This window comes from Flectobacillus roseus, assembly GCF_030056595.1.
GTDB classification, from domain to species: domain Bacteria; phylum Bacteroidota; class Bacteroidia; order Cytophagales; family Spirosomataceae; genus Flectobacillus; species Flectobacillus roseus.
In genome coordinates, this window is record NZ_JASHIF010000007.1 from 288,358 (window position 1) to 346,028 (window position 57,671).

Below are 57,671 nucleotides of genomic sequence, written 5' to 3' on the forward strand. Positions count from 1 at the left end.
TTCTCAAAAATTCGGCAAACTGGCGAGCCTCCTCAGAGCCTATAATTTCCATTTTCCCATATAAATCAGCCTTATCTGTCTTGACGCTGAAGGTCTGAGTTGTTATGAGTAAATCAAATATACGCTGGTTGCCTTGTACCAATACATAAAAACCCAAAGGCAAATCTTTTTTACCTTGAAATAGGATTTTTCCGTCACCATCCGCTTTGGCAGTATCCAAAGCCAAATAGCTTTTTTCAAAGCCATTCACTAAATAAAATGTAGAATCACTCAGACCTTTTACCTGTATCTCAATACGATGTTGCGCATTCAGTTTAGCTGTCATCATGCCCAAAAACAAAAGGCATATCATCCATCTCTTCATTCTGATATAAAGTTTTATTGAAAAACGAATTTACATAAATATCTCGGCTGTACCTTATGATTAACAAAAGATTAACACGGCTATTTAGTATTTTATCATGATTTAACAAGCCTATTGAGCAAGATAATATGGTACAAAAAATATAAAAAATTGTAGGATTCAAACTACTATTTACCATTTAATAAACTCTAGGCCTTTTTTCGCTATTATGCCCCTTATTCTCAGCTAAATACTTGTAAATTAGCTCAATTAATTTTTTTCTAAAACCATCTTGCCATCAAGTATGCCTATTCAAAAAGTTACTAAAAATGAGATAATAGCCAAAGCCCTAAACGTGTTCAGTAATAAAGGTTACCACAACACTTCTATGTCAGACCTCGCAGCCGAAGTAGGTTTGCTAAAGGGAAGCTTTTATCATTACTTTATTAGTAAAGAAGAATTAATGGTACAAATTCTTGAGAGTATTGATTATGAGTTGAAAAGTAATGTTTACCCCTTGGCCTTCCATAAACAGTACCCTGCTTCAAAACGAATGAAGCTTTTTTTGAAAGGGCTAAGTAAAGTAGTGATTCATAAAAATGGAGGTTGTATTTTGGGAAATACGATTTTAGAAACTGCAAATCTGTATCCTTCCTTCCGACATTTGCTCACTACCATTATGGATGGTATAGTTCAGAGCTTTGCTAATATTTATCAAGAACTCTATTCTCAAGAACAATCCCAAATTCTAGCGCAACAAACGCTCATGGAATTGGAGGGTGCTATTATGTTTTCGAAACTGTATAGTAATCCAAGTATTTTTCAAGATTTTCAAAAACGTATGATTCAGCGTGTTGAAACAGACTCGTAAAATCATTTATTTCTCCTACATAATTTTATAAAACCTCCGAAGGGTTTGTTATGTAAAATTTCCACTATTTACCCTCAAAACTTTCTTGCGCTTTGGTCGATTACTTCTCATCGAGTAATCCTAGGACTTCTTTTACTTTGAAGGAGCTTTATTCTGATCCTTTGCAATATCCTGAAGCGTCAAAATTACTTTGTCCATGTCCTTGATTGGCGTATAAATATGAGGGGTCACACGGACACCCACGACATTTTCCCAAGTGACTGGAGAAGTATAAATTCTCGATTTTTTCATGAGACTATTGTGTAATTCTCCAGAGGTCATCCCTTTAAAACCTATTAGAGCAATAGCGCCAGAAAATTCAGGTTTTAAAGACGTTTGGGTATAAAAATTGGGTAAGTCTACACAACGAGTCAATAGATAGTTTTTGAGATATTGTAACCTTTTTTGGATTCTTTCAGTACCAATAGCATTATGAAAATTTACGGCATGACCAATTGCCATTTCTATCGGAAAGGAACGTGTCCCAAGCCCTTCAAATTTTCGAATATCATCTTTCAAAGGATTATCAGAAGGAGTATGTGTCCATAAACTAGCAATATGTTCTTTTTTGACCCAAAGCAAGCCTGTTCCAAAAGGTGCACAAAGCCATTTATGCAAACTAGCTCCCAGATAATCACAACCTAAGTCGGGGATTTTATAGGTAATTTGTGCAAAGGTATGCGCTGCATCGACCACTACTTTAATCTTAGGATTTTTCTTTTTTACAGCCTCAGAAATAGCTTTTACGGGCAACAATTGACCTGTCCAGTTAATCATATGGGTCAGATGAACAATCCTAGTGTTTTCGGTCACTAACTCGACATATCGCCTTACCAATAAATCGTTATCCTCACATGGCAAAGGATTATGATTGACATATTTCATCACAATACCTTCGCGCTTTTCTCGCTGTCGCCATCCATGAAGCATATTCGGATAATCTTGTAAGGACATAACCACTTCATCGCCTTTTTGTAGTTCTAAACCCAAAATAATCGTATCCAATGCCTCTGTAGCATTGCGATTCATGGCTATTTCATCGGGTAAACAACCTGCCAAATCTGCCAACTTACTACGAACAGCCTCACGATTTTCGTCCAAAATACGCCACATATAATACGTTGGCGCTTCGTTACAAAGTTTGTTATAATGCGTAAGGGCATCTTGCACCATAATAGGTTGTGGACTTACCCCTGCATTGCTCATATTAATCAAATTGGGTGAAGCAGAAAATGCCAATTGGATTTGTGCCCAATAATCCTCGTCAGTAGTAACATCCTTTTGAGGAGCATAACCAAGAATACGTTGTAGATTTTGATTAGTCGCTTGACTGGTAAACGGCAAGGCAGATAAGCCGCCTGTGCCTAACATAAGGTTTTGTAGAAAATTGCGTCTTTGCATTATAGTTTGGAGCATTTGAGGTAAGAAGGTTCTGGCTTGGCAAAGGCACAAAGGCACAAAGGCACAAAGGCACAAAGGCACAAAGTGTTTTATCTTAGTGTTTTGGGAAGTACCAAGTCAAATCCTTCCTAAATTTAATAAAGAATAGCTGCAATTTGTAAATTTGAAGATTTGATAATTTGAAAATTAGGAAAAGGAATTTTATCCATGTCAAAAGCCCCCTCACCCCTATCCCCTAAAAACACGTTGTACCTCTGTCCCTTATCCCTTTGAACCTAAAAAAACTAACCCCTCACCCCTATCCCCTTTGAACCTAAAAAAAACTCCTTGCCTAACCCCTATCCCCTAAAAATACTTTGTGCCTCTGTGCCTGATCCCTTTGTGCCTTAAAAAACAAAAAAATCCTCATACCCGAAGATATGAGGATTCATAATAAGGAAAAGATTGTTCCTAATTGCGTGCACTTGCATAAAGTGCATTTGGAATTTCTTGTTTAGAGAGGACCCTAACACGTACATTACCTATACCTCTTCTAACTATTCCAATTTTTTTGGCAGCCGCATAACTTAAGTCTAAAAGTACTTTTCTTCTATGCGGGCCTCTGTCGTTTACACGTACCACAGCTTTCTTACCATTGGACTTGTTGGTTACTTCCAACAAGGTACCATAAGGCAAACTACGATGAGCTGCTGTGTAGCCATTATTTTTGTAGCGTTCGCCACTTGAAGTTCGTCTGCCGTTGAATTTACGTGCATAAAACGAAGCTTTACCCTGAAATGACCGTGCATCTTTTGCTACAATTGATAGTGAAATAACACTACAAAAAATAAGCAATAAAATGGATTTTACCATGTCTATTTTTTGGATGATGGAGTGCAAAATTACGGTAAAATCCTGTCATTTACAAGCTTGCACAATACTTATGAGTTTACGGCATTGTACTTTATTGATATACATTTTAGTTTTTTTAATTTGCAATACTTCTTGAATTAATACAAAAATTGGGCTATCTGTCGAGATAGCCCAATTTTCAAGAAATCTAGCCAACACTTTTTCAATGGCGAGAATCTCTTATTTTTTTAGAAAAAAATATTTCAAAAAAGTCAATTTTAACAAATATTAACATTTTTTTTCACCTATTCCGACTAGTATTTCCCACGAATTGCAGGCTTAATTTGGTTATCATACACCTCTCTCAAAGCCGTATGAATTTCGGCGGATAATGGCTCCAAATTACTAGAGCCCATGTTGGATTCAACTTGAGAAATTTTGGTAGCTCCAGGAATCACTGTAGTAACAGCAGGATGATCCAAAATCCAACGTAATGACCATTGTGCCAAACGCTCATCGGGCATAAGATTTCCCAAACTTTGAGCAAACTCTACACCTTGTGCAAAAGCTACTCCCGAAAACGTCTCGCCAACGTTGAAAAACTCTCCATTAGCATTATAGTTACGATGGTCTGTAGTAGCAAATTCGGTATCCTTGGTATATTTTCCACTCAAAAGCCCGCTCGCTAACGGCACTCGAACGATTAAGGAAACGCCTTTTTCTTGTGCTTTAGCAAAGATTTCATCTGCTAAATGCTGACGGAATAGGTTGAAAATAATTTGTAAGGAAGCAAGACCTTCCTGCTCCAAACAAATAAGCGCCTCCTCAGCAGTTTCGACACTAACGCCCCAGTATTTGATTAAACCTTCGTCTTGCAATTTTCTTAATGAGTCGAAAACATCACCTTTTTGCAATTCTTCGGTTGGGATACAGTGTAATTGTTCCAAATACAACTGCTCCAATTGAAGATTTTGAAGAGAGTCTTCCACGTGTTGTTTGATAGCCTCATATGTAAAATTTTGTGGCCAACCGTTTCCATTATCTCCTCTTCTTCCGAGTTTGGTGGCTACATAAAGCGTTTCTGAACGAGTTTTCAAAAATTTACCGATGACCTTTTCGCTGATACCTCCACCATATACATCGGCCGTATCGATAAAATTACCTCCTAAATCCACAAACCGATTGAGGATTTCGAAAGCAGATTCTTCTGTAACATTTCCCCAATCGGCACTGCCTAGTTGCCAAGTACCAAGACCGATTTCGCTAATAAGTTCTGTCTGAAATTTTCTGAGTTGCATGATGATTAATTGTGAATGAGTGATTTAGTGATAATGTTTAATTGTGAATAAGCGAATGGTGAATTGTGAATGTAAATTTTCAATTAATTACCAGTGCTTATAATCATGAGTAATCTTGCCAAATAACAGCTAGTAAATTTCTAATGTAAAATACAATCGCAATTCAGCATTAATACTAAAATTTATTCCTCTACAAATCTAAAGACAATATGACATTATAAATGCTGATTTGGATGGATTCTACTGAAATTTTGGCGGATAAAAATTCCCTAAATTGCTTAAAACAAGACATTTTTTCCGATTGTGCTGATTGGATTCATATTTGATAAATAATTAGCAAATGAAACAAATCAGGACAAAACAAAACTACTGATATGAACTTTAATAAATACACCACCAAAACCCAGGAGATTATCCAGCAGGCAGCTACGATTGCCTCGGGTAATGGTCAGCAGGCCATCGAAGCGGGGCACTTGCTGAAAGCTATTCTTGAGGAAGACAGCAATACTTCGGGCTTCTTGTTGAAGAAAATGGGTGTGAATGAAAATATCCTATTGACCAAACTTGAAAGCATTGTTAACTCCTATCCAAAAGTATCGGGCGGACAGCCTTATTTGGCCAATGATGCCGCCGCTGCTCTCACCAAGGCCGAAAATCTATTGAAAGATTTTGGCGATGAGTTTGTCAGCGTAGAACTACTTTTGATGGGCTTATTTTTAGGAAAAGACTCCGTAGCTACTCTATTAAAAGATAGTGGCTTCAAAGAAAATACACTCAAATCAGCGATTAAAGAACTTAGAGGTAACACCAACGTGAAAGACCAAAATGCAGAAGCAACCTATCGTTCGTTGGAACGATATGCTCGTAACCTAAATGAATTAGCCAAGTCAGGAAAAATCGACCCTGTGATTGGTCGTGATGAAGAAATCCGTCGTGTTTTACAGATTCTTTCTCGCCGTACCAAAAACAACCCCATGTTGATTGGTGAGCCAGGCGTAGGTAAAACCGCTATCGTAGAAGGTTTAGCTCAAAGAATTGTATTGGGAGACGTACCCGAAAACCTTCGTAGCAAAACGATTTATACCCTAGACATGGGCTTGTTGATTGCAGGTGCCAAATACAAGGGTGAGTTTGAAGAGCGTTTGAAGGCTGTTATCAAAGAAGTAACCGACGCAGAAGGCGAAATCATCATGTTTATTGATGAAATCCATACCTTGATTGGCGCAGGAGGTGGTGGTGATAGTGCGATGGATGCGGCCAATTTGCTCAAACCAGCTTTGGCACGTGGCGAATTGCATGCTATTGGGGCGACTACGCTTAAGGAGTACCAAAAATATATTGAGAAAGATAAAGCCCTCGAACGTCGTTTCCAAGCTGTTACTGTAGACGAACCAGATGTAACTGATGCCATTTCTATCTTGAGAGGTATCAAGGAAAAATATGAACTTCACCACGGAGTACGCATTCAGGATGATGCGGTCATTGCTGCCGTTGAGTTGTCAAACCGCTATATTTCAGATCGTTTTTTGCCTGACAAAGCCATCGACTTGATGGACGAAGCAGCAGCTAAAATGCGTATGGAGATTGACTCTGTTCCTGAAGAAATTGATGATTTACAACGCCGTATTATGCAACTCGAAATTGAGAGAGAAGCGATTCGTCGTGAAAATAATAAGGAGCGTGAAACCATTATTAGTCGTGAATTGGCAGAATTGACCGAAAAAAAATCGGGCTTAATGGCCAAATGGCAATCAGAAAAATCGGTGCTTGATAATGTTCGTAAAATCAAAGAAGATATTGACCGTTTGAAATTAGAGGCAGAACAAGCCGAACGTGCTGGTGATTATGGCAAAGTAGCAGAAATCCGCTATGGCAAATTACTAGAGGCGGAAAACAAACTCAAAGAGCTACAAACACCGAAGGTAGAAGAAAACACCATGCTTCAGGAAGAGGTAACAGCAGAGAATATCGCTGAGGTGGTAGCAAAATGGACAGGTATCCCAGTTTCAAAAATGATGCGAGCCGAGCAAGAAAAGCTCTTGCATATGGAAGAGGAATTAGGCAAACGTGTAGCAGGGCAAGAAGAAGCGATTGAGGCTATTTCAGATGCAGTTCGTCGTTCGCGCGCTGGTATGCAAGACCCTCGCCGTCCGATTGGTTCATTTATTTTCTTAGGTACAACAGGGGTTGGTAAGACCGAATTAGCCAAATCACTTGCAGATTATCTCTTCAACGATGAGAATGCAATGGTTAGAATTGATATGTCTGAGTATCAGGAGCGTCATGCGGTAAGCCGTTTGATTGGAGCACCTCCAGGATACGTAGGTTATGATGAAGGTGGTCAGTTGACCGAAGCGGTACGTCGCAAACCTTACAGTGTTATTTTGCTCGACGAAATCGAAAAAGCACACCCAGACGTTTGGAACATCCTTTTGCAAGTACTCGATGACGGTCGTTTGACTGACAACAAAGGACGTATTGCCAATTTCAAGAATACCATCATTATTATGACATCAAACATTGGTAGTCATATTATTCAAGAAAAAATGGCAGAAATGGAAGGTTGGAATAACCATATCATCTTAGAAAAAGCCAAAGAAGAAGTAATGGGCTTATTGAAGCAAGTGGTTCGTCCAGAGTTTTTGAACCGTGTAGATGAAATTGTGATGTTTGAACCACTTTCTAAAAACAACCTTCACAAGATTGTCGAAATCCAGTTCAAACAAATCCAAGACCGTTTGAAAGAACAAGGCATCACACTCGAAGCTACCGACGAAGCCTTGACATTCTTAGCAGAAGAAGGCTATGACCCAACCATGGGAGCTCGTCCACTCAAGCGTGTATTGCAAAGAAGAATTTTGAACGAATTGTCAAAACAAATTCTTGGACATTACGTAAGCAAAGATTCTATTGTAATGATGGAATTAGGCGAAGATAAATCATTAAAATTCTCGAACGTAACAGTCGAGGTTTAAGTCAAATAGTTGGTTGAGGAGAAAAAAGGAGACTACAGGGTTGTGAAATGGATTGTGTTGTGGTCTCCTTTTTTATGGGGTTGGGAATACAAACTATTTCCTCATCAAAGAAAAAAGGGACAAAGCACTTAAACACTTTATCCCTTTTTTCCTTTGCTTTTTAAATCACTAAAATATCTTCGTAAATATCAAATCAAACACTTCTATCAAAATCAAGATAATGATAACCCATTCGAGACGGGTGCTTTCTCGGTTTTGGACAAGCTCCATGAAAAGGGTTAAGTTTTCTTGAACGATTTTGAGTTTGTATTCTATATCTTGGTAACGCATTTTGAGGTCGAAGGTCTTTTTCAAGCCTTTGTCTATGCGCTCTAAATGCTCGTTTTCCCAAGCTTCTTCGGGTGAGTCGAAGATGTAGAGGTTATCGATAATACTGTTTTTGATATTGATAGTTTTGCCAATAAATTTCAGGAGTTCACTTTGCGAGCTTTTGAGACGCCCGTGATGCTCTAATTCATCGGTCATTTGCTTGGTGCTCGTAGCAATTTTATACGTCAACGCCTCATAATAATCCAATGCCACAGACTGACCAATATTGAGCATGATGATGCGGATAGAGTCATCGGTTAGTTCTGAAACAGTAATAGAATTATGCTTGAGCACTACCGAAATAGAGGGGTCTGTTTGGACAATAAAATCGTCTTCAAACTTTTCTTCAATCAATCCTTCAGCGTAGTTTTTGATAAATTTCAAAAATTCACTTTTTTCCAAATCACCCACACCCGCAAAAACTACCACCCCATAACTCAATAAATAGATATAGGTATCGTCTTCTCGCTTATAGAATAATTCTGAATTGTTGTAAAGGGAAGGTTCGCTGGTATAGTCTTGTTTAAACTTCTTGAGGTTAAAGACTTCAGATATTTGGTATGCATCGATTTTCATACGAGTAAAATTTGAGGCTTTGTGTATTCACCTAGCTCAAATTTACGTTTTTCGGGCTTTACCTCGGTTTAAATCTGTATGAAAAATTTATGAAGGTGTGATTCTGGGGAGGCGCAAAGCATTGCGCCTCCTACTATATGGCGTTTCAACTATTTCTTGGGCTTGCAATCGTAACAATAATCCGATAGTTCAGCGATTTCGGCTAGTACTTGGGTTCTGATTTTGGTCAATTCTTCTGTGTTTTGGCCCAACTTTGTTACCGTCTGAATATAGTTTTCGCGTGCTTGAAGCTCTTTCTGGAGTTCTTCTTGTGCATTGGCATAAAACTCGCTATTGGAAAATGCTTTCTTTTCTTCAAAAAGGCGCTTTCTAAATTTGCGAGCATACAATTCGGTCACATCAAAAATACATTGCGAATAAGCGACTAACTGCTGTTTTTGCTCCTCCGTATTGGCAACCAAGTAAGAGGTATTTCTCGTAAAAACGGCTTTGACTTTATTATTAAAATTTTTGGTCAACATAAACGAAGCTGCGCTCATACGAAACCCAAAATCGATACTGCAACTAGCTTGGCAACCATACAAATTGCCACTATTCAAAGGAGATTTTGCCATAAAATCACTGATTTTCAATGGACTTTCTCCGCTCCAAACGATAATACTTTGAGCATTGGATTGTGTGATTTGAAAGATAGAGAAAAGCAAAATTAATGTGTATTTAAGCATAGTTTTGTGGGGTTGTTTTTAAAACTAACGATGTGGTTTGTTTTGAAATTGTCTATTAATGTACCGTATTGAGTGATTTAGCGATTGTGAGAATGAGTGATTAGTCTAAATATGAAATACATTTTTAGAGACGCAATGATTGCGTCTAAAGAGGTTTTATGCTGAAATATAGTATCAAAAAGGCATTCGAAATTGGTTTTTCGAATGCCTTTTTGATTAACTGCTAAGATGTTACTAGTTCATGATTTAGTCTTGAACTTATTTTTATACAGTTTATAAACTGAAGCAAAAGTTAGTCCGAGACTAAGTCTCGAACTAGGTAATGATGAAGTACCTTGACCGTTAATCAAAATAATCACTAAATCGCTCATTCTCTCACCCACTCAATCAGGAACGACTGTTTCCTAACGCACAATTTATTCAAGCATCTTTTTAAATTCATTTAATTTCAATAAGGCTTCGATTGGTGAAAGTGTATTGACATCCAATTTCTTTAGGGTCTCTTGAATCTTCTCAAGTTTTGGATTACTTGCTTCAAAAATATTCATTTGGTAATTCTGTTTTGGCATCTCCTTGATGGTTGTGCGATGTTGTTCTTTAGAACGATTGCGTTCTAGTTCCGCCAAAATTTCGTTGGCTCGATGTACTACACTTACAGGCATACCTGCCAATTGCGCCACATGAATACCAAAACTATGCTCAGAACCACCTTCCATCAACTTACGCATGAAGATGATTTTGTTGCCCACCTCTTTTACCGAAACATTAAAGTTTTTGATACGTTTAAAATCTGTGGTCAACTCATTGAGTTCATGATAGTGTGTAGCAAATAGCGTTTTTGGTCTGAAATGCGAGTGATTATGCAAATATTCGGCAATAGCCCAAGCGATCGAAACTCCATCGTATGTACTTGTTCCACGTCCAATTTCGTCCATCAAAACTAAGCTTCTATCCGATAGGTTATTCAAAATACTAGCCGTTTCAGTCATTTCGACCATAAATGTAGATTCTCCTTTACTCAAGTTATCGCTTGCTCCTACACGGGTAAATACCTTATCGACAATCCCGATTTCGGCGGCTTGGGCTGGAACGAAACAACCAATTTGTGCCATCAACACAATCAAGGCTGTTTGGCGCAACAAGGCAGACTTACCCGCCATGTTTGGACCCGTGATGATAATAATTTGTTGCTCGGCATCGTCCAAATGCAAATCGTTTGGCACATAGGTTTCGCCCAGTGGCAATTGCTGTTCGATTACAGGGTGGCGACCTTCCTTAATTTCCAATACTTTTGCGTCGGTAACGATAGGTTGAGCGTAGTTATTTTTTTCCGCAACTTTCGCAAAATTGGTTAATACGTCCAACACTGCAATCATTCTTGCATTTTGTTGAATTTGCAAGACATATTCATTGGCTACGTTTACCAAATCATTGAAAATACGTTGTTCGATAACAAAAATTTTATCTTCTGCTCCTAAGATTGTTTCCTCGTATTCCTTTAGCTCTGGGGTAATATAACGCTCAGCATTTACCAAGGTTTGCTTACGAATCCAGTCGATAGGTACTTTATCTTTATGCGAATTGGTTACTTCCAAATAATATCCAAATACCTTATTAAAAGAAATCTTGAGTGAAGTAATACCAGTGCGTTCTATTTCACGATTTTGTAACTGAATCAAGAAATCTTTTCCTGAATAAGCCACCTTTAGCAAGGCATCTAAATCCGAATCGACGCCCTCACGAATCATATTTCCCTGATTGGTCACAATAGGTACTTCGTCACGGAGTTCTTTCTGGATTTTTTCTAGTAAAAAATGACAAGGATTCAGTTGGTCAGAATAGCGTCTGAGAACGTCAGCGCCTAAGTCGTTACCAAAATCCAAAAGCGCTTCTTGAATATGCCCTTTAATAGGGTCGATATGTGCCAAGGCTTTTTTCAATTGCAACATCTCCCGAGGATTGATACGACGCACCGCCACTTTCGAAATCAAACGTTCCAAATCGCCAATTTGCTTCAAATGCTGTTGTAAAGTTTCTCTGAGCTCAAGGTGTTTTTTGAAAAATGCGACGGTATTTAATCTCTCTTGAATCAAAGATTTTTCTTTGAGAGGCAATACCAACCACTTACGTAACAAGCGTGCGCCCATTGGCGTATGAGTTTGATCGATGATATTAATCAAAGGGACACCACCTTCTTGCTGCGGATGAACGAGCTCAAGGTTACGAATCGTAAATTTATCGAGCCACACATACTTGTCTTCCTCCAAACGGTTGATGCGTACAATATGTCCAACTTCACGGTGCTCGGTTTCGGCCAAATAATGGAGTATAACACCTGCAGCAATAATACCTTCATTGAGTGTTTCAACACCAAAACCTTTTAATGAATTGGTTTTGAAATGATTAATCAACAAAGGATAGGCAAAATCATAAGTAAACACCCATTCTTCCAAAGCAAAAGTGTTGAACTTATCCCCAAAAAGTTGTGTAAACTCCTGACGGTATTTTTTACAATATAATACCTCCGAAGGCATAAAACTTTGTAAAAGTTTTTCGATATATGCCGAATTGCCTTGTGAACACAAAAACTCACCTGTTGATACATCCAAGAAAGAAATACCAATAACATCTTTCGAAAACCCTGCAAAAGAAATAGAAGCTAAATAGTTATTTTGCTTTACATCAAGTACATTGTCGTTGAAGGACACCCCTGGGGTAACTAGTTCAGTAACTCCACGTTTTACAATTCCTTTGGCAGAAGCAGGATCTTCTAATTGATCACAAATAGCCACACGTTGCCCCGCACGCACCAACTTTGGCAAGTAAGTATCTAATGAGTGGTGTGGAAATCCTGCCAATTGGTCATCGGCAGTCCCGTTGTTGCGACGAGTCAAAACAATACCTAAAATTTTGGAAGCTGTTACAGCATCCTCTCCAAAAGTTTCATAAAAATCCCCTACCCTAAACAGCAATAAGGCTCCCGGATATTTGGCTTTAATTTGATTGTATTGTTTCGAAAGAGGTGTTTCGGTTGCTTTTTTAGCGGGTTTATGGTCTGTATCTGTATTTTTAGAAGGTCTTGCCATTATGGTATTGATGTAATTGCTAGATTTTGGGAATGCTATTGAGTATTAGGATACCCAAAGTTTCATAATTTACTAATCAAGAATAGCTTGTAAGTAGATACGCACGCACTGCATTATGTTTTATCTGATTTACTGTCCTAATACAGTCTGAGGTCTACAGCCATTTCCTATTCAAGCTTACAAAATTAGAGTTTTTAAAGGAATATTGTTTTGTAAAAAAGAAAAATCACTGCCAGCATTGCCGGCAGCGATTCTAAACAGACAAATAGATTATTTACTCTTTAAGCTAAATCGCTTGTTATATTTTTAGGAGAATTAGGAAATTGTATCCTTATCTCTCCATTCTGCATTTCTATTTATTTCTATACACTCTTTCGTAGAATAATGGGAAAATAAAGAGCGTCAAAATTGTTGCGCCAATCATCCCACCAATTACTACAATAGCTAATGGTTTTTGAGATTCCGAACCGATACCTGAGGAAGTGGCTGCAGGCAACATCCCAAAAATACCCATCATAGCGGTCATCATTACTGGACGAACCCTCGATTTTACACCTTCGGTAATCGAGTCGAGCAAGGTCATTTTCTTATGGAGGTTTTCTTTAAATACCTCAATCATTATTACCCCATTTTGGATACAAATACCGAATAATGCAATAAAACCAATACCCGCCGAAATACTGAAATTGGTATGTGTTACCAACAGGGCTACCGAACCACCAATAATCGCAAATGGCACGTTGGAGAATACCAAACCTGCATCTCTCAAACTTCCGAACATTACATATAGGATAAAGAAAATCGCAATCATCGAAATAGGAACTACTTGTGCCAAACGTTTAGAGGCACGTTGTTGGTTTTCGAAATCACCTTTCCATTTCATGTCGTATCCTTTTGGTAGGTTAGGAATGACTTTTTTCACTTCCTGTTGTGCTTCGGCAATGGTGCTACCCATGTCACGACCACGAACAGAGAATTTTACGGCGATAAAACGCTTGGTGTCTTCGCGGAAAATCAAACTTGGACCTGTCAACGTTTTCACTTCGGCAATTTGCTTAATAGGTATTTTGGTTCCGCTCATCGAAGGCACCATCAAGTTGCGAATTTCTTGTTCTGACTTACGGAACTCCGATTGGAAACGCACACGAATATCAAATTTGCGTTCGCCTTCGTACAGTTGACTGGCAGTTTGACCACCAATTGCCATTGCTACTACGGCATCGGCATCGGCTGTTTGTACACCATAGAAGTTCATTTTTTGTTGGTCGAGCTCAATATGCAATTCTGGTTGACCGAGGTTACGAATAATTCCCAAATCTTCGATACCTTTTACATGACGTAAAACCTTTTCTACTTTTTCGGCTTCACCTTCCAAAAAGTCAAAATCGTTACCGTAGATTTTTACGGCAATAGAGCCTTTTACCCCTGATACCGCTTCTTCTACGTTATCCATAATTGGTTGTGAGAAACCAAATACAACTCCTTGGAAAATGCTCAATTTGTTTTCCATTTTCTCAATCAGTTGCGCTTTGGTGAGCTTACTTGCCCATTCTTTTTGCGGATAAATATCTACGTGAAATTCGACGTTATAGAAACCAGTTGGGTCAGTACCATCGTTCGGGCGACCAGCTTGTGACAATACCTGACGAACTTCGGGAAAGCCTTCAAATACCTTACGAATATCGTTGGCATAGCGCACAGATTCGTCCAAACTGATACTACGAGGCATCGTAGCACGCACGTAAATCGACCCTTCGTTGAGTTGAGGCAAGAACTCTGTTCCGTGAATAGTTAAGGTCCAAAAACCAACAACTGTGATAATACCTGTGGTAATGAAAGTAAATTTTTTGTGTGAAAAACAGTAATTGAAAAGCTTCATAGAGTACTTCATCACAGCATCTACTAAGAAGTTACTCTTCTCTTTCACATTTTTATTCATCAAAATACTCACCATTACTGGCACCAATGTTAAGGTAAAAATCAATGCACCCAACAAGGCCGAACCTAATGTCCATGCCAATGGGGTAAACATTTTACCTTCTACTTTTTGGAATGCGAAAATGGGCAACAATGCAATCAAGATAATGATTTTTGAAGTAAAAATCGCCTTACCCATACTTGTACCAGTACGCTTGATGATTGACATTTTAGCCAATTTATTAAAGCGCTCCATACCCACATGCTCAGCTTGATGAGCTAACACTACAATCAGACCTTCGACTACCACTACAGTACCATCAATAATAATCCCGAAGTCTACGGCACCTAACGAAAGTAGGTTCACATTCATTCCGAGAAGCTTCAGACAGCAAAAAGCAAATAGCAAAGCCAAAGGAATAATCATCGATACAATCAAGGATGCACGCCAGTCAGCCAAGAAAATCAATACGATTAGGGTTACCAAAACAATCCCTTCGATGAGGTTGTGAGTTACGGTTTCTATACAAAAATTCAGGAGCGTTTGGCGATTATAAAACGTTTTAATCTTTACTCCATTTGGAAGAATTTTTGAGTTTAATTCCTCTACTTTCAAATTCAGATTTTGAATTACTTCTGAAGGGTTTTCTCCTTTACGCATTACAACGATACCCTCAACAGCATCATTATCATTACCTCTTCCCACTTGTCCCAAACGAGGTAAAGCCGACTCTGTTACGGTTGCCACAGTTTTTACATAAACAGGTACACCATTGATATTATCGACCAAGATATTTTGAATGTCTTGGATATTTTTCAATAAACCAATACCACGAACTACGTAAGCTTGATTGTTTTTGGTAATCACATCACCTCCAACATTGATATTACTTTTCTCAACAGCTGTAAAAACGTCTAAGGGTGTAATTTTATAGTCTTGAAGCAAATTAGGATTTACACTAATTTCATACGTTTTTACTTCACCACCAAAACTTACAATATCTGCTACACCCGGTACTGAGCGCAAATTTCGGTCAATTACCCAGTCTTGGATTTCTTTAAAACGGCGAGAGGTCATTCCTTTGCCTTCTAGGGTATAGCGGAAGATTTCGCCTGTTGGGCCATATGGCGGCTGCACTTCAGGCTCAACGCCATCAGGAAGTTCAACGCCCATCAAGGCATTGTTTACCTGAATACGAGCGAAGTTATTGTCGACACCATCGTCAAACATCACCACTACAACCGACAAGCCAAATAGCGTTGTAGAACGAACAGTGGTTTTCTTTTGCACCCCGTTCATCGAGATTTCGAGCGGAGCGGTTACAAACTTTTCAATCTCCTCGGCACTACGTCCAGACCATTGAGTAATAATAGTAACCTGAGTATTGGTAACATCAGGAAAGGCGTCGATTGGGGTATTGATAAAACTTGAGATACCTCCAATCACTACTACAGCAGTAAAAAAGAATACTGCAAATTTATATTTGAGCGATAACGCTAATAGCTTTTTCATCCGAATGAGTGATTTATAAGAATACTGTTTTGAACAATTTTAGCATAAGTTGAGTAGTACTTTTCAGTCGAAAAACACTATTCTTTACTTCGCGAATTAGTTTACCAAAGCGTTGTACACCAACAATTGGTTTTTGTTCATTACATTTTCACCCTCTTTCAACCCTGAAATCACATAAGTCTTCGTAGAGTTTTGTTTTGCAATCTGGATTTCTCTTACCTCCAAATGCTTAGCATCCTTATAAACAATCACAAAGTTTTTGTTTTGATCAAAAATGACCGCCGACGATGGAATCGCAATGCTTCTGTCTGACGAGCTATAACTTACGTCTACCTGTGCAAACATTTCTGGTTTCATCAAAAAGCCAGGATTTGGCATATTGATACGAACCTGTAAGGTACGTGTTTCAGGATCTAGGGCGTTACTCATTTTGTTTACCACCCCTTTGATAACCTTATCTGGATAAGAAATCAATTTTACTTGTACTTGAGAACCCACATGTACTTTGGCAATATCTGCTTCATACACATTTGCCACCACTTGAATCTGCGATAAGTCTGCGATAGTGAAAAATGCTCCCGTTTCACCTTCGTGGAAGGACATTTTATCAGAAATAGCATTATTTTTTTCGATTACATAACCTGAAATTGGCGCTTTTAGGGTGTAAAACGCATTTTTTACACTATAAATACTAGATACTTCTTTAGCGCGTTTCAATGAACCTTGGGCTTTCAACACATCGTTTTGAGCAAAAGTCACATCTTTTTCAGATGCCAAACCCGCCTTATACATATCCTTTTGTACTTGCAAATTCTTTTGAGCTGATAACAAATCGGAGGTTGCACCTACCGTTTGGTTTTCAACATCTGCCACCTCCGATGAGTGAACTACCGCAAGTGTTTGTCCTTTATTAACAAAATCACCTAGATTGGCATGGATTTTTTCGATAACGCCATCTACTAAAGGAGATACTTTTACTTGTTTATCTTCATAGGGCATTACTTTGCCTGTCAACTGCAATTGTGTTTGAATAGGCTCTAGCGTAGCTGGTGCCAAGCTCAATTCTTGCTTTAGTCGTTGCGATAGTTCAAAAGGCTGATCTTCTGCCTTTGATTCGTTATCAGCCTGAGAAGAGCTACAAGCAGTAGCCAAAGTTGAGATTGCAAGAATTGAAAGATACTTTATATGCTTTTTCATTGTGATGTCTGTTTAAATCTTAAAGAACTTTTTTGCCTACTACAAAATTGAGATTTTCGAATGTCTGCATTCTTGTGTTTTGAAGCGTATTGATTTGCGTAACGGTTATTTTATACGACTCCAAAAAGTCCATAAACTCCAGTAACGTGATGTTACGCTTTTGGTAGTTTTGCACTACTCCATCAATCAACTTATTAAAGCTTGGCAAATAGTTTTTATCAAGTGTCTTATATAAACGTTCGGCTTCTTGTGCTTTGAGCAAAGCTTGCAAAACGTCATTGTTAATTTGTACGTCGGTTTGTGCTAAATTCTGTTTGTTGGCTTGAATCGTATTTTCAGCGATCTTAATATTTCCTTGATTTTTATTAAACACTGGCAAATCCATTGCAATCGTTAAGCCATGGTAATTGTTGAGGTAACTACCTGCACGGTCATAGCTATAACCAATGGTCAAATCGGGCGTAGCCATTGCTTTTTGCAAAGCCAAGTCAGCTGAAGCTAATCGTACTGTTGCTTCTTGAATCTTACGGTCATAACGATTATCAGTGGCACTATTAATTAACTCACTGAGCTGTAAGCCTGCTGCGCTTTTTTGTTCCAAAGCATTATCATCTACGATTGGATGTACCGTTTTGGTAGAAGTATCTGATAAAAGTACCTTGAGTACGGCTTGATTATCAGTAATTTCCAAAATGATATTAGAACGTTCTGTTTCGAGACTCACTAAGAAAGACTGTAAGCGAATCAATTCTTTTTGAGGGACATTACCTCTGGCAACTTGATCCGAATAAGCACTCAAAAGCTTGTTAAGTGTTTCTATTTCTTGTTCGTACGTGGCTAATGTTTTTTGTAAATAATGGATTGTATAAAAACTAGCATGTAGCTGATACGTCAAACCTCTTACGATTTCAAAAAACTGATAATCTGTGATTTCAGCATTGATTTTAGCAACATTGACTTGCTTGTTGCGCTTTCCCGCCAATAGAATCAACTGTTGAATTTGCAAAGTTCTTTCACCAAAAGCCCCAATTGGCGCATCATTGGCGATAGTCTTCATGGTGTTCAACCCTTGTTCGTAGTTGATATTAGGGTTAGGCAAAAGTTTAGCCTGAATGATTGCTGCTTTAGAAGCTTCGATATTGTACTTCTGAGCTAGTAAAGTGAGGTTGTTTTTAACAAACTGCTGTTCGGCCTCGTCTACGTTTAGGCGCAATGTATCACGGCTTTGAGACAAAGCCACATTGGCACTACACATCAAGCCGAAAATCCATACCAAATAGGATTTCATAATTTTGAGTCAAGTGATTAAAATGAAACGGACAAAACCTTGTGCATGCCCCCGCATACACATTAAGCAATAGTACAAAACCAACGAATATTGAGTGATTTGCTTTTTTTGTAAAATCCGACGGACTAACACTGTCGATTATTTAGCAAAGCACTTATATCTTGTTAGCATTTTCTTGATATTTATACCAAGAAGGTAGATTATTATATAAACCTACCCTAACTAGCACTATTTCTTATTATGCTTATCGATTCAGAAACAACGCTGGTCTCTAAAACGAAAGCGTCATACAATCAGCCCGATTTCTGGAAAGAGTATTGAAGTGAACAGAAGTAATAAATTTGAGTAGAATGTCAGCAAAATAACGTACGTATAGAATTAATGCAGTTTGATACCACATTACATACTTGTTTTACAACACCTTAAGCAAAGTTACACTTCTCTATCAAGCCTTAATTACCTAAGCAATCTAAGCTTTTTAGACCAATGCAAAATCAATCTGTCAGTATAATGATTATACGGACTTATCCTTGCATTGTTGGCACCTCAAAGGGCTAATGTTGATTTTAAAAAAAGTTTTTAGGGAAATATAATGAGTGAGTTTGTGCTATTCTCAAATTAAATAGACACAATGAAGGATAAATAGTTTTTTCGAAAAGGATAAATGAGGTACAAATGGAACATCCGAACGTTGCAAGGTTTGAATAATTGCACGCTCGATACTTGATAAATCAGAAGCAGAAGTCAACCCATGAGAACGCTCAGAGCTTTCATCTTTTTCTTCTTGATTGTCAAGTAAGACATTGTTTTCAACTTCAAAATGACGACCAAAAGTTCTTTTTTTACTAAACTTGGTAACACTTTGGCTTACCTTGGTATAGCTAACTTTAGTTTTTCCATCATGGGCATAGCCACCCACTGCTATGGTCCATAGCATTAGGGGTAATATCCATTTGAATAAACGAAAAGCTTTCATGGTACGCAAAATTGACTGGTCTTTACTGATTTACTTAAAGAAGTTTATAATTGCTGGTCGTAAAGATACAGATTTGTTTTGATTAATTATTGTTAAAAACTGTTAAATTATTATAGATATTGTTGTACTCTATTGATTTTATTAGAATAAATATTATAGCAATTCTTTCTCAAAATAGTTAGACAAATTTTGGCACATTAGTTGTAATTTTAAGCTTATTTTTCAGTTGACTATCATAAATCAATAGCATTGTCCGTTGTCATAGTATTCATTCTTCTTAAAGGAATCATCTATTCACAAACATTTGGGCATTACTTACTTCGTTTACAATCAACCCTAATAAATCATACGTATTCACATGGCTAAAAGATTTCAGGTATTAGATTCGTTTTCACACATTAGTAACTCTATTAGTGCTCCCATTCATGCGTTAGTTTCGGTTCAATACCCTCAATTAAGTGGTTTGCAAAACTTACAAGACAGTATCAATGGTATTTTCAAGAAGAAAAGAGCCGTTTATGTAGCGCTTTCAGACCAAAAGTTATATCATATTCATACCGTTGGGACGTCGGTAACCTCTACCAAAGAAATTCCATTCGAACACATCGAATCTATCCATATCGATTCTTCGAGTCAACATCGTGATTTTAGTGCTCCCAAAATTACTCTTGCAGTAAAAAAACAAGGAAAGAAGCCCGAATCACAAGTACATGAGTTTATCCTTTTTCCATCACTGTTTTTTCCAAACTTAAAATACTCGGAGAATCACACCGAAATTATGCAGTTCGTGCAAATGCGTGAACATTTGTTAGAAAATTTGAAACAAGTAAAAGAGAAGATTGAATCTAAGGTGGAGAACGTGTAGTTTTTTATGCAATCATCCCTGATTTAGTGAGTGAGTGATCATTTTAACATTTATATTCTCGCAGTAGAGACGCAATGATTGCGTCTCAAGCCAAGTCATATCTAACATAGTAACATCAAAAAAGTGGTCGAAAAATATTTTTCGACCACTTTTTTGATATAAACTTGGAGCATCATCCAAATCCTAAAAATTCAGGATGACTCATGTTTAATACTACTTCTATAGAGGATACATCTTTAGAAGCAAAGCATTGCGTCCATAAAGTTGATTTTTTCTAAATTATAGTCACTCATTCGCTCACTCACTAAAACACTAAATTAGAGATGCCTCCCTTTTTCGATGAATAGCTAGAGAATATTACTCCTTTCTTACAAAAGCGTTGCTCCTTTATTTTGGTAGGGTCCTAATTTGGCATCGTTGGGGTCGAGGTCAGTTACCAAGTAATTGATTTCTGATAAATCTGCAATTTTCATCTTCATAACAGAATCGAGCTTTTCGGCAATCGATAATACCGCCACTTTTTTGGAGGCCTTAATCATAGCCTTTTTTACCAGTACAGTCTCCCAGTCTGAGTCAGTAAACCCCCCTTGTGTGTCAATGGCATTGCTCCCCATAATACATAAATCTGCACGCATTTCGGATAAACGCTGATGTACCTCTCCTCCTACTGCCATCTGACTATAACGAGACAATTGACCACCCACCATAATAATATCAACGTTGGGCTTGTCCAGCAGTTCTACTGCGGTCAAGGGATTTACTGTCATAAAAGTGATACGAAGTGAATCAGGAATGAGTTTGACCAACTCTCTGATGGTGGTTCCTCCGCCTACTAGCACCAGCATTCCTTCTTTCAATAATCCCAACGCTTTTCTAGCAATCTCCTGTTTGGAGTTGTGCGCATAGGTTTCCTTTACTTGAGAAGAATAATGATAGGCTTTTGACATTGCCCCACCCCGAATTTTAATAATCTCCCCCTCCTCGGCCAACTCATTCAAATCTCTTCGAATGGTATCTTCCGAAACATTCAATACATCTACTAACTCCGCAAAGGTTACACGGGTATGCACATTGATTTCTTTTAGGATCAAATCTTTTCGCTCTTTTTTGAGGAGGTTAACTGACATATTCAAGGAAGGTTGTTGGTTATCGTTTGCAAATATAGCAAAAAGACTAAGGTTATATATCCTTTTCAGTAGGTACAAAGTATTTAAAATTTGCAAAAATTGAGAATAAATACTCATTATTTGAAAAATTTGCAGAATTAAATTGCAATAAATGCAGTATTATTTAAAATTTATGCTAAGTTTGTACAGAAATAGCGAAACAAAACTTGCAAATTTTGCAAAATCCAAATCTCCAACTAAACAAGCTATGATGAAAACTCGACTATTACCTCGCTCACAAAGGTTGCTGTGGTTATCTGTGCTAGGAAGCATGACCTTTCAAGGTTATGCAACTGAGCTTGCAGAGCTCCGTCTGGCTCATAAGAGCAATATTACTTTCAACATGCTTGGCACACTTCCTGTGTCAGGTATTATTACCTCTGCCAAAGATGGTAGCCCAATTATTGGAGCTTCTGTTTTTGTAAAAGGAAACCCCAAAATTGGTACTTCAACTGATGCCTCAGGGAAATTCAAATTAGGAATTCCTGATAACATAACAAGTATCACTTTGGTGGTCTCGATGGTTGGCTATGAGCCACAAACTGTGGTACTTTCTGCTAGTCAAACGACGGTGTCCGTTACCCTAAAAGAAAGTGTTCAAAACATTCAAGAAGTGGTGGTGACTGCCTTGGGTGTGAAAAAAGACAAAAAAGCCCTTGCTTACTCGGTAACAGAAGTAAGTGGTAGTGAATTTACACAAGCTCGTGAAACCAACTTAGCCAATGCTCTTTCTGGTAAAATTGCAGGGGTAAATGCAACAAGTTTGGCAACAGGTGCAGGTGGTTCAAGTAGAGTGGTGATTCGTGGTAATGGTTCATTATCAGGCGATAACCAACCCTTATATGTAATCAATGGTATGCCTATCGACAACAGTACGCCTGGGGGTAGCCCAACTACAGGTGGTAGTGGACACAACGTTGACCGTGGTGATGGTATTGGTGGTATCAACCCTGACGATATTGAAAGTATCTCAGTCTTGAAAGGTGGTACAGCAGCAGCCTTGTATGGTTCACGAGCTGCCAATGGTGTTATTTTGATTACTACGAAAAAAGGTACCGTACGCAAAGGTATTGGTGTAGAATACAACGCTACTGCTACCATCGACGATGTTGTTGACTTTACTGACTGGCAATATATGTACGGTCAAGGAGACGGTGGCGTGAAACCAACTTCACAAGCGCAAGCTGTAAGCTGGGGACGCCGTTCGTGGGGTGCCAAAATGGACGGACAGCCTTATATTGCTTTTGACGGAAAAGAACATCCTTATTCTCCACAACAAAACAATATTAAGAACTTTTATCGCACTGGTTCAACTTTGAGTAATACCATTTCATTTAGTGGTGGTACAGAAGCCTTGAACTTTAGGGCATCGGTAGCAGACATCAATAATAAGAGTGTATTGCCAAATTCTACTTTCAATCGTAAAGTAGCAAACTTAAGCATCAATGCTAAATTAAGCGAACGTATTTCGATGGAAGCTTTGGCGCAATACAACTTAGAAAAAGCGCACAATCGTCCGAGTGCTGGTGATGCGCCAGGTAACCCTAACTGGGCAAACTACATGATTGCCAATACAGTAGACATTCGCTGGATGGACCCAGGCTATGACGCAACAGGCCGCGAGGTTCAATGGAACGAAACTCCTTATGCTTCTAATTCTTACTTTGTTGTTAATAAATTTAGAAATGATGATACCAAAAACCGTTTTATTGGGCAGTTTGGTTTGAAGTACGATATTTTGAAAAACCTTTTTGTAAAAGGTAATATCAGCCGTGATTTCTACAGCTATGACTTTACAGGTATTATCCCAACAGGAACGGTGTACACAACAAACGCTGCAGGTGAATATCAAGGTATCAAATCGACAGTTACAGAAAACAACTCTATGTTGACGGTGAACTACAATACCGATTTAGGTCCAGTTCACATGAATGCGATGTTAGGTGGCAACCAACGCTCTTTTGAACGTTCAGAAATTTACACTAACGGTACACAATTCATTATTCCAAACTTTTACAGCTTTACCAACCTAACTACAGCGACGACTCGTCCAGTAACGCAACGTTTGGCAACCAACTCAGTATTTGGTTCATTAGACCTTGATTACAAAGGTGTCTTATTTTTAAATGCCTCAGCTCGTCAGGATTGGTTCTCTACTTTGGGTATCAAAAATAATACAATTCTTTATCCAGCAGTTGGAACCAGCTTTGTATTGTCACAAGCTACAGAAATGCCTTCTTTTGTCAACTATGCTAAATTGAGAGCATCTTGGGCACAAGTAGGTGGTGGTGTGCCAGATCCATATACTTTGAACCAGAGTTATAGCATGGTAACAAGTAGCGGACAGCCATTGCAACAAATCACGATGACAAATGGCGAGTATCTTCTTAACAACCCAAGCTTGAAGCCATTTACTTCTACTACTTGGGAAGCAGGTCTTGATACCAAATTATTCAATAACCGCTTAGGAGTAGATTTGACTTACTATCTGCGTCGTACGACTAACGATATTGTTAAAACAGCTATTTCAGGAACAAGTGGTTACCAAAATACTTATGTAAACGTAGGGCAAGTAGACAACTCAGGTATCGAATTATTATTGACGGGTTCTTTGGTAAAAACCAAAAACTTTAGCTGGAATACAAGCTTCAACTTGGCTTACAACAAAAACAGAGTAGTTCAATTAACAGAAGGTGTAAATACCATCCAATTGGCCACCTCGGTAGGTTCTTGGGCTTTTGTGAATACTGATGCTGGTCGTCCTTATGGTATCATCAAAGGTTATACGATGGTTACTGACTCAAAAGGCAATATCGTTTATGATACTTCTACAGGTTATCCAGTAAAAGGCCCAATCAAAGAGATTGGACAAGGTGTAGCGCCATTGACAACAGGTTTTAGCAATTCATTTACATACAAAAACTGGAACTTGGATATCTTGCTAGACGGTAAATTCGGTAACGATGTATTCTCGGTAATGAACGTGTATGCAACCCGTTTTGGCTTGCAACAAAAAACATTGGCAGGTCGTGACAATGGTTTGGTTTTGAACGGTGTAACTGCCAACGGCGATTCTTACACTCGTACAGTACCAGTATCTCAGCTACGTCTTTACTACGACAACTTGAAAAACTACTCAGACCTATTTGTGTATGATGGAAGCTTTATCAAGTTACGTCAAATCGTTTTAGGATATAAAATTCCAGCGAAATACCTAGGCTTTGCTAAGATTCAGTCGGCGTCAATCTCTTTTGTGGCACGTAACTTATTTGTGTTGTACAAAAAGACTGAAAACTTTGACCCAGAATCAAGTTATACCAACAGCAATGCACAGGGTTTCGAGGCATTTGGTTTGCCAAGAGCACGTAGCTATGGTATCAACTTAACAGTGAAATTCTAGGATGTGATGAACTGATGGAAAATCGGGATGTGTTTTTAGGGGCGAATCTTTTCGCCCACTAATTCAGAGAGAGTGCTGAATGAGGAATTGTGAGTTGTGAATATAAATTTTCAATAATCAATTATATCTTATTCTGTAAGAAAACTCATTTTTCAAATCCCTTTTTCCTTTTTCAGTAAACCCCAAACTGTAGCATTTTCAACTAGGATAAATTCAAAAACTTGTGCTAAAGAGTCCGCTCAATAGCGTATTACCTGAGACTTATGAAAAAGAGACATACATTCAAAACCCTTCTTTTTATGGCTGGTGTTGCACTTTTCAGTTCGTGCGACAACGGTTTTGAAGAACTCAATATCAACCCAGATACCTCTCCCATCATTGTGCCATCTTACATGTTTAGCAAGGCACAATACGATGCGCTCAACAATAGCTGTGCTAGTACGTATGAGTTTGCAGCAGGAGGTTCGATTCAACATTTTTCGACATACAAAGATGTGCCAGGTATTGGAGATAAATACTTTTTCTCGCAAGGCACTTACCCGTATGATTTCTTCAACAACGCTTACCCATTAAGCGTAAACGAAGTTCAGACAGTTATCAATGCTGTTAAAAATGATCCTGCGCAAGTAAACCTTTATGCGATTGCACGTATTTGGCGTGCTTATACTTTCCACCGCATTACAGATTTATATGGCGATATTCCATATTCGGATGCTGGACAAGGTTATACTTCTTCAAAATTCACACCCAAATATGACACCCAACAAAGTGTTTACTTGGATATGTTGAAAGAATTGGAGCAAGCTGCAACGAGTTTAGACGCCACTAAATCATCCTACGCAAGTGCTGACATTGTGTATGGCGGAGATGTGACAAAATGGAAAAAGTTTGCTTACTCATTAATGCTTCGTTTGTCGATGCGTATGACAAAAGTGGATGCTGCAACAGCTAAGACTTGGGCACAAAAAGCCATTGCTGGAGGCATCATACTAGATGACAAAGATTTGGCAAAAGTACAGTACATTGCTAATGGTCAGGACATCAACAAAAACCCTGTTTCATTAGCTTTGCGTGGCAACAACTATGCAGTAGCAGATGGTAACAATAATACTGAAGGTGGTAAGTTTTCAAATACATTTATTTCTTTCTTGAAAGCTAATAAAGACCCTCGTTTGAGTTCAATTGCGGTTGTTTGGGTAGATAAAAAGCAAGATACTACTGCTACCATACAAAAAGGTATGCAAAACGGTTTGTTACAAAAACCTGCTGATTTTATCACTTATTCTGAGCCAAATATCAACACCGTGTTGAAATTGGATGCGCCAATGGTCGTAATCAGTAATGCCGAAATGAATTTCTTGATGGCAGAAGCTATTGTGAGAGGATGGGCATCTGGCGACGCAGCGAGTTACTACCAAGGTGGTATATCGGCTTCGATGCGCAATATGGCTATCTATGGTGATGCAGCGGCTATTTCTACTGCTAAAATCAATGCCTATTTGGCGACTCATACTTTCCCTGCAAGTTTCGATGCGCAAATGGAACAAATTCACTCACAAATGTGGGTATCTTTATTTCCAGACGAAGTGGAGGTATATTCTAACTGGAGAAGAACTGGTTATCCTAAATTAACGCCTGTCAACATTACAGGTAACTTGACTAATGGTACCATTCCAAGAAGATTGATTTATCCAATTGTTGAAGAAAACCTCAACGGACCAAACCTCAAAGAGGCTATCTCTCGTCAAGGTGCTAATACGCTGACAACTCGTATTTGGTGGGATAAAAATTAAAAATAAATTTTGGCTTTCGGGTATCAGCTTTGGGCTTAGGGTAAAATATAGGATGGTTTAATTAATTGTATAGCCAAAAGAAAAGCTACTCATTTAATTATCAACATTCTTACAGGAGAAAAATTATTAAAATTGTATTGAATAGAGCATAACTTTAAACAATACTTTTTGCCTTAAGCCCACAGCCGACACCCGAAAGCAATTTGCTTTAACTCCTATGATTTTATTGCTTGTAATTCTTTGTATTGGACTATTGGTGCTACTGATTACCGTTGCTAAGTTCAATCCATTTTTGGCTTTTTTGATTACCTCCTTGGTAGCTGGTATCAGTATGGGAATGCCTCTCGAACTCATCAGTAAATCTATTCAAAAAGGAATAGGCGACATGTTGGGCTCGTTAGTCGGGGTCATTGCCTTAGGGGCTATGTTGGGCAAATTAGTGGCTCAAAGTGGTGCGGCACAACGCATTGCCTCCGTCATGATGGGACTTTTTGGCGAAAAATACATTCAATGGGGCTTAGTTTGTACAGGTTTTATTATCGGAATACCCTTATTTTATAATGTAGGTTTTGTACTGATGATTCCTTTGATTTTTTCGGTGGTGTATCAATACAATTTGCCTGCTGTGTATATTGGCTTACCCATGCTGGCATCCTTGTCGGTGGCACATGGTTTCTTACCTCCTCACCCCTCGCCTGCTGCTTTGGTAGCGCAGTTTCATGCAGACATGGGGCAAACTTTACTCTACGGAATCATCATTGCAATTCCAACAATTATTATTGCTGGCCCGCTTTATGCTCTAACCCTAAAAAATATTTCCTCAAGTCCCAACTTGAGTTTTGCGACTACTTCCGAACCCAATCAAATTTTACCTAGTACCTTTCTGAGCTTTTTCACGGCATTATTTCCTGTTTTTATGATGGCAGGAACCACTATTCTTACTAGTATTTTACCAAGTGATTCGGCATTGATACCAGTCTGTAAACTGATTGGTGACCCAGCGATGGTAATGCTCTTAGCTGTTTTGGTAGCAACCGCTACTTTGGGAGGACTGACAAGTCAGGCGCTTTCTAAAACGATGAATACCTATTCTGAAGCGGTAAAAGATATAGCAATGGTGCTCTTAATCATCGCTGGAGCAGGAGCGCTCAAACAAGTTTTTATGGAAAGTGGTGTGAGCGATGTTATGGCTTCACTACTCAAAAATATAAGTATTCACCCTTTGATTCTTGGCTGGTTGATTTCCGCTTTTATTCGTGTGTGTTTAGGCTCAGCAACGGTGGCAGGCTTAACTACCGCTGGAATTATGGCGCCTATGATAGAGACGCTACAGGTAGACCCTAACTTAATGGTATTATCCATTGGTGTGGGTAGTTTAATGTTTTCGCATGTAAATGACCCTGGTTTTTGGATGTTCAAAGAATATTTTAACCTTAGTATAAAAGATACCATTCGCTCGTGGTCGATGATGGAAACGCTTGTAGCGGTTGTGGGGCTCATTGGTGTTCTAATCATAAACTCATTTTTATAGGCTTTTCCTAGTTCGAGACTAAGTCTCGAACTAGTGTTTGTTTCAGTTGATAAACTGTTTAAAAATTAAGTTCAAGACAAAGTCTTGAACTAGGAATTTGGGCGATCATTCTGAAATCTGAAATCCAATATCCGAAATCCCACATCCGAAATGAATGTTTTTTAAAGCACATATTATGAAAAAGTTATTAGTTATTTTTTTACTCGTATTGAGTTTTTCACCAATTGGAAAGGCTCAAAAACAACAAGTTACCAATCAACCTGATAGAGTCAATTGGTTTCAAGACCTTGGCTTTGGCATGTTTATCCACTGGAATGTAGACGTTACACTCGGCGCAGTGATTAGCCACTCTTTGGCTGGGGCATCCACCGAATATGTCGAAAAATACATCAATGAGCTTCCTAAATACTTTAACCCCTATAAGTTTAAACCCGAAGATTGGGCTAAAATGGCCAAATTGGCGGGCATGAAATATGTGGTATTTACCGCAAAACACCATTCTGGTTTTTGTATGTTCGATACCAAAACTACGCCGTTCAATGTGATGAATACGCCTTTGAAAAGAGACATTACCAAAGAACTCATCGAGGCATTTCGTAAAGAAGGTATCGCTATTGGTCTGTATTTCTCCCCTGAAGATTTTTACTTTTTTCATAAAAACAATATTCCTATTGGTCGCTTGCAATTGCCACAGCATTTTCCTGCCAAAAACCCTAATTTGATGGCTTACGACAAGGAACAACTGAAGGAATTGTTGACCAAATATGGCAAAATCGACATTCTATTTATCGATGGTCCAGGTGATGGTTTGAGAGAATATGCTTGGACACTCAATCCTGAATTGGTCATTACACGTGATTTGATGAATACTCCAGAGCAAAATACGCCCGACGAACCCCTTCCTCGCCCGTGGGAAGCTTGCTATACTATGGGGACTGACTGGCAATATAAGCCTACAAACGACCCACATAAATCTGGTACAGAAATCATCAATATGTTGGTTGAAATGCGTGCTAAAGGAGGAAACTTTTTGTTGAACATCGGACCAAAACAAGATGGTGAAATTCAGATAGAACAAGAGGCTTTGTTGCAAGAAGTAGCCCTTTGGAATTTTGCCAACTCAGAGGCTATTTACGCCGTAAAACCTTTGCCAATTGTGCGTGAAGATAATGTTTGGTACACACAGTCAAATGACGAAAAGTATATCTATGCTATCGTAAGAAGAGCTAACTGGCAAGATTGGAAATATGGCACTCGCAAAAATTTGGTATTGACCCACCTTGAAGGCAATGCTCAAACTAAAGTTTCGATTCTAGGCTATAAAAGCGAGTTGGTAGAATACAAAGATGGCTTCGATGCTAGCACTTATGTTGCCCCTACTTCAATTGGATTAGTGGTAAGTGCGGTGAATGGACAACGTTTTTATACCAATAATCAATGGCCCAATGCGGTGGTTCTCAAAATCGAAAATGCGAAGTTTAGAAAATTAACTCATACCAAAGTAACACAATCAACTTTGGACGGAGCCAAATAGAGGCTTGACATTTAACCCTTTAATAACCTTGTTTTTTCTCAAAAACCTTATTTACTTACACTCAATTTTACATTTAATTATTATTACATTTTCAATAAAAACTATTTTATGGAACAGTTGGTAGAACAATTAACCCCTTCAGAGGCATTTGCAAAATTAGGACTTTCATTACCTCCTGCCCCACTACCATTGGGCGTGTACAAACCATACCTTATCGACGGTAAATACTTATATGTTTCGGGTCATGGGCCTGTGCAGGATGACAAAAGTCTTATTATTGGACGTATCGGTCGTGAGTTAGACATGGAAGAAGGCAAATTGGCTGCTCGTCAAGTGGGTTTGACCATTTTATCAACCATCCAAACACATTTAGGAAGTCTCGACCGTGTGAAGCGAGTAATCAAAGTGTTGGGTATGGTCAATTGTGTAGATACTTTCGAAAGACATCCTTATATTATCAATGGTTGTAGTGAATTGTTTGCTCAAGTTTGGGGCGAAGAAAATGGTATTGGTGTTCGTAGTGCAGTAGGTTTTGGTTCATTGCCAGACAATATTCCAGTCGAAATCGAGGCCTTGTTTGAGTTAGAAAGCGAATAATTGGTGAATTATGAATGAGCGAAGTGTAGTGTTCGAAAGATTTCAAACAATTGCTGATTGGGGATTGGGGATTTCTGATTTCGGAAATATAAAAGGCTAACTTAATTTTTTGTAAAATATGATTCAAAAAATTGGGTTGCACTTCCTTTAATCTCACAGAGCAATATATCCGAAATCAAAAATCAAAAATCCACAATGGATAAAACTGCTTGGTACAACTTACAAGATTTAGATACCTTGGATACCCCCGCTTTGGTGTGGTATACATCGCGTATCGCTCAAAATATCGAAACCTTGGTAACCATGCTACCAGAGGTTAATCGACTTCGTCCACATATCAAAACGCATAAATGTCAGGAAGTTACGGCATTGATGTTAGCAAAAGGAATTACTAAATTCAAATGTGCTACCATTGCCGAAGCCGAAATGCTTGCCATGAGTCAAGCACCTGATGTGTTGCTGGCGTATCAGCCTGTGGCTACGAAGTTGCAACGTTTTATAACCCTAATTCAAACTTATACTACTACCCAATTTTCCTGCTTGGTCGATGACTTGTCAGTTGGACAAGCCATCGCCACAGCGGCGACGCAACATAAGATAACGATAGATGTTTATATCGACCTCAACGTCGGAATGAACAGAACAGGTATCTTACCACAAAAAGCTGAAGAACTTATCAATGCACTGCTTGAATTAAACGGTATTTCGGTGAAAGGACTTCATGCCTACGACGGACATATTCGTGATCAAGATTTAGCATTAAGAACTGAAAATTGTCACAAAGCTTTTATTCCTGTCTTTGATTTAGTGTCAACTTTTTCTGAAAAAGGAATAACCCTTCAAGTAGTAGCGGGAGGCTCACCGACTTTTCCGATTCATGCGCAAAACCCACAGGTAGAATGTAGCCCTGGCACTTTTCCTCTTTGGGATAAAGGCTATAAGGATGCTTTTCCAGAACAAGCTTTCGAACCTGCTGCCTTGGTCTTGAGTCGAGTTATTTCTCATCCGAGCACCAACCGAATTTGTATCGACTTAGGACACAAATCTGTCGCTGCTGAAAACGACTTGAGCCGAAGAGTTCATTTTCTGAATGCTCCCAATGCACAATTTATTGGACAAAGCGAAGAGCATTTGGTATTGGAAGTATCAGATATACAAGACTTTCCGATTGGTAAGGTCTTATACGGCGTACCAATTCACGTGTGCCCAACGGTAGCCCTTTACGAAAGAGCCTATCTTGCAGAAAACCAATCTATTACCAATAAGTACTGGAAAATTATTGCAAGAGATAGAAAAATAATGCTTTAGGCTTTCAGGTTTCAGCCTTCGGCTATTTTCCTACAACAACTTAGGTAACGCCGATAGCCGATAGCCGATAGCCGATACCCCTTTAGACTTAAACTCCTATGTTCACTATAGATGCCCATCTCGATCTTAGCATGAATGCTATGGAATGGAATCGAGATTTAAGAAATACCGTATTTGAAATTCGTGAAAGAGAAAAAGGTCTTTCCGATAAGCCCGATCGTGCTAAAGGTACTGTCGCATTTCCTGAATTACGCAAAGGAAATGTAGGTTTGGTTGTTGCTACACAAATCGCGCGATATGTTGCACCTGACAACCCACTCCCAGGCTGGGCATCGCCCGAACAAGCGTGGGCACAAACTCAAGGTCAAGTGGCTTGGTATCAAGCTATGGAAGCTTGTGGCGAAATGGTACAAATCAACGATTTGGCTAGCTTAGAAAAACACCTTGCCCTTTGGTCGGACACGGCTATTCCAAACGAACAGAAAGCTATTGGTTATATCCTAAGTTTGGAAGGTGCCGACTCTATCGTAACGGTTGACCATGTAGCCAAGGCCTACGAATACGGCTTAAGAGCCATCGGACCAGCTCATTATGGCCCTGGGCGTTATGCGAATGGTACAGACGCTACGGGTGGATTAGGTCCTCAGGGTCGCGATTTACTCAAAGAAATGGAACGACTCAATATTATTCTTGATGCTACGCATTTGTGTGATGATAGCTTTTGGGAAGCCTTAGACCATTTTCATGGAAATATTTGGGCAAGCCATAACCTTTGCCGTAGCTTGGTAAATCATAATCGCCAATTTAGCGACGAACAAATCAAGGAGCTCATCAATCGTGGTGTTGTAATAGGTGGTGCCTTGGATGCTTGGATGATGGTGCCCAACTGGGTGAGAGGTGTATCTACGCCAGAAAACATGAACTGTAATCTGGAAGTAATGCTCGACCACCTCGACCATATTTGTCAAATTGCTGGTAATGCCAACCATATCGGTATTGGTTCAGATTTGGATGGGGCTTTTGGAAAAGAGCAAAGTCCTTATGATTTGGAAACCATCGCCGACCTTCAAAAAATCCCAGATATGCTTCTTAAAAGAGGCTATTCTCAAGAAGATATCGAGAAGGTTATGCATGGTAACTGGTTAAGATTTTTAAGAAATGCTTGGAAATAGCAGGTGCAAGGGGCTTTACCCTTGCACTTTTTTTTCATACAACAACCTCATCAACCATATTGACACATTACTACTATGTGCTCCAAAACGCTTCTTTCTATTGTCTTGGCTTTTTTATTTTTGGGAAAAACTTCTGCCCAAAATACTATTTCTATCATTCCAAAACCTGTTGACATGCAAATTTCGAAGGGTTATTTTAGGTTAGAAAAAAATGTTACCATCTCTTTGCAAAACTCTGCTTTGCAAGAAACTGCACAGTTACTTCGATTAGGAATACAACAAATCCGCCCGAGTTCTGTAAGTATAAAAAATAGCACTCCTAATGTAATAAAGGGCATTTCTCTAGCAATAGACAGCAATCATGTAATACAAAAAGAAGGTTATTCTCTTTCTATCAGCGCAACAGGTATCAAACTAATAGGCCATGATGCTGCAGGTGTTTTTTATGGCACGCAAACGCTTTTACAACTCATTCACCAACAAGGCAATCTTCCTTTTGTCCAAATCAAAGACTATCCAAGATTTGGTTACAGAGGTATGCACCTAGACGTTGGACGACGTATTTTCTCAGTTACATTTCTCAAAAAATACCTTGATTTATTGGCGCTTTACAAATTCAACACCTTTCACTGGCACATTACCGAGGATCAAGGTTGGCGCATTGAAATCAAGCGCTATCCCAAATTACAAAGTGTAGCCGCCTATAGAAACGAAACCATTATTGGGCATAAAAAAGACTCTCCTCATCGCTTCGATGGCAAGCCTTATGGTGGTTTTTATACCCAAGAAGAAGTAAAAGAAATCGTAGCTTTTGCCCAGAAACGTCATATTACGGTTATTCCAGAAATCGAAATGCCTGGTCATGCACGAGCTGCTTTAGCAGCCTATCCGCAATTGGGTTGTACTGGTGGTCCTTATCAAACTGCCACTTTTTGGGGTGTTTTCGATGATGTTTTTTGTGCAGGAAATGATAGTACGTTTACTTTTTTGCAAAATGTTTTAGATGAAATCTTGCCCCTGTTCCCAAGTAAATACGTGCATATCGGTGGCGATGAATGTCCGAAAGTGCGTTGGAAAACTTGTCCAAAATGTCAAAAACGCATGCAAGAAAATCATCTGAAAGATGAGCATGAACTACAGAGTTATTTTATCCAAAAAATGGAAAAATACCTGAACTCAAAAGGTAAAAACCTGATTGGCTGGGACGAAATTTTAGAAGGAGGCTTAAGTCCAAAAGCTACGGTAATGAGTTGGCAAGGCGAAGCTGGCGGTATTGCAGCAGCCCAACAGCATCATGATGTCGTAATGTGTCCCGAAAGTCACTATTATTTAGACTACTATCAATCTTTGCAAGCTTCAGAACCAATTGCAACGGCAGGTTTTACTCCTCTTGAAAAAGTGTATCGTTATGAGCCTATTCCAGCCATATTGAATCCAACAGAACAAACTTATATCAAAGGTATTCAGGGCAATACTTGGTCGGAATATTTGGTATCTGAGGCACAAGCGGAATATATGCTTTTTCCAAGGGCTTTAGCGATTGCCGAAACAGCTTGGTCGCCGAAAGCGCTGAAAGATTATACTGATTTTCTCAAAAGATTAAGGCTTCAAGAAAAAGTATTGCAACAGCGAAAAGTTCACTATTTTAAGAGATATGAAGAAATTCAGGCTCGCTTTCAAACCAATACCAACGGTTCGGAGTCTATCTATCTGACAAGTTCTTTACCCAATGCCACTATTCGTTTTACCGAAGATGGTAGTCAGCCCAATAGGCAGTCTAATATTTGGAAAGACGGACTTTCTATTTTTAAACCTACCCTTATCAAAGCACAATTATTTGATAAAAATGGTGCGTATGGACAGGTTTGGGAACAATGGGTGAATGTCAATTTGGCAACGGGTAAAAATATTACTTTCAAAAATACCCCTCAAGCTCCTTATCTACCTGTAGATCAATATGCTTTGAGCAATGGAATTATCGGTACACATCGTTATAATACTGGTCAGTGGCTCGGTTTTAAGGGTGAAGATTTAGAAGTGGTAGTGGACTTAGAAAAGAGCCAAAATATTAAAGAAATAGGCATCAGTGTTCTCAAATATCACTGGCAACGTATGTGGGAACCTACAGAACTTTCGTTTTGGATTTCGGAGGATGGTAAAGCCTATGAAAAATTAGGTAGTGTAAAAGATTTTCCAGAAAATGCCATCAATACGGTATCGGTCAAAGTACCAAACAAAACCGCCCGATTTGTCAAGGTTATCGGTATCAATAAAGGTACGATTCCAGTAGGCGAATACGGCGCTGGTGCCAAGGCATGGCTGATTGTGGATGAGTTGTTTATTTATTGAGTGAGTGGCGAGTGAGTGATTTAGTGATTATTTTTCCTCAAATGCGTAACGCCTTGCATTTCAGGCAAAGACAGAAGAATTTTCTAATCACAAAATCACAACTCAATAAATCATCCAATTAAAGGAATATGACAATATAGGGTAGGAATTTTTATAAAATGTCGTATTTTGCAATTGAAAAATAGAATGATAAAATTGTCTTTAGAAAGCATCAACAAACAGAATAAGATTGAGCAAGCGCGTCAAATAAAACTACGTCAACGCTTGTAAGATAAATTTTCGTATCCTAATTTCATGCGCTTAAACCTTTAACCTTCGGGTTAGATTTCATCCAATTTTTGAAAACATTTAATTTGATAATCAAGTAAAGGATTATCACAAAGCGAAATAATTACCTAAAAAGCTATAAAAACTATGTTTGATTTTCAAATCAAAGAAAACAACACCGTATTCGACGTGGTGATTGTTGGTTCAGGTGCTGGTGGTGGTATGGCTGCACACGAACTTACCAAAGCAGGAGCAAAAGTCTGCGTTTTGGAAGCAGGTCAGCCCTTCGACCCTGCCGATCCTAAAAACATTACTCAACTCAAATGGCCGTATGAATCTCCGCGCCGTGGTGCAGGAACCACCCGTCCTTTTGGTGATTTTGATGCTGCTTATGGTGGCTGGGAAATCGAAGGAGAGCCTTACACGCGTGCAGCAGGAACAAAATTCGACTGGTTCCGTTCGAGAATGGTGGGTGGTCGTACCAACCACTGGGGACGTATCTCTCTTCGTTTTGGACCAGATGACTTCCGTAGAAAAAGTATCGACGGATTGGGCGATGACTGGCCTATTGGTTATGACGATGTGAAGCCTTATTACGACAGACTAGACCGCTTAGTGGGTATTTTCGGTTCTGTTGAAGGTTTAAGAAATGAGCCAGATGGTATTTTCTTACCTCCTCCTAAGCAACGTTTGCATGAGTTGATGTTACAAAAAAGTAACAAACGCTTGGGTATTCCAACCATCCCTTCACGCCTTTCGATTTTGACGAAACCTATCAATAACGAACGTGGACAGTGTTTTTACTGTAACCAATGCGGACGTTCTTGTCAGGCGTATGCCGATTTCTCAAGTTCCTCGGTATTGATTAAGCCAGCGCTCAAAACGGGTAATCTTACCATGATTACCTATGCCATGGCTCGTGAGGTATTGACCGACCCAACTACAGGTTTGGCTACTGGTGTATCATACGTAAGTACGCTAGATATGCAAGAGCATACAGTTAGAGGTAAAATTGTCATCTTGGCTGCATCGGCAGGTGAAACGGCTCGTTTGTTACTCAACTCAAAATCAGCTCGTTTCCCACAAGGTTTAGCCAACTCTAGTGGTATTGTAGGTCGTTATATCAACGACTCAACAGGGGCATCTCGCTCTGCTATTATTCCTACTTTGTTTGACAGAAAACGTTACAACGAAGACGGTGTTGGTGGTATGCACGTGTACACACCTTGGTGGGGTGACAACAAAAAACTCGATTTCGCTCGTGGGTATCACATCGAATATTGGGGTGGTATGGGTATGCCAGCTTATGGCTTCGGTTGGGGTATCGAAGGTATCAACGGTCGCTTCCCTACTCGCGAAGGTATTACTAAAGCTGCGGGTGGTTATGGAGCATCGTTGAAAGACGATTATCGTCGTTTCTATGGTGCTTATGTAGGTATGGCAGGTCGTGGTGAGCCTATTCCTTTGGAAAGTAATTATTGTGAAATTGACCCGAATGTGGTTGATAAATATGGTATTCCTGTGCTTCGTTTTCACTACAAATGGAGTGATCAAGAAATCAAGCAAGCTAAGCACATGCAGGATACTTTCGAGCAAATTATCCATGAATTAGGAGGTATTGCTTTAGGCCCAAAACCAGGCGCCGACAGAAACTACGGTTTAGAAGATCCAGGAAAAATCATTCACGAAGTAGGTACTGCTCGTATGGGTAACGACCCTAACAAGTCGGTATTGAACAAGCATTGCCAAGCACATGATGTGAAAAACCTTTTTGTTGCTGATGCTGCACCATTTGTTTCGCAAGGTGACAAAAATGCCACTTGGACCATCATGGCGCTTTCGATGCGTACTTCGGAATACATTATCAATGAAGTGAAAAAGAAAAATCTATAGGACATGAGTGGGTAGCAGTGCTGAATTATGAGTTGTAAATCAGGAGTTAATTGCGGATTTGGGATTTCTGATTTCGGAAATAAAGTAAAATACCTCTATTTTTTACAAAATAGGAAAGTATAAACTTCCGAAATCCAACATCCGATATCCGAAATAGACAGTTTTAGAATCCTTCGTACAATCCTAGCTGTGAATGGTGAGTGTAAATTTTATTTATCAGTATTTCATCTCACTAATTAATACAAATAATTGATTTACAGCAAATTCAATCAACTACTACTTACTTATTAAAACCTTTTATTCAGATGAAAAGAAGAGATTATCTTAAAAATATTGGTTTTACTTCGTTGGGAATGGCAGTGCTTAGTCCAGAAGTAAAAGCCGCTGAGTTGCTCGAACAACAAAAGCCTATTAAAAAAGGCGCAAAAGCAGCATCTGCCAAATCGGAAGACATCAAAATCCCTGGCGGTCGTACTAAAGACGAGGCCATCCGTGATGCCAAATTGATGGCTGAGAAGTTCTTCAATGAGCATGAAATGAAAACTATCACCATTTTGGTAGATATTATCATTCCAGCCGATGACAAATCAGGAAGTGCTTCTCAAGCAGGTGTACCAGCTTTTATCGAATTTATTGCTAAAGATAGACCCAATGAATTCAAGACGCCTTTGAGAGGTGGCTTACGTTGGTTAGACTCGCAGTCACTCAAGCGTTTCAGTAAGGATTTTGTGAGCATTACGCCACAACAACGTATTGCAATAGTAGATGACATTGCCTATCCTGAAAAGTCTAAACCTGAGTTTTCTCAAGGTGTTTCGTTTTTTTCTTTAATGAGAAACTTAACAGCAACGGGCTTTTTCTCAAGCGAAATGGGCATTAAAGACATTGGCTACGAAGGTAACCGCCCTAACCAATGGGACGGCGTTCCAGATGAAGTCTTGAAACAATATGGTTTGAGCTATTAATAAATAGTTATTTTAAAAGGGTTTTAACAGGTGTTGTTAAAACCCTTTTTTTCTTTAGCTTACGGCTTTCAGTTATGGGCATTCGGTAAAATATATCTATCGTTACTAAAAAACAATTCAATACTCTTTGCCTTGTACCTAAACACATAACTTGAATCTTATTTTGCACGATTACTTTATAACTTTTTTTAACTTAGTTTTTTCTGAAGAAATATTGAAAAACATTCCTTAGTAATGTAAATTGCAGTAGAGTTTTGGGTAAAACTTTTAAAAAATGCTCTTAGAAGTTTTAAAAATGAGATTGAACCGCCAAAAAATCGCATTTTTCAAGAAATCTCTTCCCCACTAAACAACATTATATAAAACATCCTTAATTTTCAGAGTTGTGACGCAGATTACGAAGCAGTTTTTTTATTTTACCTTATTAATCATTTTGGGCCTAGTTGCCTGTTCACATCAACCCAACCAATGGGGAGATACAACCACCAATAGTACCTCATCACGAAACGACAGTATCGCCAAACTTTTTGATGCGACTGTTGCTTCTCGAAAAGCAGCCAAGCTAGATACATTTTTCAAAAACCTCCAAAAGAAAGCCAAATTCAATGGTGTTGTTTTAGTATCTCAATACGGAAAAATTATCTACAAAGGAGCTTTTGGCTACAAAAACTTCTCTACGAAAGATACAAACACCACCGAGACGCTATTTCAATTAGCTTCGGTATCTAAGCAGTTTACGTCGGTTGCTATCATGCAACTGCACGAAAAAGGTTTGATCAACTATAACGACCCAGTTTACAAATATATCCCAAGTTTTCCCTACGACCCTAGCATTACAATACGCAGTTTACTTACGCATTGTTCTGGTATTCCTAATTATGCCTACGCCCTCGACAAAGTGGTGAATAAAAAAGAACCTATGTCGAACGAGCAAATTGTAAACTTATTTGCCAAGTACAAACCTGGCATCAACTATTTACCTAATGCTCGATTCAACTACAATAACTCTAATTACGTTTTGCTAGCTTATATTGTTGAAAAGCTTTCAAAAATGTCATTCAGAGAATATGCACAAAAGTATCTTTTTGCGCCTGCGGGAATGTCCAAAACCTTTATTTATGATCCTACCAAAACAGCATTAGTGGCCAACGCAGCGCTAGGACATACCCCAAGAAGAGGTGGTTACTGGCAAATTCCGTTCGACCACCTAGACGGTGCTGTAGGTGACAAAGGAATCTACTCAACGGTCGACGATATGTTTAAATGGGATATGGCCTTGAATAGTGAAAAGCTCGTAAAACAAAGTACTTTGCAGGAAGCATTTGTGCCAGCGCATCATTTCAAAAACTTGATTAATAAAAACTATGGCTATGGCTGGCGTTTGCAATTGATGGACGATGGTTCGTGGCTAACTTTTCATACAGGTTGGTGGCATGGTTTCAAAAATTACTACCTCCACAACCCAAAAGATAATTCTTCCATTATCATTCTTCAAAACGTAGCCAATCATGCTTTGGCGCGTGTGAAGGTTGCTCAGTCTATTCTATATCCTGATAAAGCTTGGTATTTTATGAAAGGAGAATCCATACAAGAAGAAGTCGAAGGCGGACATGAATAGTTTTGAGTGGTGAATTGATCATCTCGGATATCGGATTTGTGATTTCTGATTTCGGAAGTGTTAAAAATGAAATTTTACTTCCGAAATCAGAAATCACAAATCTGCAATAGTTATAAATCCTACATGCAGTCCTAAATCCCCAAATTACTCATTCCTTTTTCACAAACTCGTATGCCTCAAAACTTCCTTTTCTTGGCTGAAAAGTAATGGTATATTTTTTCCCTTTTCTCAAAACAGGAATCGAAAGCGTATTTGAGTAGCTGGTGTAGGTTTTGTTGATATTGATAGAAGCTAATATTTCGTCTCCTTCTTGCAGCCCTGCCTTGGCAGCTTCCGAATTGGGGTCTAGTCCTTTTACAATTTCTCCTTTTTGAACTTTCATTGGTTTGGCAAAGCCCAAATCAAATACCCCAGTTGTGATTTTTTTTACAGTATATCCTTCATAAATATCAGGTTCTGGGACAATTAACTTTCCACTAAGCATCGCCTTCCAATCCTCTACTGCCCACTGTCCAACTGAGGTGGCTAAGATCTTTTCCCATGTATCCTTTGTGACATATTCACCCGCCTGAGCTTGTTGAGTTATTTGATTGATTAAAGCCACAACTGTCACTTGACTATTTATACGCTTTAATTGGGCTTCGAGGTTAGCAAAATACATCGCCCCTCTCGAATACCCAATCGACCACGCATTTCGTCCCGACCACTTTACACTAGGAATATCTTTTTCTGAAACCTCACGAATCGCATTGGTATAGTAAAGCGCTGCCTCTTCATTGATAAGTTTACCAAATTCTGCTGGTGTGTATAAGCCTGCCTCCAGTGGCAATACCATACATAAATAATCTGCAATACCCTCGCTATACCAATCATCTTCACCTTCTTGTGCATGAAGACTTCCAACAAAAGCGTGTACCGTTTCATGAGCAATCAAGGAGTGAATATCGGCGGAGGTGGCATCTTCGGAGGGAGGTAAATACAAGGTGTATCCCCCCATTACAGCTACTCCACTGGCGAGAGGTCCACCTTCGTAAGAGCGGATGAAAATTCGAAAAGGGTTTTCAGCCTTTCCATTTAGTCGGTTACGCAAATGAGCATATACTTTTTCGACCCAAACAGCAGCTTGATTCATTTCATCTGATTTTCTACCCAAAGCATACAAACTAAATCCTTTGCCTCGGCGTCCTTCTGGATAGGCAAACATTTTTCCAACAATAAACTGACAAAACATCAACTCACTTAAATCAGCTTTGATTTGACAATCATTTTCACCTTTTGACGTAACCGCCATAAAGCCTTTGGGCAAATGCCATTTTAAGGATAAGTCAACGGAGTTAAGCATTTCGGGATATAATAAAAAGCTCGTAAACGCACCTGCTAATCCTCCTCCTGTGGCTTGTAAATCAATATGTGGTCCTCGGCGTTTGGGAATAGATACGGCTACTGGTATATGGTAATCAATTTTGATATTTTTTCCCTTAACTGGTCGATTTCCTTTCCAAACTTGCAGACTTAAATCATTGATATTGGTGTCGGGATAGGCTCGATAACTTACAGCTCCTTGGGTATCTATGACGGAAAGTCGAGTTACGACATCGGTTGTTCTATCCAAATAAGGTTGTAGCGAATTGAATAGTAAAGTTAAATCGTGACTCTTATCAGTATTATATTGCACCGAATAATTTACATGTAAACCTACGGCTTTACCCGACCTATCGAGGTCAGGACTTAAGTGTATTTCTTTGATAATAGGTAGGTCTTGCGCTTTTACTGCTGAGGTAACTACGAGCAATAAAAGTAAGAAAGAAATGCTTTTACGAAGTATCATAAATAGAGGATTAAGACAGGACTATCTGTAATTTAGCAGAAAACCAACAAAGAGACAAAGACTCCCACCATTTTGTTGGTCTATAAATCCAGAAAGCTTATTCTCTCCTTGTACACTATTTGGATTAACTATACGTTTATAGTAAAGTTTAATCGCATAAAGTGTACAAAACTTTAAAAATTACATATCTTTACAGCCCTAGGCATTCGTGGCATTCTTTTCGCTACTGATTTCCCAAAAGCTTCAATAATCAAATTTTTCCAACATCATGAAGATTAAATCATTACTTCTCGGCTTATTAATGCTGGTAGGATTTCAAATCAAAGTGCAAGCGCAATCGGAAGATGAAGGCATTAAAGCCTGTGTCAACAATTACCTTGATGGAGTGATGCAAGGTGATACCGCTCGACTTAACCGTGCGTTCCACCCTACAGCGATGCTTCGTAGCATCAACACCAATACAGGAGCATTACAAGATCTTTCGGTACGCAAATTTGTTGCTACAACTCCTGCTGGTGGTATTCAAGGTAGAGGAGGCTCTACCAAATTGATTTCTTACTCATATATTGGCGTATCAGCGGTAGCCACAGTAGAATTGCGCTTTGGTGACTTCAAATATGTAGACTTATTGAGTATGTTGAAGTTTGGTGACAATTGGAGAATTGTAAGCCGTGTATTTAGCCGTGCCGATTTGGACGCTACTGTAAAAGGTACAGGCGCTGCACCAAGTGCTGGTGCTCCTGCTGCTTCAAAACCTCCAGTAGTGAAAAAATCAAGTGCAAATGTAAAACCAAAAGCTGATGATGGTTGGTAGTATTGGGGCTTATAGCTATCGGCTTTGAGCTGACGGCTTTTAGTTTTCCAACACCTACTTGATCTTCAAGCGGTGAAATAGATAGTAAGGTAACTAGGCATAGCTTAGTTACCTTTTTTATTTTTTGACAATTTAAAATTGTTCAAAAAATGACTCCAAGCATAGAACAAATGAACTAGATTACTAAAATCATTTTATTCCATTCTGAAATTCCCAACTACTTTTGTACCTTTGCATTCGCAAAAAATCACCCTTTAGGTTTGCTTTATTTTTTGGAATAAAACCATGACCTAATTTCTTGATACATAAATTACTGAACATACGAAAAAGTCTGAAAATTGTATTTTTCTAGACCCACATCAATTTCAAATGACCAAATAAAATGGGAAGAGCCTTTGAATTCCGTAAAGCCAGAAAGTTTAAAAGATGGGGCCAAATGGCCAAAACTTTTACCAAAATCGGTAAAGATATTACAATCGCTGTAAAATCTGGTGGTCCAGACCCTACCTCAAACTCTCGTTTGCGTGCCATCATGCAAAATGCTAGAGCGGTAAATATGCCAAAAGTCAATATCGAAAATGCCATCAAACGCGCTACTTCGAAAGACCAAGAGGATTATAAAGAGATTGTTTATGAAGGATACGGACTACACGGTGTAGCAGTCTTAGTAGAATGTACTACCGATAACACTAACCGTAGTATTGCCAACGTTCGTAGTTACTTTACCAAATGTGGTGGTAGCGTAGGTACATCGGGCATGCTTGACTTTATTTTTGACCGTAAGTGTATTTTCAAAATTGCTAATAATGGTACAACCGACATCGAAGAACTAGAGTTAGAACTTATTGACTTTGGTGCAGAGGAGCTTTTCTTAGATACAGAAGCTAACCAAATCAATATTTATGGTGGCTTTACTGCTTTTGGTGCTATTCAAAAATACTTAGAAGAGCAAGGTTACGAAATCCAAGGTGCAGACTTTGAACGTATTCCTACTGACTTCAAAAAACTTACAGAAGAACAAGCTGCTGATATTGAAAAGCTTATCGATAAATTAGAAGAAGATGATGATGTTCAAAACGTATATCACAATATGCTTGTAGAGTAATATCAATCAAGATTTTCAAAATAAAAGGGAATAAAGCATGGCTTTATTCCCTTTTATTTTGGCTAAGTAGTCGTGTATTTCTCTTTAAAATTTAGTATCCTCTCAATCAATCTGATTATTCTTCGAGTTATAAGCAACAGCAAATACAAGTCCTTCCAATATAATTCCAACTGTAGCGGTGAAGGTATCACCTAACCAAATTAAAATTACGCAAAAAACAACGAACAACGCAATGAGTTCGAATGTTGACAAATCGTTTTCTACTTCTTGTGAATGATGTGAATTTCCCATAGTCTTAGTCAATAGTTTATATTTTTTATTGAATATAACCAATTTGAATTATTCCTCCTAATTTTTATTTATCTTAATGTAAGTATAAGTTAGTGGGCAAAAAAAATTTAATCTTTTAGCTTTCAGGTGACGGCTTTCGGCGGTGAGATTTGGGAAAAAGCATGACTGTGGTTATTAAAAAACAGGTTAAACCTCTTTGCTTAGTGCCTAAACACATAACTCAAATCCTATTCTCCACGATTACTTAAGAAAGTTATTAGTTAACCGTAAAACTGTTACTAGAATGAACTTGTAATCAAAAGGATATATTCAATATTCACCGTTGTTATAGTATTCTTTTACGCTTTCTTGTTACTTAAAAAAAATTACGATGAAACATCTCTTCTTTTTTATGATGTGTTTTGTGTCGCCATTTTGTCATTTTGGACAAAATCTTGTAAAATTTGTTCCCTTACAAACAGGCGAACCTCCTCTTACGCCTACGTACTTCTATATCGAAAAAGTATCAGATATTCGAAACAACGCTTCTCGAATTGGCCATGCCTTTGGGGCTGATAATACGTTATTACAGCTCAAGCCAAGTATTTCGTTAAGCAAGTACGGTCGTAGTTTTTTCAATAGTAGTGTACGTCGAGACACGCTTGACTATGCCATTACGATTCACATCAAAAATCTGGATATACAGGAGAAAATTAAGGATAATATGATTCATGGCGAATGTAGTATCGAGCTGGCATTTTCTTTTACTAGAGCAGGAACGGATGTTGTATTTACTAGTTTCAAAAGTAAAACGCTTTTCAAACGCTCATTTGGCGAGTATGATAATTATCAAAAAATGCTTGAGAGATTATTCAGAAGAGGCGCCGAGCATCTGAACCAATGGATGTCTTTGAATTATGACAAAAATCCAATCCTTGCAAGGTCTCTTGTAATAAATATTCTCCCTGATTATCGCATCGACAACCCCGACAAAGGCGATACCCTATTTTGGAGTCCTTCAAGACCACTACGATGGAGTGATTTTCATGGAAAACCTCCCGTTTTTACGTCGTATTCGGCTCAGGTTTTTTCAAACTTTGAATATATTGGTGATGTAAAATTTAGTAAAGGAGTCCTTACTGCCAATTTACAATTTAAGGCCTATGTCCTCAAATCCTCTTCTTGGAATGCCCATGCTGGTAATAGCGAATCAGCACTGGACCATGAGCAGTTGCACTTTGATATTACGAAAACTATCATTGAAAAATTTAAAGAAAAGGCACGACAAATTACTTCGGTGGAGGATTATGACAGTGAAATTCAACTACTCTTTATTGATATGTATCGACTCATGAATAAACTTCAGAAAAAATATGATGCCGAAACCAATCACTCCATCAACATGATTGACCAAGAGCGCTGGCGAATGGAAGTGAGAAATGAATTGAGGGGATATGGGATATAATTTGAAAGTTGGCTAATTTGAAGATTTGAAAATGAACTTCAGAGCATTAAGAAAATTAACAGCCTTGAGTTCTAATAATAGATACGACTAGAGCTTCTTATGAAGCTATCAAGCGTATCTATTATCACAAATATCTACTATAATCGGAAAGCCTATTGCCTATAGCTGAAAGCCTAAAGCCAATTTTCTATTTGGCTAAACTATCCTGTAAGGCTTTTGCCCAAGTGGCGATGGCTTTGGAGTCTTGATCTGACAAAATTGCATCTTTATGAATCCAAGTGTATGAGTCGAGGGGCATCCAATGATCTGTTACGGCTTCTGCTACCTCTTCTAATTTATGTGCAGCTTTTTTCTTTGGATAGCTCGCAAACTCTGAGAAGTTCAATTCATCTTTTCCTTCCTCTACGTGATGATTGAGCCACCAACCTACTGGCTGAATATTGCTATACCAAGGATAGGTGGTATTATTGGAATGACAATCGTAACACGATACTTTCAAGGCTTTTTGTACGTCTGCGGGTACATCGTAATGCTTCGTAATATCATTGGCACTTACGCCTTCAGACTGATTTTTGGTAGGACGAATAAATTGAATAGCTACTGCCAATACAGCAATACCCATAAGAATACGTTGTTTGTTCATAATCTGAAGAGTTTTGTTAAATAATGGTTTGATGCCAAAGACACAAAATTGCGTTTACTCCCCTATTCCTATCGTAGTAAGGGTAAAACGCTTTGGTAATTTGTACCTGTTTGCTTACTTTTTACTTATAATTTGTTTAAAAATTTTATTTAGCACGTATTGAAAAAACAAAATTCCCCTTCGCCACATCTTACTTTTCTTGTCTTGACACAAGAAAAGTAACAAAAGAAAGTCAAGAAATCCTAAACTCGCCTGTGGCTCAAACAAAAGGATTTCATTAAACCAAATACAACATTTTTAATGACTTATAAAATTTAAACTTACTCTTAGATTTATTTCTTTAGAAAAAAGTTTAGTCCTAACTGTATCAATTTAAGAATATTATTCAAAATGGGAAAACACTTTGTATTTCTTTATTTTTAAGTGTCGATTTATCAACCAACTAAAGTATGCAGCCAAGAGTAAAGCCTGTTCAGGTGATAAAATATAGTAGCCAATCTCTTGAAAAAGAGATGGATGATTTAGTAATTGTGGAAGAACCATTAGCCATTAGAATTGGGTATGGAGCTATTCATCAACGATTACAGAAAAACCTCAGTGTTACAATGCGTACCCCAGGGCATGATTTCGAATTGACCTTAGGTTTTCTGTATTCAGAAGGGATTATTCAACATCTTTCGCAGGTACAATCTATTCGTTACTGCACTGAATTACAACGACAAGAAGAACATGAAAATATTGTTAGAGTAGAATTAAGCCCTGATTTAGATTTGAGTCAAACCCTATATGAGCGAAATTTCATGGCATCTTCGAGCTGTGGGATTTGTGGAAAAGCTCAAATTGAATCACTCGAACAACAAAATTGCCTTACTCTCAACAATTGTGAATATCATATTTCTCCCACATTTTTATGGGAAATAGAGGCAAAACTCACCCAAAATCAAACACTTTTTTCTTACACAGGAGGCGCCCATGCGGTAGCTATTTATGAAAATACTGGCGAATTGGTTTTACTCCGTGAAGATATAGGTCGACACAATGCTTTAGATAAGGTAATCGGTGCTAAATTAGGATTAGAAAAACAAGCTATTGCCCCAATCCTTGTGCTTAGCAGTCGGGTCAGCTATGAGATGATTCAAAAAAGTATTATGGCACAATTTCCTATTATAGTTGCAGTAGGCGCGCCATCAAGTTTAGCGGTAGAGTTGGCAAAACAGTTTGGTATTACTTTGATTGCATTTTTACGAAAAGGAAAATTCAATGTTTACACGCATGAGTTTAGAGTACAATAGCAGTGGGCAGTGGGCAGTGGGCAGTGGGCAGTGGGCAAAAGTATTACATTTCTACTGTTTGTCCATATTGTTTCTGTACAAAATACTTATCCTGTAGTAATCTATAAATGTAGTATTAGAAATACATATACCACGAATATCCAACTACGACTTTTTTTGAAAGTGTCATTCTAATTACGAGCATTTTCAAATAACTACTAACAGATACACTGATAACCAATATACTGATAACGTCATCCTAGATATTCCAAAACCCTTAACAATTTGCCATTACTATGAATACAATAGATCAACAACCTTCTGCACAACCTCCACAGGATTTGACAGGATTACAGCAGACTGAGCCTGCTCATGTGGCGGCTGGTTTTAAGGCCGTAAGTAATGCTATCAAACATGTTTTTGGTGCAATGAACGTAGCTAGAGGTACTAAGATATTATTGACACTCAATCAAAAGGGTGGCGTAGATTGTCCTTCTTGTGCTTGGCCTGACCCCGACGGCGAGCGTTCATCTGTTGCAGAATATTGTGAAAATGGCGCCAAAGCCATAGCCGAAGAGGCAACGACACTAAAGACTGGCCCCGTATTTTTTCAAAGATATAGCATTCAAGAACTTTCCGAAAAATCTGATTATTGGCTCGGGCAACAAGGGCGTTTGACCCATCCTATGATTGTTCGAGAAGGAGAAACACATTATCATAAAATCGAATGGCATGAGGCACTCGACCTGATTGCCGAACATCTCAACGCATTACCCTCGCCTGATGATGCTATTTTTTATACTTCTGGCAGAACTTCCAACGAGGCGGCGTTTTTGTATCAGTTATTTGCTCGACAGTTAGGCACTAACAACCTTCCCGATTGTTCCAATATGTGCCACGAATCGAGTGGTTCGGCATTAGGTGAGCAGTTAGGTTTGGGTAAAGGCTCGGTAACCCTCGAAGATTTTAATCATGCTCAAGTAATTATGATTTTGGGGCAAAACCCTGGCACAAATCATCCTCGAATGCTCACAGCATTAGAAGAAGCCAAGAAAAATGGTGCAAAAATCGTATCTGTCAATCCTTTGATTGAGGCTGGTTTACTGGCTTTCAAGCACCCTCAGCATTTGAGCGATATGCTTGGTAGTGGCACCAAATTGAGCGATCACTATTTACAGATAAAAATCAATTCGGATATTGCACTCATCAAAGCCTTATTGTTGTTATTGGTCAAAAAAGAGGCTACCATCGGCAACGTATTTGACCGTGATTTTATTCAAAATAATACCCTTGGATTCGAAGAATTCTTGGCAGATTTGAGTCAATACAAACTTGAAGATTTAGTCAAAGAATGCGGTATAAACCTAGAGCAAATAGAAGAAGTAGCAGATTTATTAGCAAATTCACAACGTATTATTGCCTGCTGGGCAATGGGATTAACCCAACACAAAAACTCGGTAGTAACCATTCAGGAGTTAGTCAATTTGTTGCTACTCAAAGGCAGTATCGGCAAGCAAGGCGCTGGCACTTGTCCTGTACGAGGGCATTCCAACGTACAAGGCGACCGCACTATGGGGATTTTTGAAAGACCATTAAAAGCTTTTTTACAAAAAATAGAAGAAAATTTTGGCTTTACGCCACCTCAAAAACATGGTTACGATGTAGTAGCAGCCATAAAAGCTATGCAAGCATCTAGTGGCAAGGTATTTATGGGAATGGGAGGCAATTTCCTTTCTGCAACACCTGATACTGAGTTTACGGCACAGGCCTTACGTAACTGCACCCTTACTGTACAGGTTTCGACCAAACTCAATCGTAGTCATTTAGTTCATGGTAAAACGGCTATTATCTTGCCTGCCTTGGGACGTACCGATGAAGACCGTCAGGCTGGTGGAGCCCAGTTTGTGACCACAGAAAACTCGATGGGTGTGGTACAAATGTCAAAGGGAAATCTTACCCCTCCTGCCCCAACTGTTTGGAGTGAACCCAAAATTATCGCCGAAATAGCACACCGTACATTGAGCAATCGCAGTACCATTGATTGGTTACCATTTGTGTATCACTACGATAATATTAGAGAGGTCATCGAAAAAACGATTGCAGGTTTTGAAGATTATAATGAAAGAGTTCGCCAAGATGGTGGGTTTTATTTACCCAATGGACCACGAAAAGGCATTTTTACGAATACCGAACAAAAAGCCTTGTTCAAAATTTGTCCTCTCGAAACAATCCAGTTGGCAACTGATGAATACCTGATGATGACGATTCGTACTCACGACCAGTTCAATACCACCGTTTATGGCTTGGACGACCGTTACAGAGGTATTTTTAACGAAAGACGAGTGATATTGATGAATCAAGAAGATATTGCTTCGGCTGGTTTACAACAATATGACTTAGTAGATTTACACAACTATCATGGAGGCGTGCATCGTCTGGCAGAAAAATTCATTGTGGTTCCTTACAATATTCCACGCCAAAATGTTGCAACGTATTTTCCTGAAGCCAATGTACTGGTACCCATCAACAGTGTTGCCGATGTGAGTAATACCCCAACTTCAAAATCAGTCATAATTAAGTTGACAAAAGTGTAAAACTAAAATAATTTACAGGCAATAAGCTCTAAGCCGTAGGCAATAAGCTAAAATTTTCATGACAATTTTACCTATTACACAGCGACTATTGCCGAAAACCGATTGCTCAAAGCCAATTACCAAAAGCCCAAAGCCCAAACTAACACATGTCTAAAAGAACTGGTGGTTATTTGGCAGGAAGAGTCCCTGCCGATGCCAAAAGAAGAATTGCTAAAAGTCAAAAAGCCTTACCACAAAAGGTAGATTTACGTCCATTTTTAACCTCTATTGAAGAGCAAGTAGGCAACAGTTGCGTAGCCAATGCATTGGCTGGTGCGTATGAATATCTTGCCAAAAGAGAATTGGGTGACTCTGAAGATGTAAGTCGTTTATTTATCTATTACAATGCTCGATATATTGGTGATAATCACGATAAAGATGAAGGTTCTTACATGGAATATGCCATTCAGGGCTTAAAAGAATATGGCGCTTGTGCCGAAAATCTTTGGCCAAATGAGTATGACTATGTCAACGACGAACCAAGTTCTGAGGCTTATGACCAAGGTGGTAATTTCAAAATTGTAGATGCCGAATTTATCGAAACTGATCTCAATCTTTGGCGTGAAACTTTGGCTGATGGTTATCCTATAGCTTTTGCGCTCAATACTTTTAACTCTTTTGATGAGGCTTCCAAAAATAAAGGACGCGTTCCTATGCCTCGCAAATCCGATAATGTTCGAGAAGAACATGGTTGGCATGCCATGCTCTGCGTAGGATATTCGGATATTGATAAAGTGTTTATTGTTCGAAACTCGTGGGGCCTTGAATGGGGCGACAAAGGCTATTGCTATATTCCTTACGACTATGTAATGAACGAAGAATTTAATGGTCAAGATAGCTGGATTATTAAGTCTGTCGAAAACCTTGATTATAGCGAAGGCGTAGAAGTAGAAGACGATTCTTCTTATTTCTATGATGAAGATTATCTGGTCATCAATGACTTTTATGTATATACCGAAGATACAGATGCTTTTCTTGAAGATTTGGAAAGTCTATTAGATGAATATGTCGAGGAAGAAGAAAACTATTACTTCGAATATGAAATTGATGAGGATGACAATGGCACTTATGTACAATTGACCGAATTTTATCTTTATACCGAAAATGAAGAGGATTTCCTGTCTGATTTAGAAGATTTAGCCATCGAATATGGTGACGAAGACGGTTATGACTACAGTGTAGAAGGTGCTGAAGAGGAGGATGAAGACGAGGACGAGGATGAAGACGAGGACGAGGACGAAGAAGAAGACGAGGAAGAAGATGAGGACGAAGAGGAAGACGAGGACGAAGAAGAAGAGGAGGATACCAGTAATAAAAGAAAACGTAAGTAATTCATGGCGAGTGTCTCACTAACCAAAAGTGTAGCACATCCTAATAACGGATACACTAATAACTTATACTCAACTATGGCAAGCCTTTTTTCAAAACTTAATTACAAAGGTCAGAATACTGTTTTGGTACTCAACGCACCAGAATCCTTTGAGCAGGCATTGGATGAAATTGTTGGACAAGCTCAAATCATAACTACTGTTGAAGACACAGAAGTCATCGATTTTGTCCTCAGTTTTGTAATGACTTTACAAGAAATTGAAGAAAGCATCAATGCCATAGCTCCTAAGTTGGGTAAAGATGCTGTCGTTTGGTTTTGCTATCCCAAGGGAACATCTAAGAAATATCGTTGTGAATTCAATCGAGATACTGGCTGGGCTGCTGTTGCAGCACATAACCTCGAAACTGTTCGTATGGTAGCCATTGACGAAGATTGGAGTGCATTACGATTTAGAGATGTAGCTTTTGTCAAAAAAATTACTCGTCGAGAAAGTTTCGCTCTTACTGATGAAGCTAAAAACCGCACAACTCAAAAAGGTGTTTAGTTGACTTGGAGACCCAGATCTGTAACGATTTTGATAGTCATGTAACATTTTTGATATTTCCACTTCTACACGAAATACTAATCAACTATATATCAGATAATTACAAAAATGTAACATTTTTAAAGGTATCTGTACATTTTACAAAAGAAGGATAAAAAAGGTCATAGTAGTTTTGGATAATCAAACATTCAAATTCCATATTTCTAACAAAACTATGTCTGCAAAAGCTATCGTCACATATTTATCATTAGGTATACTTCCTATTTTGTCAGCTGAGGCGCAGCAAGCTGTTCCTGATGCCAAATATGATGAGCCTCATCGTCTTCAATACCATTTTTCACCGCCCAAAGGTTGGATGAACGACCCCAACGGTATGGTTTATTATCAAGGCGAATATCATTTGTTTTATCAGCACTATCCTGATAAAAATGTATGGGGACCTATGCACTGGGGGCATGCCATCAGTAAAAATCTGACTCATTGGAAAAATCTTCCTATTGGTTTATATCCCGATTCTTTAGGTTATATATTTTCAGGAAGTGCGGTAGTGGACTGGAAAAATACGAGTGGTTTTGGTAAAAACAACAAGCCTCCTTTGGTTGCTATGTTTACTTATCATAACCCTGTAGGCGAACGAGCAGGTACTATTGATTTCCAGACACAAGGAATAGCCTACAGCAACGATAACGGACGTACTTGGATAAAATATGCCCAAAACCCAGTCATCAAAAACCCTGGAATTCGTGATTTTAGAGACCCAAAAGTAACTTGGGACGAGCAACATCAGCAATGGTTGGTAACATTGGCTGTACAAGACCACGCAGAGATATGGACATCGAAAAACTTAAAAGATTGGAAATTGGCATGTAGCTTTGGCAAAGAATGGGGCAATCATGGTGGTGTGTGGGAATGTCCAGACTTTTTCCAATTGTCAACTCCTGAAGGTAAAAAATGGGTGCTTATCATTAATATCAACCCTGGCGCTCCAAACGGCGGTTCGGGTACACAGTATTTTTTAGGAGATTTTGACGGGAAAAATTTTATTCTTGATGAATCGACTAAACCTTATATTCAAAATAATCAAGGTTTATGGATGGACTATGGTCGTGACAACTATGCTGGTGTAACTTGGTCGGATGTACCACAAAAAGATGGTCGTAGAATATTGATTGGCTGGATGAGCAACTGGCAATATGCCCAAAAAGTGCCGACAGAAGCTTGGCGCAGTGCGGCTACACTCCCACGTGTATTGTCATTACAAAAAACTACCCAAGGATACCGCTTGATTTCTGAGCCTGTCAAGGAATTACAAGCCTTGAGAGTTCCTCAAAAAAGCTTTGTTTTATCACAAGCAAAAACATTAACCTCCGAATCCTGGGCGCCAAAGCTGGCTTTCAAACCGACTTTATCAGAAGTAGAAATAGAATTCGAAAAACCTCGTTCTGGGAAAGTTTCGTTAGTGTTTTCAAACACCAAAGGAGAAAAATATAGCATAGGATACGATAGTGAGTCTAATCAATTTTTCAGCGATAGAAGCCAAGCGGGTGACCATAGTTTCTCGAAAGAGTTTTTTGAGAAAATAGATATCGCCCCTCGTTTTAGCGAAAACAATACGGTTGAACTACATTTGTTTGTTGACGTGGCTTCGGCCGAACTATTCGCAGACGATGGCAAAACTATCATGACTGATATTTTCTTCCCAAGCGAAAACTTCAACCAATTTAGTATTCAATCTACCGAAGCAGGGGTTAAAGTCAAAACCCTCAAAATTTGGTCTTTGAAAAAAACTTGGTAACGTAAGTATTTGAACTAAGACTCAAAGCATCTTAACCTGACCCCTTCTCAAAAAGATAAGCGATGTTTTTCCAAACATTGTTTATCTTTTTGTCATTTAGGGATAACTCATTTCTTCATCAATATGAAAAAATATACCTCCTCCCATTGCTGGCTTTTTGTCCTGATTCTCTTGATTTGTGGCTCGTGTCAATCAAATGAGAAACAGCATTTTCGTATCGGATTTTCACAATGTGGAATGGACGACCGTTGGCGAGAAGAAATGGTCGAAGGCATGAACAGAGAGCTAAGCTTTTACCCAGAGCTTAGTATGATTCTGAAGGACTCCAAATGGAATAACCAAACCCAATACGCTCAAATTGAAGAGCTTATCAACCTTCCTGTGGATTTACTCATTGTATCTCCCAATGATAGTAAGTTGCTGGAGCCAGTTATTACAAAGGCTTATCAAAAAGGAATACCCGTACTAGTAGTTGACCGTCGCGTTTTTTCTGACCAATTTACGGCTTTTGTGGGAGCAAACAACCTAGTTGTTGGGCAGCACGCTGGCGAATATGCCAATATTCTCCTTAATGGACATGGTCGAGTATTAGAAGTCGGTTTCGGTCCAAGAACAGCTCCTGCTATTGGACGTCACAATGGCTTTCACTCTGTTATTCAAAAATACCCTCATATTCAATACGTTGACTATCTGAACAAGGACTGGGCAGATAAAGACTTGAGAGAAGCTTTGACTCAAAAACTCTCAAAAAATCCCAATCTGACCGACTTAATCTTTGCCCATAACGACCGATGCGCTTTAATTGCCTATGATGTATGTAAGAATTTAGGCATAGAAAAAAAGGTTAAATTCATTGGCGTAGATGGTTTGGTCGGCAATAACCTAGGGCTGGATTTAGTAAAAAAGGGGATCATCAATGCCACCATTTTGTACCCTACAGGTGGCGAAGAGTCTATCCGTATCGCTGCCAAAATACTACGTAAACAAGCTTTTGAAAAAGAAAACGAGCTATTTACCAGTGTAATCGATGCCCAAAATGTGAATATCATGTTGGCTCAACTCAACAAGTTAAAAGAGCAACACGCTGATATTGAGCGACAAGCCACTCGAATCAAAGATTTGACCAAGATTTTTTCTTCCCAACAAGCTGTTTTGTATTTATCCTTTTTCTTCTTGATTTTACTATTGCTACTGGGTGCTGTGTTGTTTTACCTTTTCAGAGACCGTCAGGAATCCAATGTTCGCTTGTCAGAGCAAAATGAGGCTATTTTGAATCAAAAAAATGAAATAGAACGTATTTCGCTATTGGCCAAACAAGCTACTGAAGATAAACTTCGTTTTTACTCCTATATCTCTCACGAGTTTCGAACGCCTCTGAGTCTTATTTTGACACCAACGCAAGATATTCTTCACCGAAAAACCTTAGATGCCAGAGAAACTCGACAAGCTTTTTTGTTAATCCAGAAAAACGCCAATCGCCTTTTACGACTGGTTGATCAGTTGCTAGAATTAAGAAAAGTAGATTCTGGAAAAATGGAATTGAATCGCCAACAGCATGATTTAGTGAGTTTTATCAAAGATATTGTCAACGATTTTCAGGTAAAAGCTAAAAGTCAACAAATCGATTTACAGTTTATTTGCCCATTCAAAACCTTACCTTTTTCATTTGATGCCGAAAAGTTAGATAAAGTCTTTTTCAATATTATTTCCAATGCGTTCAAATACACGCCCGATGGTGGCGCTATCCACATTTCGTTATTGAAAAATGTGGAAAAGTTAGAGATTCTTATTGCTGACAATGGCATCGGGATGACCCAAGAAGAAAAAGAAAGAGCTTTTGATTTGTTTTATCGAGGCAATCAGAATATTTCGCTGGGAACAGGTTTGGGTTTGGCACTTTCTAGGGAATTTTTGACCTTACACCAAGGTGAAATAGAAGTCGAATCTCAAAAAGGAAAAGGTACCACCTTCAAAATTATTTTGCCTATGCTTGCATCAGAGGACATAGAAGGAATTTCTCAAATGCCACATTATACCAAAGAAGATATCGAACCCACGGTAGTGGTGGATACGCCTGCCGTGCAGCACCATGAAAATACGCTTGTTTTGATTGAAGATAATCCCGATTTACGACTTTTCTTGAAACAAAAATTACAACAATTCTATAATGTCGTAAGTGTAGAAACCGCCGAAGCGGGTTGGACAGAAATACTGAGCAATATCCCCGATTTGATTATTAGCGATGTGATGCTGCCAGGCATGGATGGATTTTCTTTGACACAAAAAATCAAAAATGACTTTCGTTCTTCGCATATTCCTGTGATTTTGTTGACAGCCAAAGGCCAAACCGAGAACCAAATCGAAGGAACTCGTGCAGGAGCAGATGCTTATATTCCGAAACCTTTTAATCAACAATTTTTAGAAGAAAAAATCAAAGGCCTCCTCGACAATCGTGATAGAATGCGTAGAAGATTTTCGGGAGAAATTACTAACCCTAGTCAAATACAAAAAGGTGAACGCAAATTCTTAGTAGAGTTTGAATTATTACTAGAAAAACACCTCACGGAAAGCACTCTTTCGGTCGAAAAACTCAGTCGAGAATTGGGTATGTCGAGGGTTCAGCTTTTTAGAAAAATTTCTGCCTTGACCAACAAAAATGTAACAGATTATATTGCCGACTTTAAACTCCTAAAAGCAAAAGCACTACTCAAAGAATCAGATAAAACCATCTCTGAAATAGCCTACGAACTTGGATTTAACAACCCTAGTTACTTCACGACTTTCTTCAAGCAAAAGACTCATCAAACGCCATCAGAATGGCGAAACAGTTGATGTAACATTATTTGAATCTATGCAACATAAGCAATAATTTTATTTCCCAATAATCAAATAAATTACTCATAATCAATACATTACAATAATGTATCAATTGTAAAACTCTTTGAAAGAAAACTGACAATAAACGCCTATAGTTTAGTCTAATTTTGGTTCATCAAAATTCAACAGTCTATCATGAATCAAAATTTAAAACTAGTATTATGGTCGTTATCTGCTGCATTAGGAGGCTTCCTATTTGGCTTCGACACTGCAGTTATTTCGGGCGTAGAACAAACCCTCCAGCACCTCTGGAACCTCAATGTATTTGAGCACGGACTTACCGTTTCGATTGCTTTAATCGGAACAGTATTAGGCTCTTTGTTGGGAGGTATTCCTGCACAGCAATACGGTCGTCGTTTTACCTTATTATTAATCGCTATCTTCTATTTAGTAGCCTCTTTGGGCACAGCTTTCGCTCCCAATTGGAGTATCTTCTTGTTGTTTAGATTTCTGGGTGGATTAGGCGTTGGAATTTCTTCGGTGGTAGCACCGATGTATATTTCCGAAATTGCACCGCCTAGCAAAAGAGGTCGATTGGTTGCCATGTTTCAGTTCAATGTGGTACTGGGCATTCTAATGGCGTATTTATCCAACTTCCTTTTATCCGAAGTATTTACAGAAGCTTGGCGCTGGATGCTCGGTATTCAGGCTTTACCTTCTATCTTATTCATCGTTACGGTTCTACTCATTCCTGAAAGTCCACGGTGGTTGGTATTGGTAAAAAAGGATTTTCAAACAGCCAAAACTATTCTTGAAACAATCGATGCGCAAAATGCAGAAAAGATTTTAGCACAAATTCAAGAAAATGCTCAATCACAAGGCAAAAGCAAATTCAGCTTACTTTGGCAACCTGCTTATCGTCGTCCGCTGACCTTGTCGGTACTATTTGCGGTGTTTAATCAAGTTTCTGGCATTAATGCTATTATTTATTTTGCTCCCCGCATTTTCGAAATGTCGGGACTGGGCAAAGAATCTTCACTTCTATCGTCTGCGGGAATAGGCTTAGTCAACTTGCTTTCTACACTTTTGGGAATCGCCATTATCGACAAATTTGGTCGCAGAGCACTTATGCGTTGGGGTTCGATTGGCTTGGTAGTAGCGCTAGTATTGGTGGCACAATCTTTCTATTGGGGAGGCAATAGCCTCTGGGTTCCTTTTTATCTCTTCCTATTTATTGGATTCTTTGGTTTTTCGCAAGGCGCTGTGATTTGGGTATTTATTGCCGAAATATTT

General features: G+C 38.7%; 39 protein-coding genes (2 of these 39 only partly in view). 24 read left to right on the forward strand and 15 right to left on the reverse strand.

Going from position 1 to position 57,671, the window contains the following annotated elements; translation table 11 throughout:
• Window positions 1-364 carry the start of a thioredoxin-like domain-containing protein gene (locus QM524_RS08250; protein ID WP_283344191.1) on the reverse strand. Its footprint begins 1,004 nt before the window's first position, so only the first 364 of its 1,368 coding nucleotides appear in the window; its start codon is at window positions 362-364; its stop codon lies beyond the left edge, outside the window.
• 283 nt (window positions 365-647) lie between these two features.
• Between QM524_RS08250 and QM524_RS08255 the strand changes: the two genes are divergently transcribed.
• Window positions 648-1,214, forward strand: coding sequence for a TetR/AcrR family transcriptional regulator (locus tag QM524_RS08255; RefSeq protein WP_283344192.1), 567 nt, complete (start codon window positions 648-650; stop codon window positions 1,212-1,214).
• 132 nt (window positions 1,215-1,346) lie between these two features.
• Here the strand turns inward: QM524_RS08255 and QM524_RS08260 are convergent, their stop codons facing one another.
• The 3 genes from QM524_RS08260 to QM524_RS08270 form a co-directional block, all read right to left on the reverse strand.
• Window positions 1,347-2,654 carry an aminotransferase class V-fold PLP-dependent enzyme gene (locus QM524_RS08260; protein ID WP_283344193.1) on the reverse strand — a complete coding sequence of 436 codons (1,308 nt, stop codon included), beginning with the start codon at window positions 2,652-2,654 and terminating at the stop codon, window positions 1,347-1,349.
• A 450-nt stretch (window positions 2,655-3,104) separates the two neighbouring features.
• A complete protein-coding gene (locus QM524_RS08265; RefSeq protein ID WP_095167487.1) occupies window positions 3,105-3,506 on the reverse strand; it encodes a septal ring lytic transglycosylase RlpA family protein in 402 nt (133 codons plus the stop codon).
• Between the two features lie 293 nt (window positions 3,507-3,799).
• Window positions 3,800-4,783: an aldo/keto reductase gene (locus QM524_RS08270; protein ID WP_283344194.1), complete on the reverse strand. Its 984-nt coding sequence runs from the start codon at window positions 4,781-4,783 to the stop codon at window positions 3,800-3,802.
• Window positions 4,784-5,157: 374 nt separating this feature from the next.
• On the opposite strand from QM524_RS08270, the gene clpB reads away from it, so the two are divergent.
• Window positions 5,158-7,758, forward strand: a complete 2,601-nt coding sequence (gene clpB, locus QM524_RS08275) for an ATP-dependent chaperone ClpB (RefSeq protein ID WP_283344195.1) — start codon at window positions 5,158-5,160, stop codon at window positions 7,756-7,758.
• 168 nt (window positions 7,759-7,926) lie between these two features.
• Here the strand turns inward: clpB and QM524_RS08280 are convergent, their stop codons facing one another.
• The 7 genes from QM524_RS08280 to QM524_RS08310 all read right to left on the reverse strand — a co-directional run bounded on the left by QM524_RS08280 (window position 7,927) and on the right by QM524_RS08310 (window position 19,405).
• Window positions 7,927-8,703, reverse strand: a complete 777-nt coding sequence (locus tag QM524_RS08280) for an RMD1 family protein (protein WP_283344196.1) — start codon at window positions 8,701-8,703, stop codon at window positions 7,927-7,929.
• A 149-nt stretch (window positions 8,704-8,852) separates the two neighbouring features.
• A complete protein-coding gene (locus QM524_RS08285) occupies window positions 8,853-9,428 on the reverse strand; it encodes a hypothetical protein (protein WP_283344197.1) in 576 nt (191 codons plus the stop codon).
• 416 nt (window positions 9,429-9,844) lie between these two features.
• Window positions 9,845-12,514: a DNA mismatch repair protein MutS gene (gene mutS / locus QM524_RS08290; RefSeq protein WP_283344198.1), complete on the reverse strand. Its 2,670-nt coding sequence runs from the start codon at window positions 12,512-12,514 to the stop codon at window positions 9,845-9,847.
• Between the two features lie 352 nt (window positions 12,515-12,866).
• Entirely contained in the window at window positions 12,867-15,944 is a 3,078-nt protein-coding gene (locus tag QM524_RS08295) for an efflux RND transporter permease subunit (RefSeq protein WP_283344199.1), read from the reverse strand.
• 96 nt (window positions 15,945-16,040) lie between these two features.
• Window positions 16,041-17,141, reverse strand: coding sequence for an efflux RND transporter periplasmic adaptor subunit (locus QM524_RS08300; protein ID WP_095167473.1), 1,101 nt, complete (start codon window positions 17,139-17,141; stop codon window positions 16,041-16,043).
• Between the two features lie 19 nt (window positions 17,142-17,160).
• Complete coding sequence (locus tag QM524_RS08305; protein WP_095167471.1) at window positions 17,161-18,429, reverse strand: TolC family protein; 1,269 nt, start codon at window positions 18,427-18,429, stop codon at window positions 17,161-17,163.
• A gap of 613 nt (window positions 18,430-19,042) precedes the next feature.
• Window positions 19,043-19,405 (reverse strand): hypothetical protein, encoded by a 363-nt coding sequence (locus tag QM524_RS08310; protein ID WP_283344200.1) that lies wholly within the window; start codon window positions 19,403-19,405, stop codon window positions 19,043-19,045.
• 358 nt (window positions 19,406-19,763) lie between these two features.
• Here QM524_RS08310 and QM524_RS08315 point away from each other — a divergent pair, with 358 nt between their 5' ends.
• Window positions 19,764-20,270 carry a hypothetical protein gene (locus tag QM524_RS08315; protein WP_095167467.1) on the forward strand — a complete coding sequence of 169 codons (507 nt, stop codon included), beginning with the start codon at window positions 19,764-19,766 and terminating at the stop codon, window positions 20,268-20,270.
• A gap of 368 nt (window positions 20,271-20,638) precedes the next feature.
• Here the strand turns inward: QM524_RS08315 and QM524_RS08320 are convergent, their stop codons facing one another.
• Window positions 20,639-21,397: a DeoR/GlpR family DNA-binding transcription regulator gene (locus tag QM524_RS08320; RefSeq protein ID WP_166579532.1), complete on the reverse strand. Its 759-nt coding sequence runs from the start codon at window positions 21,395-21,397 to the stop codon at window positions 20,639-20,641.
• A gap of 247 nt (window positions 21,398-21,644) precedes the next feature.
• Here QM524_RS08320 and QM524_RS08325 point away from each other — a divergent pair, with 247 nt between their 5' ends.
• From QM524_RS08325 to QM524_RS08375, 11 genes are all read left to right on the forward strand, one after another.
• Entirely contained in the window at window positions 21,645-24,836 is a 3,192-nt protein-coding gene (locus tag QM524_RS08325; protein WP_283344201.1) for a SusC/RagA family TonB-linked outer membrane protein, read from the forward strand.
• A 263-nt stretch (window positions 24,837-25,099) separates the two neighbouring features.
• On the forward strand, window positions 25,100-26,629 hold the full coding sequence (locus QM524_RS08330; RefSeq protein WP_283344202.1) for a SusD/RagB family nutrient-binding outer membrane lipoprotein: 1,530 nt from the start codon (window positions 25,100-25,102) through the stop codon (window positions 26,627-26,629).
• A 217-nt stretch (window positions 26,630-26,846) separates the two neighbouring features.
• Window positions 26,847-28,160: a gluconate:H+ symporter gene (locus QM524_RS08335; RefSeq protein ID WP_283344203.1), complete on the forward strand. Its 1,314-nt coding sequence runs from the start codon at window positions 26,847-26,849 to the stop codon at window positions 28,158-28,160.
• 175 nt (window positions 28,161-28,335) lie between these two features.
• Window positions 28,336-29,694 (forward strand): alpha-L-fucosidase, encoded by a 1,359-nt coding sequence (locus QM524_RS08340; protein WP_283344204.1) that lies wholly within the window; start codon window positions 28,336-28,338, stop codon window positions 29,692-29,694.
• Window positions 29,695-29,802: 108 nt separating this feature from the next.
• Window positions 29,803-30,291 carry a RidA family protein gene (locus QM524_RS08345; protein ID WP_095167458.1) on the forward strand — a complete coding sequence of 163 codons (489 nt, stop codon included), beginning with the start codon at window positions 29,803-29,805 and terminating at the stop codon, window positions 30,289-30,291.
• A 195-nt stretch (window positions 30,292-30,486) separates the two neighbouring features.
• A complete protein-coding gene (locus QM524_RS08350; protein WP_283344205.1) occupies window positions 30,487-31,599 on the forward strand; it encodes a D-TA family PLP-dependent enzyme in 1,113 nt (370 codons plus the stop codon).
• Window positions 31,600-31,697: 98 nt separating this feature from the next.
• Window positions 31,698-32,771 carry a dipeptidase gene (locus tag QM524_RS08355; protein ID WP_283344206.1) on the forward strand — a complete coding sequence of 358 codons (1,074 nt, stop codon included), beginning with the start codon at window positions 31,698-31,700 and terminating at the stop codon, window positions 32,769-32,771.
• 75 nt (window positions 32,772-32,846) lie between these two features.
• Window positions 32,847-35,120 (forward strand): beta-N-acetylhexosaminidase, encoded by a 2,274-nt coding sequence (locus QM524_RS08360; protein WP_283344207.1) that lies wholly within the window; start codon window positions 32,847-32,849, stop codon window positions 35,118-35,120.
• 414 nt (window positions 35,121-35,534) lie between these two features.
• Window positions 35,535-37,280, forward strand: a complete 1,746-nt coding sequence (locus QM524_RS08365) for a GMC family oxidoreductase (RefSeq protein ID WP_283344208.1) — start codon at window positions 35,535-35,537, stop codon at window positions 37,278-37,280.
• A 305-nt stretch (window positions 37,281-37,585) separates the two neighbouring features.
• Entirely contained in the window at window positions 37,586-38,245 is a 660-nt protein-coding gene (locus tag QM524_RS08370) for a gluconate 2-dehydrogenase subunit 3 family protein (protein ID WP_283344209.1), read from the forward strand.
• 385 nt (window positions 38,246-38,630) lie between these two features.
• Entirely contained in the window at window positions 38,631-39,863 is a 1,233-nt protein-coding gene (locus QM524_RS08375) for a serine hydrolase domain-containing protein (RefSeq protein WP_283344210.1), read from the forward strand.
• Between the two features lie 148 nt (window positions 39,864-40,011).
• Here the strand turns inward: QM524_RS08375 and QM524_RS08380 are convergent, their stop codons facing one another.
• Window positions 40,012-41,691, reverse strand: a complete 1,680-nt coding sequence (locus QM524_RS08380; protein ID WP_283344211.1) for a hypothetical protein — start codon at window positions 41,689-41,691, stop codon at window positions 40,012-40,014.
• A 268-nt stretch (window positions 41,692-41,959) separates the two neighbouring features.
• Between QM524_RS08380 and QM524_RS08385 the strand changes: the two genes are divergently transcribed.
• Both QM524_RS08385 and QM524_RS08390 read left to right on the forward strand, forming a co-directional pair.
• Window positions 41,960-42,505: a nuclear transport factor 2 family protein gene (locus QM524_RS08385; RefSeq protein ID WP_283344212.1), complete on the forward strand. Its 546-nt coding sequence runs from the start codon at window positions 41,960-41,962 to the stop codon at window positions 42,503-42,505.
• A gap of 382 nt (window positions 42,506-42,887) precedes the next feature.
• Complete coding sequence (locus QM524_RS08390; protein WP_095167440.1) at window positions 42,888-43,610, forward strand: YebC/PmpR family DNA-binding transcriptional regulator; 723 nt, start codon at window positions 42,888-42,890, stop codon at window positions 43,608-43,610.
• Window positions 43,611-43,712: 102 nt separating this feature from the next.
• Here the strand turns inward: QM524_RS08390 and QM524_RS08395 are convergent, their stop codons facing one another.
• Window positions 43,713-43,901: a hypothetical protein gene (locus tag QM524_RS08395; RefSeq protein ID WP_095167438.1), complete on the reverse strand. Its 189-nt coding sequence runs from the start codon at window positions 43,899-43,901 to the stop codon at window positions 43,713-43,715.
• Between the two features lie 370 nt (window positions 43,902-44,271).
• Here QM524_RS08395 and QM524_RS08400 point away from each other — a divergent pair, with 370 nt between their 5' ends.
• Window positions 44,272-45,345 carry a DUF922 domain-containing protein gene (locus QM524_RS08400; RefSeq protein WP_283344213.1) on the forward strand — a complete coding sequence of 358 codons (1,074 nt, stop codon included), beginning with the start codon at window positions 44,272-44,274 and terminating at the stop codon, window positions 45,343-45,345.
• A gap of 187 nt (window positions 45,346-45,532) precedes the next feature.
• Here QM524_RS08400 and QM524_RS08405 read toward each other — a convergent pair whose 3' ends face one another.
• Window positions 45,533-45,988, reverse strand: a complete 456-nt coding sequence (locus QM524_RS08405) for a heme-binding domain-containing protein (RefSeq protein WP_095167432.1) — start codon at window positions 45,986-45,988, stop codon at window positions 45,533-45,535.
• Window positions 45,989-46,437: 449 nt separating this feature from the next.
• Here QM524_RS08405 and fdhD point away from each other — a divergent pair, with 449 nt between their 5' ends.
• The 7 genes from fdhD to QM524_RS08440 all read left to right on the forward strand — a co-directional run.
• Window positions 46,438-47,280 carry a formate dehydrogenase accessory sulfurtransferase FdhD gene (gene fdhD / locus QM524_RS08410; protein WP_283344214.1) on the forward strand — a complete coding sequence of 281 codons (843 nt, stop codon included), beginning with the start codon at window positions 46,438-46,440 and terminating at the stop codon, window positions 47,278-47,280.
• 275 nt (window positions 47,281-47,555) lie between these two features.
• The gene (locus QM524_RS08415) at window positions 47,556-49,853 is read left to right on the forward strand and encodes an FdhF/YdeP family oxidoreductase (RefSeq protein ID WP_283344215.1); all 2,298 of its coding nucleotides are present in this window, start codon (window positions 47,556-47,558) and stop codon (window positions 49,851-49,853) included.
• 146 nt (window positions 49,854-49,999) lie between these two features.
• Complete coding sequence (locus tag QM524_RS08420) at window positions 50,000-51,223, forward strand: C1 family peptidase (RefSeq protein WP_283344216.1); 1,224 nt, start codon at window positions 50,000-50,002, stop codon at window positions 51,221-51,223.
• 75 nt (window positions 51,224-51,298) lie between these two features.
• A complete protein-coding gene (locus tag QM524_RS08425; RefSeq protein ID WP_283344217.1) occupies window positions 51,299-51,766 on the forward strand; it encodes a hypothetical protein in 468 nt (155 codons plus the stop codon).
• A 214-nt stretch (window positions 51,767-51,980) separates the two neighbouring features.
• Entirely contained in the window at window positions 51,981-53,561 is a 1,581-nt protein-coding gene (locus QM524_RS08430) for a glycoside hydrolase family 32 protein (protein ID WP_283344218.1), read from the forward strand.
• A gap of 123 nt (window positions 53,562-53,684) precedes the next feature.
• Entirely contained in the window at window positions 53,685-56,393 is a 2,709-nt protein-coding gene (locus QM524_RS08435; protein WP_283344219.1) for a substrate-binding domain-containing protein, read from the forward strand.
• 180 nt (window positions 56,394-56,573) lie between these two features.
• Window positions 56,574-57,671, forward strand: partial view of a sugar porter family MFS transporter gene (locus tag QM524_RS08440; protein WP_283344220.1) — the 5' portion only. Its footprint extends 231 nt past the window's final position; only the first 1,098 of its 1,329 coding nucleotides appear in the window; its start codon is at window positions 56,574-56,576; the stop codon falls past the right edge of the window.

What these genes read in the sequence shown, in the direction of transcription:
- QM524_RS08255 (WP_283344192.1), top strand. Translation starts at nt 648, where the DNA reads ATGCCTATTCAAAAAGTTACTAAAAATGAGATAATAGCCAAAGCCCTA.
- QM524_RS08260 (WP_283344193.1), bottom strand. Translation starts at nt 2,654, where the DNA reads ATGCAAAGACGCAATTTTCTACAAAACCTTATGTTAGGCACAGGCGGC.
- QM524_RS08265 (WP_095167487.1), bottom strand. Translation starts at nt 3,506, where the DNA reads ATGGTAAAATCCATTTTATTGCTTATTTTTTGTAGTGTTATTTCACTA.
- QM524_RS08270 (WP_283344194.1), bottom strand. Translation starts at nt 4,783, where the DNA reads ATGCAACTCAGAAAATTTCAGACAGAACTTATTAGCGAAATCGGTCTT.
- clpB (WP_283344195.1), top strand. Translation starts at nt 5,158, where the DNA reads ATGAACTTTAATAAATACACCACCAAAACCCAGGAGATTATCCAGCAG.
- QM524_RS08280 (WP_283344196.1), bottom strand. Translation starts at nt 8,703, where the DNA reads ATGAAAATCGATGCATACCAAATATCTGAAGTCTTTAACCTCAAGAAG.
- QM524_RS08285 (WP_283344197.1), bottom strand. Translation starts at nt 9,428, where the DNA reads ATGCTTAAATACACATTAATTTTGCTTTTCTCTATCTTTCAAATCACA.
- mutS (WP_283344198.1), bottom strand. Translation starts at nt 12,514, where the DNA reads ATGGCAAGACCTTCTAAAAATACAGATACAGACCATAAACCCGCTAAA.
- QM524_RS08295 (WP_283344199.1), bottom strand. Translation starts at nt 15,944, where the DNA reads ATGAAAAAGCTATTAGCGTTATCGCTCAAATATAAATTTGCAGTATTC.
- QM524_RS08300 (WP_095167473.1), bottom strand. Translation starts at nt 17,141, where the DNA reads ATGAAAAAGCATATAAAGTATCTTTCAATTCTTGCAATCTCAACTTTG.
- QM524_RS08305 (WP_095167471.1), bottom strand. Translation starts at nt 18,429, where the DNA reads ATGAAATCCTATTTGGTATGGATTTTCGGCTTGATGTGTAGTGCCAAT.
- QM524_RS08310 (WP_283344200.1), bottom strand. Translation starts at nt 19,405, where the DNA reads ATGAAAGCTTTTCGTTTATTCAAATGGATATTACCCCTAATGCTATGG.
- QM524_RS08315 (WP_095167467.1), top strand. Translation starts at nt 19,764, where the DNA reads ATGGCTAAAAGATTTCAGGTATTAGATTCGTTTTCACACATTAGTAAC.
- QM524_RS08320 (WP_166579532.1), bottom strand. Translation starts at nt 21,397, where the DNA reads ATGTCAGTTAACCTCCTCAAAAAAGAGCGAAAAGATTTGATCCTAAAA.
- QM524_RS08325 (WP_283344201.1), top strand. Translation starts at nt 21,645, where the DNA reads ATGATGAAAACTCGACTATTACCTCGCTCACAAAGGTTGCTGTGGTTA.
- QM524_RS08330 (WP_283344202.1), top strand. Translation starts at nt 25,100, where the DNA reads ATGAAAAAGAGACATACATTCAAAACCCTTCTTTTTATGGCTGGTGTT.
- QM524_RS08335 (WP_283344203.1), top strand. Translation starts at nt 26,847, where the DNA reads ATGATTTTATTGCTTGTAATTCTTTGTATTGGACTATTGGTGCTACTG.
- QM524_RS08340 (WP_283344204.1), top strand. Translation starts at nt 28,336, where the DNA reads ATGAAAAAGTTATTAGTTATTTTTTTACTCGTATTGAGTTTTTCACCA.
- QM524_RS08345 (WP_095167458.1), top strand. Translation starts at nt 29,803, where the DNA reads ATGGAACAGTTGGTAGAACAATTAACCCCTTCAGAGGCATTTGCAAAA.
- QM524_RS08350 (WP_283344205.1), top strand. Translation starts at nt 30,487, where the DNA reads ATGGATAAAACTGCTTGGTACAACTTACAAGATTTAGATACCTTGGAT.
- QM524_RS08355 (WP_283344206.1), top strand. Translation starts at nt 31,698, where the DNA reads ATGTTCACTATAGATGCCCATCTCGATCTTAGCATGAATGCTATGGAA.
- QM524_RS08360 (WP_283344207.1), top strand. Translation starts at nt 32,847, where the DNA reads ATGTGCTCCAAAACGCTTCTTTCTATTGTCTTGGCTTTTTTATTTTTG.
- QM524_RS08365 (WP_283344208.1), top strand. Translation starts at nt 35,535, where the DNA reads ATGTTTGATTTTCAAATCAAAGAAAACAACACCGTATTCGACGTGGTG.
- QM524_RS08370 (WP_283344209.1), top strand. Translation starts at nt 37,586, where the DNA reads ATGAAAAGAAGAGATTATCTTAAAAATATTGGTTTTACTTCGTTGGGA.
- QM524_RS08380 (WP_283344211.1), bottom strand. Translation starts at nt 41,691, where the DNA reads ATGATACTTCGTAAAAGCATTTCTTTCTTACTTTTATTGCTCGTAGTT.
- QM524_RS08385 (WP_283344212.1), top strand. Translation starts at nt 41,960, where the DNA reads ATGAAGATTAAATCATTACTTCTCGGCTTATTAATGCTGGTAGGATTT.
- QM524_RS08390 (WP_095167440.1), top strand. Translation starts at nt 42,888, where the DNA reads ATGGGAAGAGCCTTTGAATTCCGTAAAGCCAGAAAGTTTAAAAGATGG.
- QM524_RS08395 (WP_095167438.1), bottom strand. Translation starts at nt 43,901, where the DNA reads ATGGGAAATTCACATCATTCACAAGAAGTAGAAAACGATTTGTCAACA.
- QM524_RS08400 (WP_283344213.1), top strand. Translation starts at nt 44,272, where the DNA reads ATGAAACATCTCTTCTTTTTTATGATGTGTTTTGTGTCGCCATTTTGT.
- QM524_RS08405 (WP_095167432.1), bottom strand. Translation starts at nt 45,988, where the DNA reads ATGAACAAACAACGTATTCTTATGGGTATTGCTGTATTGGCAGTAGCT.
- fdhD (WP_283344214.1), top strand. Translation starts at nt 46,438, where the DNA reads ATGCAGCCAAGAGTAAAGCCTGTTCAGGTGATAAAATATAGTAGCCAA.
- QM524_RS08415 (WP_283344215.1), top strand. Translation starts at nt 47,556, where the DNA reads ATGAATACAATAGATCAACAACCTTCTGCACAACCTCCACAGGATTTG.
- QM524_RS08420 (WP_283344216.1), top strand. Translation starts at nt 50,000, where the DNA reads ATGTCTAAAAGAACTGGTGGTTATTTGGCAGGAAGAGTCCCTGCCGAT.
- QM524_RS08425 (WP_283344217.1), top strand. Translation starts at nt 51,299, where the DNA reads ATGGCAAGCCTTTTTTCAAAACTTAATTACAAAGGTCAGAATACTGTT.
- QM524_RS08430 (WP_283344218.1), top strand. Translation starts at nt 51,981, where the DNA reads ATGTCTGCAAAAGCTATCGTCACATATTTATCATTAGGTATACTTCCT.
- QM524_RS08435 (WP_283344219.1), top strand. Translation starts at nt 53,685, where the DNA reads ATGAAAAAATATACCTCCTCCCATTGCTGGCTTTTTGTCCTGATTCTC.